Origin of the sequence: Nonomuraea sp. NPDC048892 (assembly GCF_040649735.1) — a bacterium.
Classification (GTDB): Bacteria; Actinomycetota; Actinomycetes; order Streptosporangiales; family Streptosporangiaceae; genus Nonomuraea; species Nonomuraea maheshkhaliensis.
Genome location: NZ_JBEZFZ010000038.1, coordinates 1 through 55,089 on the forward strand (window position 1 = coordinate 1; position 55,089 = coordinate 55,089).

Annotated in this window: 57 protein-coding genes and 1 pseudogene (1 of these 58 only partly in view); 31 read left to right on the plus strand and 27 right to left on the minus strand. The window is 70.1% G+C overall.

Annotated features, from left to right (window positions below):
• The 3 genes and pseudogenes from AB0C28_RS51425 to AB0C28_RS51435 form a co-directional block, all read left to right on the plus strand.
• A partial coding sequence (locus AB0C28_RS51425) for a hypothetical protein (RefSeq protein ID WP_358084136.1) occupies positions 1-342 on the plus strand: 342 nt, incomplete at its 5' end.
• A gap of 27 nt (positions 343-369) precedes the next feature.
• Positions 370-587: pseudogene (locus AB0C28_RS51430) on the plus strand (hypothetical protein); the annotation flags it as partial.
• 45 nt (positions 588-632) lie between these two features.
• A complete protein-coding gene (locus AB0C28_RS51435) occupies positions 633-962 on the plus strand; it encodes an MBL fold metallo-hydrolase (protein WP_357862842.1) in 330 nt (109 codons plus the stop codon).
• A gap of 271 nt (positions 963-1,233) precedes the next feature.
• On the opposite strand, the gene AB0C28_RS51440 is transcribed toward AB0C28_RS51435, so the two are convergent.
• A complete protein-coding gene (locus AB0C28_RS51440) occupies positions 1,234-1,992 on the minus strand; it encodes a DUF998 domain-containing protein (protein WP_358084139.1) in 759 nt (252 codons plus the stop codon).
• 151 nt (positions 1,993-2,143) lie between these two features.
• On the opposite strand from AB0C28_RS51440, the gene AB0C28_RS51445 reads away from it, so the two are divergent.
• From AB0C28_RS51445 to AB0C28_RS51520, 16 genes are all read left to right on the plus strand, one after another.
• The gene (locus AB0C28_RS51445) at positions 2,144-2,374 is read left to right on the plus strand and encodes a TetR family transcriptional regulator (RefSeq protein ID WP_358084285.1); all 231 of its coding nucleotides are present in this window, start codon (positions 2,144-2,146) and stop codon (positions 2,372-2,374) included.
• A 240-nt stretch (positions 2,375-2,614) separates the two neighbouring features.
• A complete protein-coding gene (locus AB0C28_RS51450) occupies positions 2,615-3,208 on the plus strand; it encodes an AbfB domain-containing protein (RefSeq protein WP_358084142.1) in 594 nt (197 codons plus the stop codon).
• 57 nt (positions 3,209-3,265) lie between these two features.
• Positions 3,266-4,252, plus strand: a complete 987-nt coding sequence (locus AB0C28_RS51455; RefSeq protein WP_358084144.1) for a family 43 glycosylhydrolase — start codon at positions 3,266-3,268, stop codon at positions 4,250-4,252.
• Positions 4,253-4,663: 411 nt separating this feature from the next.
• Positions 4,664-5,425, plus strand: coding sequence for a class I SAM-dependent methyltransferase (locus AB0C28_RS51460; RefSeq protein WP_357862851.1), 762 nt, complete (start codon positions 4,664-4,666; stop codon positions 5,423-5,425).
• 101 nt (positions 5,426-5,526) lie between these two features.
• Positions 5,527-6,642 carry a phytanoyl-CoA dioxygenase family protein gene (locus AB0C28_RS51465; protein WP_357862853.1) on the plus strand — a complete coding sequence of 372 codons (1,116 nt, stop codon included), beginning with the start codon at positions 5,527-5,529 and terminating at the stop codon, positions 6,640-6,642.
• A gap of 107 nt (positions 6,643-6,749) precedes the next feature.
• On the plus strand, positions 6,750-6,878 hold the full coding sequence (locus tag AB0C28_RS51470) for a hypothetical protein (protein ID WP_346106833.1): 129 nt from the start codon (positions 6,750-6,752) through the stop codon (positions 6,876-6,878).
• An 84-nt stretch (positions 6,879-6,962) separates the two neighbouring features.
• Positions 6,963-8,297 (plus strand): MFS transporter, encoded by a 1,335-nt coding sequence (locus tag AB0C28_RS51475; protein ID WP_358084147.1) that lies wholly within the window; start codon positions 6,963-6,965, stop codon positions 8,295-8,297.
• Between the two features lie 2 nt (positions 8,298-8,299).
• Entirely contained in the window at positions 8,300-9,637 is a 1,338-nt protein-coding gene (locus tag AB0C28_RS51480; RefSeq protein ID WP_358084150.1) for a tetratricopeptide repeat protein, read from the plus strand.
• A complete protein-coding gene (locus tag AB0C28_RS51485) occupies positions 9,634-10,911 on the plus strand; it encodes a hypothetical protein (RefSeq protein WP_357862859.1) in 1,278 nt (425 codons plus the stop codon). Before AB0C28_RS51480 ends, AB0C28_RS51485 begins: the two co-directional genes overlap by 4 nt.
• Positions 10,904-12,121 (plus strand): HEXXH motif-containing putative peptide modification protein, encoded by a 1,218-nt coding sequence (locus tag AB0C28_RS51490; protein WP_357862861.1) that lies wholly within the window; start codon positions 10,904-10,906, stop codon positions 12,119-12,121. Before AB0C28_RS51485 ends, AB0C28_RS51490 begins: the two co-directional genes overlap by 8 nt.
• A 1-nt stretch (position 12,122) precedes the next feature.
• Positions 12,123-13,358, plus strand: a complete 1,236-nt coding sequence (locus tag AB0C28_RS51495) for an HEXXH motif-containing putative peptide modification protein (protein ID WP_358084153.1) — start codon at positions 12,123-12,125, stop codon at positions 13,356-13,358.
• A gap of 4 nt (positions 13,359-13,362) precedes the next feature.
• Entirely contained in the window at positions 13,363-14,469 is a 1,107-nt protein-coding gene (locus AB0C28_RS51500; RefSeq protein ID WP_358084156.1) for a ThiF family adenylyltransferase, read from the plus strand.
• Between the two features lie 332 nt (positions 14,470-14,801).
• Entirely contained in the window at positions 14,802-17,045 is a 2,244-nt protein-coding gene (locus AB0C28_RS51505) for a hypothetical protein (protein ID WP_358084159.1), read from the plus strand.
• Positions 17,042-18,349, plus strand: a complete 1,308-nt coding sequence (locus tag AB0C28_RS51510) for a coproporphyrinogen-III oxidase family protein (protein WP_357862869.1) — start codon at positions 17,042-17,044, stop codon at positions 18,347-18,349. Before AB0C28_RS51505 ends, AB0C28_RS51510 begins: the two co-directional genes overlap by 4 nt.
• A 1-nt stretch (position 18,350) precedes the next feature.
• On the plus strand, positions 18,351-18,845 hold the full coding sequence (locus AB0C28_RS51515) for a flavin reductase family protein (RefSeq protein WP_357862953.1): 495 nt from the start codon (positions 18,351-18,353) through the stop codon (positions 18,843-18,845).
• 189 nt (positions 18,846-19,034) lie between these two features.
• Positions 19,035-19,265, plus strand: a complete 231-nt coding sequence (locus AB0C28_RS51520; RefSeq protein WP_358084161.1) for a hypothetical protein — start codon at positions 19,035-19,037, stop codon at positions 19,263-19,265.
• Positions 19,266-19,268: 3 nt separating this feature from the next.
• On the opposite strand, the gene AB0C28_RS51525 is transcribed toward AB0C28_RS51520, so the two are convergent.
• The 8 genes from AB0C28_RS51525 to AB0C28_RS51560 all read right to left on the minus strand — a co-directional run bounded on the left by AB0C28_RS51525 (position 19,269) and on the right by AB0C28_RS51560 (position 26,586).
• Complete coding sequence (locus AB0C28_RS51525) at positions 19,269-20,210, minus strand: acyltransferase domain-containing protein (RefSeq protein ID WP_358084164.1); 942 nt, start codon at positions 20,208-20,210, stop codon at positions 19,269-19,271.
• A complete protein-coding gene (locus AB0C28_RS51530) occupies positions 20,207-20,830 on the minus strand; it encodes a malonate decarboxylase holo-ACP synthase (protein WP_358084167.1) in 624 nt (207 codons plus the stop codon). Before AB0C28_RS51530 ends, AB0C28_RS51525 begins: the two co-directional genes overlap by 4 nt.
• On the minus strand, positions 20,821-21,702 hold the full coding sequence (locus AB0C28_RS51535; RefSeq protein ID WP_358084170.1) for a biotin-independent malonate decarboxylase subunit gamma: 882 nt from the start codon (positions 21,700-21,702) through the stop codon (positions 20,821-20,823). The genes AB0C28_RS51530 and AB0C28_RS51535 overlap by 10 nt, the downstream gene beginning before the upstream one ends.
• Positions 21,699-22,574, minus strand: coding sequence for a biotin-independent malonate decarboxylase subunit beta (locus AB0C28_RS51540; protein WP_358084173.1), 876 nt, complete (start codon positions 22,572-22,574; stop codon positions 21,699-21,701). The genes AB0C28_RS51535 and AB0C28_RS51540 overlap by 4 nt, the downstream gene beginning before the upstream one ends.
• Positions 22,571-22,861, minus strand: a complete 291-nt coding sequence (locus tag AB0C28_RS51545; RefSeq protein ID WP_358084176.1) for a malonate decarboxylase subunit delta — start codon at positions 22,859-22,861, stop codon at positions 22,571-22,573. The genes AB0C28_RS51540 and AB0C28_RS51545 overlap by 4 nt, the downstream gene beginning before the upstream one ends.
• On the minus strand, positions 22,849-23,709 hold the full coding sequence (locus AB0C28_RS51550) for a triphosphoribosyl-dephospho-CoA synthase (RefSeq protein WP_358084179.1): 861 nt from the start codon (positions 23,707-23,709) through the stop codon (positions 22,849-22,851). Before AB0C28_RS51550 ends, AB0C28_RS51545 begins: the two co-directional genes overlap by 13 nt.
• A gap of 7 nt (positions 23,710-23,716) precedes the next feature.
• Complete coding sequence (gene mdcA, locus AB0C28_RS51555; protein WP_357862882.1) at positions 23,717-25,369, minus strand: malonate decarboxylase subunit alpha; 1,653 nt, start codon at positions 25,367-25,369, stop codon at positions 23,717-23,719.
• Positions 25,370-25,458: 89 nt separating this feature from the next.
• Positions 25,459-26,586, minus strand: coding sequence for a serine hydrolase (locus AB0C28_RS51560; RefSeq protein WP_358084182.1), 1,128 nt, complete (start codon positions 26,584-26,586; stop codon positions 25,459-25,461).
• 251 nt (positions 26,587-26,837) lie between these two features.
• On the opposite strand from AB0C28_RS51560, the gene AB0C28_RS51565 reads away from it, so the two are divergent.
• The 3 genes from AB0C28_RS51565 to AB0C28_RS51575 are packed head-to-tail and all read left to right on the plus strand — an operon-like array spanning position 26,838 to position 29,926.
• Entirely contained in the window at positions 26,838-27,314 is a 477-nt protein-coding gene (locus AB0C28_RS51565) for a hypothetical protein (protein WP_358084184.1), read from the plus strand.
• A 48-nt stretch (positions 27,315-27,362) separates the two neighbouring features.
• A complete protein-coding gene (locus tag AB0C28_RS51570; RefSeq protein WP_358084187.1) occupies positions 27,363-29,282 on the plus strand; it encodes a sensor histidine kinase in 1,920 nt (639 codons plus the stop codon).
• Positions 29,279-29,926 (plus strand): response regulator transcription factor, encoded by a 648-nt coding sequence (locus AB0C28_RS51575; protein ID WP_358084191.1) that lies wholly within the window; start codon positions 29,279-29,281, stop codon positions 29,924-29,926. Before AB0C28_RS51570 ends, AB0C28_RS51575 begins: the two co-directional genes overlap by 4 nt.
• 160 nt (positions 29,927-30,086) lie before the next feature.
• Here the strand turns inward: AB0C28_RS51575 and AB0C28_RS51580 are convergent, their stop codons facing one another.
• From AB0C28_RS51580 to AB0C28_RS51595, 4 genes are all read right to left on the minus strand, one after another.
• Positions 30,087-32,423, minus strand: a complete 2,337-nt coding sequence (locus AB0C28_RS51580; protein ID WP_358084194.1) for a S8 family peptidase — start codon at positions 32,421-32,423, stop codon at positions 30,087-30,089.
• Positions 32,424-32,622: 199 nt separating this feature from the next.
• Positions 32,623-33,015 (minus strand): hypothetical protein, encoded by a 393-nt coding sequence (locus tag AB0C28_RS51585; RefSeq protein WP_358084197.1) that lies wholly within the window; start codon positions 33,013-33,015, stop codon positions 32,623-32,625.
• Between the two features lie 166 nt (positions 33,016-33,181).
• Complete coding sequence (locus AB0C28_RS51590) at positions 33,182-33,472, minus strand: ABC-2 family transporter protein (RefSeq protein ID WP_358084287.1); 291 nt, start codon at positions 33,470-33,472, stop codon at positions 33,182-33,184.
• A 31-nt stretch (positions 33,473-33,503) separates the two neighbouring features.
• Positions 33,504-34,655, minus strand: a complete 1,152-nt coding sequence (locus AB0C28_RS51595; RefSeq protein ID WP_358084290.1) for a transposase — start codon at positions 34,653-34,655, stop codon at positions 33,504-33,506.
• A 37-nt stretch (positions 34,656-34,692) separates the two neighbouring features.
• Here AB0C28_RS51595 and AB0C28_RS51600 point away from each other — a divergent pair, with 37 nt between their 5' ends.
• On the plus strand, positions 34,693-34,842 hold the full coding sequence (locus AB0C28_RS51600) for an Arc family DNA-binding protein (protein WP_358084200.1): 150 nt from the start codon (positions 34,693-34,695) through the stop codon (positions 34,840-34,842).
• Between the two features lie 207 nt (positions 34,843-35,049).
• Here AB0C28_RS51600 and AB0C28_RS51605 read toward each other — a convergent pair whose 3' ends face one another.
• Complete coding sequence (locus AB0C28_RS51605; RefSeq protein WP_358084292.1) at positions 35,050-35,238, minus strand: ABC-2 family transporter protein; 189 nt, start codon at positions 35,236-35,238, stop codon at positions 35,050-35,052.
• A gap of 18 nt (positions 35,239-35,256) precedes the next feature.
• Positions 35,257-35,898, minus strand: a complete 642-nt coding sequence (locus tag AB0C28_RS51610) for a class I SAM-dependent methyltransferase (protein ID WP_358084203.1) — start codon at positions 35,896-35,898, stop codon at positions 35,257-35,259.
• 61 nt (positions 35,899-35,959) lie between these two features.
• Between AB0C28_RS51610 and AB0C28_RS51615 the strand changes: the two genes are divergently transcribed.
• Entirely contained in the window at positions 35,960-36,598 is a 639-nt protein-coding gene (locus tag AB0C28_RS51615; RefSeq protein ID WP_358084205.1) for a helix-turn-helix domain-containing protein, read from the plus strand.
• Positions 36,599-36,643: 45 nt separating this feature from the next.
• On the opposite strand, the gene AB0C28_RS51620 is transcribed toward AB0C28_RS51615, so the two are convergent.
• Together AB0C28_RS51620 and AB0C28_RS51625 are read right to left on the minus strand one after the other, a co-directional pair.
• On the minus strand, positions 36,644-36,949 hold the full coding sequence (locus AB0C28_RS51620; protein ID WP_358084208.1) for a hypothetical protein: 306 nt from the start codon (positions 36,947-36,949) through the stop codon (positions 36,644-36,646).
• Positions 36,949-37,131: a hypothetical protein gene (locus AB0C28_RS51625; protein WP_358084210.1), complete on the minus strand. Its 183-nt coding sequence runs from the start codon at positions 37,129-37,131 to the stop codon at positions 36,949-36,951. Before AB0C28_RS51625 ends, AB0C28_RS51620 begins: the two co-directional genes overlap by 1 nt.
• 231 nt (positions 37,132-37,362) lie before the next feature.
• On the opposite strand from AB0C28_RS51625, the gene AB0C28_RS51630 reads away from it, so the two are divergent.
• The 3 genes from AB0C28_RS51630 (at position 37,363) to AB0C28_RS51640 (ending at position 38,665) form a co-directional block, all read left to right on the plus strand.
• On the plus strand, positions 37,363-37,524 hold the full coding sequence (locus AB0C28_RS51630; RefSeq protein ID WP_358084211.1) for a hypothetical protein: 162 nt from the start codon (positions 37,363-37,365) through the stop codon (positions 37,522-37,524).
• A gap of 91 nt (positions 37,525-37,615) precedes the next feature.
• Positions 37,616-38,086, plus strand: a complete 471-nt coding sequence (locus AB0C28_RS51635; RefSeq protein WP_358084213.1) for a hypothetical protein — start codon at positions 37,616-37,618, stop codon at positions 38,084-38,086.
• A 186-nt stretch (positions 38,087-38,272) separates the two neighbouring features.
• The gene (locus AB0C28_RS51640) at positions 38,273-38,665 is read left to right on the plus strand and encodes a hypothetical protein (RefSeq protein ID WP_358084216.1); all 393 of its coding nucleotides are present in this window, start codon (positions 38,273-38,275) and stop codon (positions 38,663-38,665) included.
• A 117-nt stretch (positions 38,666-38,782) separates the two neighbouring features.
• On the opposite strand, the gene AB0C28_RS51645 is transcribed toward AB0C28_RS51640, so the two are convergent.
• The 6 genes from AB0C28_RS51645 to AB0C28_RS51670 form a co-directional block, all read right to left on the minus strand.
• Entirely contained in the window at positions 38,783-39,217 is a 435-nt protein-coding gene (locus tag AB0C28_RS51645; RefSeq protein WP_346106779.1) for a hypothetical protein, read from the minus strand.
• Between the two features lie 17 nt (positions 39,218-39,234).
• Entirely contained in the window at positions 39,235-42,162 is a 2,928-nt protein-coding gene (locus tag AB0C28_RS51650; protein ID WP_358084219.1) for a CHAT domain-containing protein, read from the minus strand.
• Positions 42,150-42,605 (minus strand): nucleotide exchange factor GrpE, encoded by a 456-nt coding sequence (gene grpE / locus AB0C28_RS51655; protein WP_358084223.1) that lies wholly within the window; start codon positions 42,603-42,605, stop codon positions 42,150-42,152. Before grpE ends, AB0C28_RS51650 begins: the two co-directional genes overlap by 13 nt.
• A 14-nt stretch (positions 42,606-42,619) precedes the next feature.
• Positions 42,620-43,678 (minus strand): hypothetical protein, encoded by a 1,059-nt coding sequence (locus AB0C28_RS51660; protein WP_358084226.1) that lies wholly within the window; start codon positions 43,676-43,678, stop codon positions 42,620-42,622.
• On the minus strand, positions 43,678-45,204 hold the full coding sequence (locus AB0C28_RS51665; protein WP_358084229.1) for an Hsp70 family protein: 1,527 nt from the start codon (positions 45,202-45,204) through the stop codon (positions 43,678-43,680). The genes AB0C28_RS51660 and AB0C28_RS51665 overlap by 1 nt, the downstream gene beginning before the upstream one ends.
• Before the next feature lie 87 nt (positions 45,205-45,291).
• The gene (locus AB0C28_RS51670; protein WP_358084232.1) at positions 45,292-47,163 is read right to left on the minus strand and encodes a hypothetical protein; all 1,872 of its coding nucleotides are present in this window, start codon (positions 47,161-47,163) and stop codon (positions 45,292-45,294) included.
• 408 nt (positions 47,164-47,571) lie between these two features.
• Between AB0C28_RS51670 and AB0C28_RS51675 the strand changes: the two genes are divergently transcribed.
• Entirely contained in the window at positions 47,572-48,447 is an 876-nt protein-coding gene (locus AB0C28_RS51675; RefSeq protein WP_358084234.1) for a hypothetical protein, read from the plus strand.
• A gap of 55 nt (positions 48,448-48,502) precedes the next feature.
• Here the strand turns inward: AB0C28_RS51675 and AB0C28_RS51680 are convergent, their stop codons facing one another.
• Complete coding sequence (locus AB0C28_RS51680) at positions 48,503-48,664, minus strand: hypothetical protein (protein WP_357862898.1); 162 nt, start codon at positions 48,662-48,664, stop codon at positions 48,503-48,505.
• On the minus strand, positions 48,661-49,929 hold the full coding sequence (locus tag AB0C28_RS51685; RefSeq protein ID WP_358084237.1) for an MFS transporter: 1,269 nt from the start codon (positions 49,927-49,929) through the stop codon (positions 48,661-48,663). The genes AB0C28_RS51680 and AB0C28_RS51685 overlap by 4 nt, the downstream gene beginning before the upstream one ends.
• Positions 49,930-50,003: 74 nt before the next feature.
• Here AB0C28_RS51685 and AB0C28_RS51690 point away from each other — a divergent pair, with 74 nt between their 5' ends.
• A complete protein-coding gene (locus AB0C28_RS51690; RefSeq protein ID WP_358084240.1) occupies positions 50,004-51,059 on the plus strand; it encodes a LacI family DNA-binding transcriptional regulator in 1,056 nt (351 codons plus the stop codon).
• A 91-nt stretch (positions 51,060-51,150) separates the two neighbouring features.
• On the opposite strand, the gene AB0C28_RS51695 is transcribed toward AB0C28_RS51690, so the two are convergent.
• The gene (locus AB0C28_RS51695; protein ID WP_358084243.1) at positions 51,151-52,449 is read right to left on the minus strand and encodes an MFS transporter; all 1,299 of its coding nucleotides are present in this window, start codon (positions 52,447-52,449) and stop codon (positions 51,151-51,153) included.
• Positions 52,450-52,744: 295 nt separating this feature from the next.
• Here AB0C28_RS51695 and AB0C28_RS51700 point away from each other — a divergent pair, with 295 nt between their 5' ends.
• Positions 52,745-53,767 carry a hypothetical protein gene (locus AB0C28_RS51700; protein ID WP_357862908.1) on the plus strand — a complete coding sequence of 341 codons (1,023 nt, stop codon included), beginning with the start codon at positions 52,745-52,747 and terminating at the stop codon, positions 53,765-53,767.
• Between the two features lie 119 nt (positions 53,768-53,886).
• The gene (locus tag AB0C28_RS51705; RefSeq protein ID WP_358084246.1) at positions 53,887-54,654 is read left to right on the plus strand and encodes a DUF899 family protein; all 768 of its coding nucleotides are present in this window, start codon (positions 53,887-53,889) and stop codon (positions 54,652-54,654) included.
• Between the two features lie 9 nt (positions 54,655-54,663).
• On the opposite strand, the gene AB0C28_RS51710 is transcribed toward AB0C28_RS51705, so the two are convergent.
• Positions 54,664-55,089: the 3' portion of an MFS transporter gene (locus tag AB0C28_RS51710; protein WP_358084248.1), read on the minus strand. 993 nt of this gene lie beyond the right edge of the window; only the last 426 of its 1,419 coding nucleotides appear in the window; the start codon falls outside the window, past its right edge; its stop codon occupies positions 54,664-54,666.

Sequence of the window (55,089 nt, forward strand, 5' to 3'; positions counted from 1 at the left end):
AAGGAGCTGACCGACGAGCAGGAGATCGAGCTCAACTGGGGCCACCCCGACAGCGGCGTCCACCGGGGAGCCGCCATCGGCCCGGCCCGGCACCGGATGCACGAGCTGACCGGACTGGACCTCTCAGCCATCACCATCGACGAACTCATCGCCGACGGCCCTGCCCGAGTCGTCGTGGTGGCCACCAACAGCGGCACCGACCTGCACGGCAACCCGTGGCGGATGACCGTGCTCGAACTGGTCGACGTGGTGCACGGCAAGATCACCAAGAAGCGCTCGTTCTACCAGGACACCGCACTCCTTCGCGACATCTCACTCGAACGCGAGGCGGCACGCGCCTGAACCGGCGGTCAGCGCCATTACCGGCGAATGACGGCCCCAACGCGCTGGCCTACGTCGGGGCCTCGATCGCCACCCTCGACGGGGCGCCCGGGTTCGCCGGACCGTGCTGATCGGCACAGGAGCGGGCAACGGGCGCGAGCGACCGGGTATGGGGCCGTTCCACCAGCGCGCAGTGATTTCCTCGATCTCCTGGCGAGGGCCGGCGTCCGCCCGCGGGAGGTCGACGTCGTGGTCAACACGCATCTGCACGTCGATCACGTCGGCTGGAACACCGTCGAAGCGGGCGGACAGTGGGTGCCGGCGTTTCCGCGCCCGGCCACACTCCCGGCTCGTCGGTACTGCGCCTCGCCTCCGGCGGCGACCGGGCGGTCTTCGTCGGCGATCTGTTGCCCAGCCCCGTGCAGATCCTCGACCCCTGTCTCAACAGCAACGCCTGCCTGGCCCCGGAACAGGCGGTGGCCAGCCGCCGGCGGATTCTCGAGCGGGCGGCCGACGAACGGGAACTGCTCGTCCCCGCACACTTCGGCGGCGCGGGCGCTGTGGAGGTCCGGCGGAACGGCGCCGGATTCGCCCTCGGGCCATGGGCGGCGACCGGCCCGGCCCGGCGAAGGCCCTGGTGAGCCGGCCGCTCCACGATCTCGCAGTCGGAGTCGTGGCCGGCAGGCCCACGCGCACGTCCTCGACCGAGCCGGGCTCGGCGCGGTCCCCGTCGTCCATGGTTCGGAGCTGCCGGAACGGGTGCGGCCGCTGGGCGTCGAGCGGGCCGACCTGGCACTCGACGTCGCGGGCGCGGGCTCGCTGCCGGAGCTCGTCTCGATCACGGGTACGCCGTCCTCCGTGCTCCCCGGGAGCCCGTGACAGAAGTCGGGGAGTCGTAGGCGTGCTCGCAGGTTACGTTCGCGCAGAGGAATCGATCGGCCCCCAGAGGGCCGCTCCCGCGCAGGCGAGGGCGAGCAGGAACGGGTGGGTGGCGCCGCGTTCGACGAGGCCGACGAGGATGTTGGCCCCGGAGATGACGTCGGCGAAGTAGGCCACCGTCGAAACCAGGCCGATCACACCGGCCGTGGCCAGCGTCCGCCCGAGTTTCGGCGAGAGCCCGACGCGCCGGTGCATGCTCCCGAGCATGATGGCCAGGACGTTGGCGCCGACGAAGCCCGCCAAGGCGCCCAGGGCGTGGAAGTCGCCGGTGCCGTCGTTCATCGCCTCGGCGGATCCGGGAAACAAGCCGAGCAGGACGCCGCCGGCCGCCAGCAGCGTCGCGGGCACGAGCGCCGCCCAGCGGCGCCGGCCCGACAGACCGCGCAGCGCGGCCACACCGGCCAGGATCGTGATCCCGAACAGGAAGAAGCCGGTGTTCATCACCCAGGCCAGCGGTGAGTACATGTACTGCCCGAACAGCGTCGAGGGCCCGTGGACGCCGAGGTCGCTGATGAAGTGGTACGTGTAGCTGTAGGGCGGATCCGTCCATGCCGCGGCGGCGATGAACTCCGTCAGCAGGAAGATCATCGGCCCCGCGACGAGCAGAGCTCCCGCGGTTCGGCGCTGCTGCCGCGGAGGCCGGCGCGCGTCGGGGGTGAGCGATGCGGGCTCTGTGTCATTCGCGGGTTCGGTCCGTTCGAGGCTCGGGAGCGGGTTGGTGTTGCCGGTCATGGTTCTGGCCCCTTCCGGTGCTGGGTGCTGCGGTCGGTACGGGTTCGCCCCGGCCTGCTAGCTTCACTCGACTACTTACTACACTGAGACTACTTTTACTGTCAATATAATTATAGTCCGGTGGTAGTATGATCTGCCCATGGTTGACGGCATGGCCGTGGGACGGCGGGAACGCAAGAAGGCGGCGACGCGGGCGGCGATCGTGGACGCGGCGACGGCGCTCTTCCTTGAGCGCGGCTTCGACGGGGTCAGCGTCCGCGAGATCGCCGACCAGGCGGACGTCTCCCCCCAAGACGGTCTTCACGCACTTCCCGCAGAAGGAGGCGCTCGTCTTCAGCGACGAGGACGAACGGCACGAGCGCCTCGTGGCCGCGGTCCGTGACCGGGCGCCGGGGAGTTCGATCTCCGACGCGCTCAAGGCGCGCTACCTCGCTGAGATCGCCGCGATGAGGACCGGGCCCCAACGCCGGATCCTCACCCTCATGGAGGAGACGCCGGCCCTCGTCCCTCGAAGAAGGGTGCCTGCTGTGTTTCCGCGTCGGATGTTCACCGCGGGCGTCGCGTTGCTGACGACCGTATTCAGCTCCATCGCGATCACCGCCACCGCGTCGTCCGCGGCGACGTGCTCGTGGACGGCGGCGCCTTCTACCTGAGCTACAAGAATCTCGCCGACGGCAATCTCTACGTGGCCCGGTCGACGACGGGGGCTCCCAACAGCTTCACCACGCTGACCGGCGGATTGCGGCAGGGCAACGCGATCGAGGCGCCGATCCTGGTCAAGTCGAACACGAGCAACACGTTCTGGCTGTGGGGCGACTCCTTCTCGCCGTCCAACGCGGTCTTCTACGCCTGGCAGTCGGCGAACGTGAACGGCAACGCCTGGTCGGCGCTCGGCCGGCGGACGTACACCCCGCCGATCAACGCCAAGCACGCCACCATCACCCCGATCACCGCGGCCGAGCAGACGGCGCTGGTCAACCGCTGGGGAACACCGCGGTGGAACCGGCTCAAATCGAGCAACTTCCCGGACCGGTACGTACGGCACGCGAACAACCTCGCGCCGCTCGACCCCTTCCCGATGGGTCCGACGGCCGACCAGCAGTGGCGGCTGGTACCCGGCCTGGCCGACCCGGCGGGGGTGTCGTTCGAGTCGGTGAACCTGCCCGGCAGCTACCTGCGGCACTCGAACTACGCGGTCAGGCAGGTCACCTACTAGCCGGCCTGGCCCATGTCCAAGTGCCGGCCGCTGCTCAACAGAGGGAAGTCGATCAGGATGAATGTACGCTTACGCCACTCGATCGCCGTCGTCCTCCTGCTCGCCGGCGCCTTCGTCAACCATGCGGCTGCGCCGGTGACCATCGCGAACGGCACCCAGTTCAGGGACACCAGCGGAAAGGTCCTGCACGCCCACGGCGGCGGCATACTGCGGGAAGGCGGCTATTACTACTGGTTCGGAGAGACCCGCAATCCCGACAACACCTTCCGCGCGGTCTCCGTCTACCGATCCACGGACCTGAAGAACTGGGAATTCCGCAACGACGTCCTCACCCGGTCATCGCACCCTGAACTCGACGTCGCCAACATCGAGCGGCCGAAGGTCATCTACAACAACTCCACCGGCAGATTCGTCATGTGGATGCACAAGGAGAACGGCTCGAACTACAGCGAGGCCCGCGCCGCCGTCGCCTCCTCCGCGACCGTGGACGGCGACTACACCTACCACGGCAGTTTCCGTCCGCTCGGGCAGCACATGTCGAGGGACATCACGCTCTTCAACGACAACGGCACCGCCTACATGATCTCGGCCGCGGACGAGAATTACGACCTGCACATCTACCGGCTGACCTCGGACTATCTGAACGTCAGCACGCTGGTCGGCAATTTCTGGAACGACGCCCACCGGGAAGCACCCGCCATGTTCAAACGGGGAAACGTCTATTTCCTGCTGACGTCGGCGGCGACCGGCTGGAATCCGAACCAGGCGCGCTACGCGACCGCGTCGAGCATCTCCGGTCCCTGGACCGGGTGGACGAACGTCGGCGACGGCACCACGTTCGGCTCCCAGCCGGCGTACGTCACCATCGACACCGCGACCGGCGTCGTCTCCGGAGGCGGCACCTCCCTGTACTACCGGATCACCGCGCGCGGCAGCGGAAAGGTGATGGATGTCGTCGGCGCCTCGACCGCCGACGGGGCGAACGTCATCCAGTACACCTGCGGCGGCGGCGCCAACCAGCAGTGGTCTCGTACCCAGGTCTGACGCGCGCACGGAGCGGAAGTCATGCCATGAGAAGCCACGCACCGCACCGCGGCCCAGGACGAGCCGCGGCGCACCTGCTCGCGATGCGCCGGGTTCGCCTCTCGGCCCGGCACCGCACCGGGGACATCGCGGGCAAACCGCGGAGCCACTCACACAGCACAACCCACTGAAGAATCAAGGTTAACCACCCAGCTGGAGCCGATGTGATCCGCTGACATTACGTACGTATACCAATGAATATTCCAAACGTATACCAATCATTGGTAGCGTAGCGCCCGTTGAGTCAGCACTTGTCCACGTGTCAAGCGTTCGTTCAAGGCGAGTCCGAAATTCCAGCAACGTTCACAACGTTCGACGTCTTCGACGTCGACCGGCGGGACAAGGGCATTCAGACGGTCTGTGCGAGGTGTGATGGAATCGTTCTACGACGAGACATTCGCTCCGGTTTACAATCAACTCTTCACAGGTTTTGCTCATCAGGTCTCCGGCCCACTGCGTGCATACCATCAGGCGACCACGGCGCGGGAGTCCGGAACTCTACTCGATCTGTGCTGCGGTACCGGTCAGCTGGGACTGTCCTTCGCGTCGCACGGTTACCGGGTGATCGGTGTCGACCAATCCCAGCCCATGATCGAAGTCGCGAGGGAGAACGCCCGCCACAGCACCCTGGAAGACCAGGTGGAATTCATCAGGTCGGATGTGGCAAAGTTCGAGATCACGGGAACGCCGGACTTGGTGACCTGCACGTTCGACTCATTCAACCATCTTCCAGGGCTGCAACAGTTGGCGGCGTGCTTCCGCCGTACCCGCGAAGTCATCGCTGACGACGGCATCTTCATCTTCGACGTTCACAGCATTTCGGGACTTCGTCAGCAGAACACGTTCTCCGTGCGCGAGACCGACGACCTCGTGCTGATCAGCAGGATCGGCTACGACCCGGGCAGCGGCACGGCGATCGCGCGCATCTCCGGATTCGACCGGAAGGACGTGTCGGCGCCGTGGCGGCAATTCAAGCAGCACGCCACCATCCGAGCCTGGAGCGCGGAGGACATCATCGCCGAATTGCATCGTGCCGGATTCGGCAGCGCCTGGCCGGCAAAAATCGATGCCCTCGGTGAATCGGTGAAAGAGCCCGATCAGGTGCCCCGCATTTTCTTCGTCGCACGTCCCTGAGCCGCACGCACCGCCATGGGGTGAGGCGGAAAAAGCACGTCTTCAGGCCATCCATGCTGCCCGAATCAGGGACGATTCCTCAGTACGAAAGGAAACAGGTCATGACTTCGCAGGTCACCCAGAAATTCCAGCCGGTGGGTGCGACAGCGGAGGCTCCCCTTCGCGCTCTGACCGAAGAGGAGATCGCCACGTACGAACGCGACGGGGTCGTCCTCGTCCGGAAGATCTTCCCGGAGCGCTGGGTGACCCACGTGGCGGAGGCGATCGACGACATGGTCACCAGGCCCACTCCATACGGCCGCCTGCTCTCGAACGCCGACCGGCACATGTACAGCGACCTGTTCATGTGGAAGTACAGCGACGCCTTCCGGGAGTTCGTCTACCACTCTCCGGCGGCCAGAATCGCCGCCCAGGTGATGCATTCGCAGCGGGTCAACTTCCTCGGTGACCACATGTTCAGAAAGGACGCCGGCTGCGAGATCCCAACGAACTGGCACACGGACGATATCGCCTGGCCCGTCGCGGGAAGACAGGCGATGAACATCTGGCTCGCCTGTGACGAGGCCACGGCTCACAGCAGTGCCCTGCAGTTCATCCGCGGGTCGCATCTGTGGGAGTCCGCGCGCGCGACGCGCCTGTCCGGGGCCACCGGCGACGACCGGGTCGAGGCCGCCCTGAGCAAACTGGGCTGGAAGCCGTCTGAGGGGCTGGACCTTTCGCAGGTCGAGCAACCCGCGACGATGCGGTCTGTCATCCGGGCCGCCTTCCACGGCGTCCATCGCCGGTTGGAGGAGGAGATGGCGTGCGCGCCGCTGCCGAACGGCCAGACCGGTCTGGTCTCGATCGAAGCCCATCGTGACCAACTCCCGATCGTGAGCTGGGATGTCGAGCCGGGTGACGCGCTGATCTTCAGCCTGCGGACGCTGCACTACTCGACGGGGAACGCCAGCGAGACGGGAACCCGGCGCGCGCTCGCCACCCGCTGGCTGGGCGACGACACCCGGTACGCGCCGACCACGGGCAACTTGCCCGTCTTCTGGAGGCACGGGCTGCGGCCGGGTGACAGGTTCGGCGGGCCACTGTTCCCGCAGATCCTGCCCGATGTGGTGCCGGGTGAGGGTGCCGAACGGTTCGCGGGCCCCGAGGAGGCCGACCCGCAGATCGCCTTCGAGGACCTGCGGGCCCGTGTCGAGTGGGAGAACGAGGCTTCGGCCTGACGCACGCGTCGCCTCTCCGGGCGACGCCGCCTAGGACACCGGCACCCCGTGCTAGCCGGTCCGTGTCGGTTGCATGAAGGAAAGTCCGGACAACAAAGGAGAAGCACATGGGTGAGGACGCTCTGACCACCAAGACCGAGATCGCAACCGAGGCCGCGCTGACCACCCACGAGGAGCAGCTCCTCGAGGAGTTCGGCACGTTGCTGTCGGCCGAGTACAACTACATGACGCTCTGAAGCTAAGCCGGCGCGGGTGGCCTGCCGGCCGCCCGCGCCGGTCCGAGCCCGGTCTCTCTCCAACACCCTCTCGAGGATGTGCGAATGACATCGCCTTTGCAGAAATCCGGGCCCGAGTCCAGCTCGGAAGCCACCGGGCAGACAGGGCAGACAGGGCAGGAAGGCCTGGACGGTCAGGGCGGAATCTCGTACCGCAAGCTGCTGCGCAATGTTCCTTTCGCCTTGTTGTGGCTGACGCTGGCACAGTCCGCGCTCGGCGACCAGTTCTTCAAGGTGGGTGTGCCCTGGCACGCGACCCAGCAGTTCGGGAACGTGTTCGACGGCGCGCTCGTCGGGATGGCGATGGCTCTGCCACTCACGATCTTCGGCCTGTGCAGCGGCGTCCTGGTCGACCGCTTCAACCGGTTCGGGCTCCTGCTGGGCGCCGACCTTGTGCGCATGGCGATCACCGGCGCCATCGCGGCCGCCCTGGCCACTTCCATGCTGGGCCTGCCGGGACTGCTTGCCGGCGTCATCTTGCTGACCGTGCCGAGCACGCTCTACATGCCTGCCGTGCAGACCATCGTGCCTCGGCTGGCCGGGGGGCATGTGCCGACAATCGCGCGCATGGACGCGCTGCTGATGGGCAGCGCCACGACGATGACGGTGCTCGGGCCCTCGATCACGGGCCTGGCACTGACCGTCGTGCCGCTCTGGGCCCTGCTCGGGATCGACGCGGTCACCTTCGGGATCGCGGCTCTCCTGATCGTGGCGATCCGCGTCAAGGCCGGCGGCGAGATGCTCCGCCCGACGGCCGCCAAACCGTCGCGTTCGTTGAAGGGCATCCTGTCCGCCGTCCGCGAAGGGCTGCGGTTCATCATGACCGAGCGGGCGCTACGTGCCCAGTTCCTTGTCTATCCAGCGCTCGACGGTGCCCAATACAGCATCGTGTTCATTCTGCCTGGGTTCCTGCTCTCGTATGGAGACGGCGGAACCGTGCTTTTCGGCGTGGCCGTGGCGGCGATCGGCGTCGGCCGGGTGGCCGGGATGTTCACCGTCACTCACACCTTTCTGCTCCGCAGGCGCGGGCTCGTCTTCGTCGGCAACTTCTTCGTCCAGGGACTGGCGATCCTCGTGATGTGTGTCGGGTCCGAGGCGTGGCTGGCACCGCTGGCCATGTTCTTCGTCGGGCTGCCGGCGGGCATGGCGACGGTTTCTGTCAGCACGTACGTGCAGAGCGTCGTGCCCGAGGAGATGCGGGGCCGGGTCTTCGCCTCGATCGCCTCGCTGAGCAGCGCCGCGATGCCGGTCGCGCCGCTTCTGTTCGGGCTGGTGGCCACCTCGGTCTCGGCGAGCGTGTCGCTGATGTGCATCGCCGCGACCTTCATCCTCGGGTCCGTTTATCTGATGACCCAGCGCGGGGTACGGGAGGTGCTCTGATCGTGCCGACCGTTTCTGCGAAACCGACGTACTTCACGGTTCCCGGCAGCGTGGAACCCGAGGTGCCGAGCGTGTCGGACAGGTGGGACCTGTGGCTGCTCAGCCCGTACTTCGGCCTCCACCGCCCCAGCGCCTGTTCCCTGCACACGTCGGGGGTGCTCAAGGCGTACGACGATGTCGATCGCGACGCTCCCGCCTCTCCCCTCCAGCTCCACACCCCACGCGGATTCCGGACGACGATCGCCCGCGGCGCCGCGCGGCCCGACCTCGATCACGACGAGCCGGACGGCCTGCCGCGCGACCAATGGACCTCCGACTGGTCCCGCCTCGTGGAGCTGTACACGAACGCGCCAGAGCTGAGCGGCGAACAGCGCCTCCGGCTGGGAGTGCTGCTGAGTGCGCTGGATCTGGACGTGGCGGCGCTGCGCGCGCTCCCGTCGCCCGACGTCGCGAGTATCGCTACCGATCCTCTCGCGGCCAGTACGGCCATGAAACGCAGCCACGCCCTGTCGAGAGCTCGGCCGGGACCGGAGACGGCGGACGCCGATCGCAGGGTCCTCTCGCTGATAGCCCATTCCACCGCCTTGCCGGCCTCCATGTGCCTGACCGCCGCCCTCACGCTGCTCGTGAAGGCGGCACGGGGCGGTGCGCCGGACCTGACAGCCGTCCAGGAACTGCGTGAGCTGTCGGCGAGGCACGCCGGCGGGCTCGAACGGGACGACACCCCCATCAGCCTGCTGCTGCGCAGCACCTACTGGCGGGCGGTCAGCTACGAGCCGTTCCTTCGCGGTGACCACGCGCGTACAGCGCACGAACTGGACCTGGCCGAAGAGCTAGCCCGCCAGGGAGTGGAAGACCACCCCGGCCTGCTTCTGTTCCGTCAGAACCTGCATCCACTGCTGGAGACGAGGAGTCGTGCCGCCCGCGAGCACGGTCACCTGGACCTGGCCGTGGCGTACGCGACCGAGCTCACGGAACTCGACCCCTACGACGGCAAGGTGCACTACAACCTGGGCACGACCCATCGGGCGCGCGGCGATCACGAAGGCGCCCTCACCGCGTTCCGCCGTGCGGTGGCCCTCGGCCTGCCGCACGCCTCGCGCGCGCGTGTGGCCGTCGCACAGTGCCTGGAGGCGCTCGGCGACCTCCCGTCCGCACTCGCGGAGTACGTCGAGGCCGTACGGGAAGACCCCGCTGATCACCGGGCGGCCGGCGGGGCCAGGCGCCTGGCCTCCCGTACCGGGCGGCCGGAGATCCTGGACTGGCATCGCGGCTGGGTCATGGCCTGGCGCCGACGGCTGGCCCTGGAAAGTCTTCAGGCATCCGGGAGGAGCGCATGACGGCGATCGACCTCGACCTTGTCCCGACCGTGCATCCGGTTCGCACCTACCTGGACCTCGGCGGTTCCGGTGGCGCTCTGCACAACCGGATCCTGGCCCACCTCGCCACGGCGATGGCCGCCGGGGAGCAGGTCACAGCCGTGTTCCAGAGCAACCCTGTCGCGGGCTTACGCGATCGGGTCGTGCGCGAGACCAGATTGAGCGCGTACGCGGCACGGACGCCTGACCGGCTGGCGGAGGAGCATCGAAGCGCGCGTTGGCAGCGGCTGTGTGAGTGCCTGACCAGTTGGGACGATCAGCCTCCGCGTCTCCGATCACTGCTGGTCAACCTGCTGATCCGGCTGGGCTTCTATGGCGAGGCCGAGAAACGCCTGCGTGACCTCCCGCTCGGCCGGCCGCTTGGCGACGTGGAGGTGTCGCTGCTCCTGCAGCGGGCCAGCGCCGTCTACAAGAGCGACAGGGGTGCGGACGAGCGTGCTCTCAGTCTGCTGCGCCATGCCTACGAACAGGCTGTTTCACCGCGTTCCCGGCTCGTGGCGGCGATGGCCGTCACGGTGCATCACGCACGGGTGGACCGGGATGCGCGAGCGGTAAGCCACTGGGCCGGGAAGGCGCTGGCAGAGCTGACCGCGTTCGACGGGGCCGAGGACGACGACGTGATCTTACGGAGCGCGGCGCTGCGGGCGTGCAGCTTCGCGCCGTTCTTCGACCGCCGGCTCGACGAGGCGACCGAAATGCTCGCGCGGTGCGAGGAACTCGCGAGGTCCGCGCCTGACGACACCGCCGAACGCCGCCTGGCCAGGGACGAAAACCTGCGCGCGGTGCTGGAGACCCGCAGCAGGGAGGCGGCTGGGCGGGGCGACACCGAGCTCTCTCTGCAGCGTATGCGCGACCTCACCTCGCTCGATCCCGCCGACAGCAGGGCGCACCGCGACCTCGGCTACGCCCTGTTCAAGCTGGAGCTCTTCGCGCAGGCGCTGGACTCATTTCGTACTGCCGCCAGGCTCGGATCCCCCTTCGCGGCGGTCTCCTGGACGCTCATGGCCCACTGCCACCTGCGTCTGGACGACACCGACGCGGCCCTGGACGCGCTGATGACCGCCCTCGACATCGACCCGCACTCCATCACCGCGTTGCAGGGCGTCCTGTGTGTCACCGAACGGCGCGGCGACGGTCACTTGCGGGCCTGGGCGCGTGAGCGGCTGAACCGGTTGCCCGCTCCACCGTCCCCGGACAGTTTCAGCACCCTGACCAAGGAAGAGAGCCATGCATAACGCCACGCCGTCGGTACTGTCCTGCGTCACGGACGGCGATCACTACCAGCAGATGGCCTGGGACAAACGGCGGACGGCTGTCGCGTCCGTGGCCAGAGCGCTCAGCGCGCGCCTGCTGGGGGACGCCGGTGAGCGCCTGAGGCGATCGATCGACCTGTTCGATCGGCTTTCCGCTGACGGGCAGCGTGACGTCGTCAAGGCGCCGCTCTTCGGGTACTGGTGGCATCGCCTGTCTGTGCTGTATCAGGCGGCGCAGTGGGAGCCGCTGGCGCGATGGTCCGCACACCTGCCGCGCTTCTTGATCCGCCCGCTGCTGGACGAGGGGAGCTCCTTCAGCGACGTCGAGCTTCCGGCCGGCGACGACGGCCGCCTCTGGCTGCCGGGCATGTACTGGCGTATACGCGTGGACGCGCCCTCGGTCGTCGCCTCTTCGCACGCCGGTCTCCTGGAGCTGGTCGGTCGCTCTCGCGTCGTCCGTCTGACGTCCGGCGAGACGCCTCAGGACGCTGAGCTCTTCGAACGGCTCCCCGGCGACGTCCTGGTGTCGGGTGATGACCCGTGGATCGCCGGTTACCTCCAGCGGGCCAACGAGAACAGCTCGGCCGAGGGCGGGCTGGGGGACGTTTCCGTGGCCAAGGCGGCCGAAGCGGCGCCCGACCTGGCCGATGCCGTCAACACGGTCGAGACCGTGTGGCCGGAGATGGCAGGTGAGATTCGTGCCATCGTCCAGCAGATCGTCCCGATCCACAGCCGCGATACCGTCGCCTTCAGCAACACGGCGCTGGACGGGCTGCTGTTCATCAGGACCGACCTGGCGGACCCCGTCGTGGCGACCGAGCGCCTGATCCATGAGACGAGCCACCTGCGGCTCAACGCCGTGTTCACACTGCGCCCCTTCCACGACCACCTGCCGTCCGATCGGCTGCACTCGCCGTACAGGAAGACCCCGAGACCGGTGGACGGCCTGGTGCACGGAGCTTTCGTCTTCGCGCGCATCGCGGAGTTTCATGATCGGGCGCGACGCGTGTTCGACAGCCCTGCCTGGTCACGGCGATTGGGCGAAGTTCTGGAGATGCAGGCGGAGGCGCTCGACCTGATCGACTCGTCGGTCCGGCTCACGCCGTTCGGCCGGGCGCAATGTGATGGCTTCCGCCGTTCCGCGGACACGATCGCGTCCGCTCTCACCTCTGACCAGGCGATTGGACAATGACATGTCAGTGACGTCCCACACCGCGCCGGACCTGCTCGCGGTGAGCGACTCCGCGGGCCACGACCTGCTCGACAAGTATCACGATCGGCTGGCCGCCGGTGTGATGCGGGTGCTGCCGAAACTGCTCGACCGCGTAAGTGAGCGCAGTGCCGCGAGCATCGATCTGTGGTGGGAGATCTTCCACCAGCTACCGGAGGAGACTCAAGCCTCGATCGTGGGAGGGCCGCTGTTCTCCAGTTGGTGGGCCAAGGTACGCACCGCGGTGGCGACTCGCCGTAGCGGCGAACTCGAAGATCTCATGGAGCATTTCGGGCGATTCCTGTGTGTCGCGGCCATCCGGCAGAACGCCCTCCCCAGCCAGCCGGTACGCCTGCCTCTCCTCGGCCCCGGCGAGCTCCGTCTCCCCGGTCACCCCGGGCATCTCATCCTCCCAGGCGAACCCACCACCCACGTGACCGTGACGCACGAGGGCGCCTCGATCCGGCTGACGGCCGGTGGCACGACCTTGGACGTGGACACCGATTCCTTCCTCGCCGGACGCCGGGAGGCGTCGCCGGCCTTCCGTCCGCACGTCGTGCTCCGCCAGGGAACGGAGGTGGACGCCACCGATCCCTGGCTGACGCGCTTCATGGGCTCCCAGAACGCCAAGAGCGCCATCCCCGGCTACCCGCAGCGCGACCTGGCCCCCCTCGACCCGGTGGACACGGCGATCAGGGACTGTCTCGACCGCGCCGTGGACCTGCTCGACGACACCTGTGCCGCGTTCGCCGCCGAGTTCCGCCGGCACATAGCCCTCGTGGTCCCCATGCGCAGCCGTCTGGTCTCGACCTTCACCGACACGGGCTTCTTCGGCGCGCTGTTCATGAGCGAGCACATCGCGCCGTTCTCCGACACCCTGATCACCGCCGAGCACCTCCTCCACGAGACCAGCCACCACCGCCTCACCCTCCTGCTGGAGCAGGATCCGATCATGGCGGACGCAGCCCAGGGGCTGGTCGATTCACCATGGCGTGAGGACCCGCGTCCCATGCATCAGATCCTGCACGGCACGTTCGTATTCGCCCGGATCGCCCAGTTCCACTGGCGGCTTGCCGACCGCGACGAGCGCGCTGCCCGCCGCTACCAGGAAGTCCTGAGCGATCTCAGGAAGGGGCTCGACCTCCTGCTCGCCCGTACGACACCGACACCCCATGGCGAGCTGCTCTACAGCGAGATGTGCACGATCGCCGAAGTGTAGGAGCGTGTACACGATCATGACGACAGAGAGTACGACCGCGTGGCGGCTACGAGGACGCGTTCAGTTGCTGCCGATGCCGGAGTCGCTGATCCTCCGCCTGGGCGAGAGGACCCTCCGCATCGCCCCGTTCGCCGAGCGGGAAGAACAGATCATGCACCTGCTGGCCGAAGGCGTCACGGACGGCGAACGCCGACTGTCCGGCGACGGGGGCCGGGCACAGGAGATCTTCGACCTGTGCAGGAACGCGGGGTTTCTCGAGACCGCTCCGAGCGACACCGGCCTCACCGACGCCGACCTGGCACGGTACGACCGAACCCTGCACTACTTCTCCGAATTCGAGACGGCCAACGGGCCCTCGCGATACGAACGCTTGCGCGGGCTCCTCAGCACCCGCGTCGTCGTCGTCGGCTCCGGAGGCATGGCCAGCTGGCTCCTTTACGGCTTGGCCTGCTGCGGCGTGGGCGAACTGGTCGTCGTCGATCCGGATGTGGTGGAGGCGTCCAACCTCAACCGGTCGATCCTGTTCGACGAGGCTGACATCGGCCGGCCCAAGGTCGAGGCGGCGGAGGAACGCCTGCGCCGGTTCGTCCCCCGCTGCCGGATCCGTCCCGTGCAAGCCACCGTCACGGACGCGGGTTCGATCGCCGAGCTGGTCGCGGATGCCGACCTCGTCGTAGGCGCCGCCGACCAGCCGGTTTGGCTCATCCGGCAGTGGCTCGCGGAGGCCTGCCGCACGGCTGGCCGCCCGCTACTGCATCCCAGTGGCCTGCGCGTCGGCCCTTTCTACCTTCCCGGGCAGAGCGCCTGCCCCATGTGTGAATGGGCCGAGCAGGCCGAGGCCCGCCCCGGCTTCCCCTCGGTCGTCGAACGGCTGCGGCGCCTGCCCCGGGGCACCTCCGGCAGCCTTGCCCCGTGGGCGAGCGTGACGGCGAGCGTGGCGACCATGGAAGTCCTCCGATACCTGGGCCGGCTCGGCCCGCCCATTACCGTGAACGCCTTGTGGGAGTGGAGGCCGGACAGCACCTCCGCCGTCCGTCCGCTGATGCCGCACCCCAAATGCCCCGTCTGCAGCGGTGAAGGCCGTGCCGGTTACGATCAGGGGGGTTCATGAGCTCCGCGGAATCCGGGCGATTCACGCTCCAAGCCGCCCGCGCCTTACCAGCAGGAACCGTCTCGCTCTACACGCACGCGGCCACCGGCCTGCGGCATGTCCATGTGGACACCCCGTCCGACGGTTTCGCGGTGGCGTTGGCCTTCGCCACGCCAACGGACGAACACGCCGGTGTGCCGCACATGCTGGAGCACTGGATGGGCTGCGGCTCGCGTGACCACCCCGATAGGCACCTGTTCCCATCCCTGCTGAACGCCGGCAACGTCTCCTTCCTCAACGCGTTCACCGGCCCCGATCACCTGAGCCTGCTGGCCGCGACGCCGTCGCCGGACATGGCCGCCATGCTGGCCTCCGTGCTGACAGACAGCGCCTTTCATCCCCTCCTCGACGACCACGCGTTCGCTGAGGAAGCGATCTCGGTCGAGGGCGGGGTCGTGCGGGGCGTGGTCTGGGCCGAGGCGAACGCGCGGGCGAGAGACCCTCGTTCGGCCACGGTGGACGCCGCGGCCCGCGTCCTGTACTCGCCCGCCGCCCTGCGCACTCTGCGCGCCCAGGGCAACGATCCGCACGAACTCCGCCAAGTGCGAGCCGAGGACGCCCGCCGCTACCACGCCGCGTACATCCGGCCCGAACGGGCCTGTCTCCTCACCGTGGGCCCGATCTCCGCATCGTGTTTCCACCGTGCCGTGATCCTCGACCGGCCCATGAACCCAGGCCCGCTGCCGCCCGCCGTGCATCCGGTGCCTGATCTGGGCTCGCGACCTCACGACGAGAACGGTACCGAGACGGCCCCGCATGCCGTCATCGCCGTGCCGCTGGAGCCGACGGCGGACAACGGTGCGGTCATGAGGGCCCAGATCCTCGCCCAGACGATGATCCGCGACGACCGCTCGGACCTGCGGGGCGTGTTCGCCCGGCACAGCGGGGTCGGCATCTCGCCCGCCACTGGCGTGCATACGCACTACCCGCACACCATTCTGATGGCCGGCGCGATCTGCCCTCAGGGAACTGAGCCCCAACCGGTGCTGTCCGACCTTGCCGAGGTCCTGTCAGGGTCACCTTTCGGCCCCGACGCGATCCGCGCGACGGCCCGTACCGTACTGCTGGACCTACGCGACAGAAGCGGCCGGACGAACCCGCCGGAGCCGTGGGAGGTACGGCTGGCCCTCGACGCGGTGGGCCCGATCGTCCACGGTGCGGATCCTCTGGGCGTGGTCGACAGGGAACGCCATGTCCAGGAGGTGATCAAAGAGCCCGATCGGATCCTCGGTCTCCTGCCCGGCGACGCGTCTCGCTTCGTCCGCCTGTCACCCCCAGGACACGCGACCCTTCCTGCGCCCCGCCATGCGCCCCCGCCCGCGCCCCGGAGGGAGACCCTGTCCAGACCTGCCGAAGCCGCCCTGTCAGGACTCCCGGCGATGCGCGCGGAGGCATCGGAATCGTGTGGTCCGAGCCGCGTTGACGACGAGCTTGACGTGTGGAGCTGGCGGACCGATACCCAGGGCGTCGCCCACGTCGTGATCGACATCGTGCTCAATGGGCTTCCGGACACGATGCTCTCGATGGTGAGGAGCGTCGGGGCCGTGTTCACGGCACAGCGGTGGCGTTGTGCCGTCGAGCCGGTCGTGCGCGCGGCGGACAGTGACGTGGATCGATACGACGCACGGTTGCGCATCACCATCACCCACCACGCGGAAGACGCCCGGGACGTCCGCGCGTGGGTGCGGCAACGGCTGTCGTTCCTCGAGAACGCCCCCGATCAGGTGGTGCAGGCATGCCTGCGGGCTGGGCGGCGAACCAGCGGTCCGGCGAAGGCGCGGCGCCCGCACGACACGGCCGCTGCCCAGGTGTCGGGCTCGGCTGCCGCCCTGTACCTCATCCGGCACGTGCAAGCAGCCGCCGATCAGCGCGCCGTCGCGGAAATGCTCAGAGACCTGGCGGTGCGGCCCCGCACGATCGTTCTCACCGGTGATTCGGAGGAACCGGACGAGACGGAAGAGTGGCTGGAACTCGGCGTCCCCCGCCGCGCGCTGCCGCCGGGCAGACTCGATCCACGCCAACCAGACCACGCGGTGGCGGCGGCTCCGGGCAGCGCGGTGCTGGCTTTCGAGGGCTCAGAAGCGGTGCGGCGCGGATCGGCGGCCGAGATCGTCGCCGCTTGCATGATCCGCCGTCGTCTTTACGGCACCGTTCGGGCCCTCGGCGCGCACGGGAGCCGCGTTGAACCGATGTGGTGGCTCGGTGCCATGACGATCACGTTCATGGGAACCCCGGACGCGCACGTCGCACTCGCTCACGTGGTGGATGCCGTCAAACAGGCGGCTGACCCCGGCGAACACGAGGTACGCGTCGCGAAGTCGGCGGCGTTCAACGCACTCGTGAGGACCCCGCCCCTGGCCACGAGGGCGGCCGACGCTGTGGCGGACGACGGCACCCGCACGGCGCTCCGCACCGGCGTCGACGCGGTGAGCACCGACGAGATCCGCGCCTGTCTGACCCGCTGGTCGGCGAACCAGCCCGCGATCGTCATCGGGACGCCGGGCGGCCTCGCCAAGCAACTCTTGGAGAGCAGATGACCCTGATCGAAAGACGGCCCGCCATGCTGCCGTCACTGCCGGCGCTCGACCAGAACACGTCCGGCCACCGGGTGGTGGCCGGAGAATTCGCCGTGGATGAGGTGGGCGGCGATTTCCTTCTCTACATCTCGATCCCGTTCTGCCGCGTCAGGTGCCGTGCGTGCCCGTACTTCGTGAACCTGCTGTCACCGCGCGACCCTCGCGGGATGGAAAGCGCCTACGTCTCGGCGCTGGTCGCCGACCTGGAGCGGTGGGCCTCTTACCGCAGGTGGCGAACCGGCAGGGTCCGGGCCGTGTACATCGGCGGCGGCACGGGATCCATCCTCGGCACCGAACACCTCCGCAACGTTATGAGTGCGATCGAGACGAACTTCTCCCTGGCCGACGACTGCGAGATCACGCTGGAGGGGAATGCGTCCGACTTCACCCCAGACAAGAGCCGTTACGTGGCCGATTCTGGCATTTCCAGGGTGAGCTTGGGTGTGCAGTCCTTCGATCCGGACACCTTGAGGACCATCGGTTCCCCGCACGCGGCGAACCAGAGCATCTCGGCCCTGCACGAGCTGAAGCGGCACGGTTTCGACAACGTCCAGTTCGACATGATGTACAACCTGCCCGGCCAGCGCCGCGAAGTGTGGCAACGCGACCTGGAGCAGCTCGGTGAACTGGACGTCCGCCATTTCACCATCTACGAGTACCGGGTGCATGAGGGAACACCGCAGCAGCGGCTCATCGAGCGTGGCAAGGTCCCTCAGATGCTCGGTACGAGCGCCCCCGCGGTGCAGCGCATGTACGAGGACGTTGTCGAGGCGGCGGAACAAGCCGGCTTCGAGATGTACATGTTCGACTACTTCGCCAAGCCCGGATACGAGAACCGCTACAACCATTGGACGCACCGCCGTCCTGACGTCGAGGTGCTCGGCGTCGGGCCAGGGGCCTACGGCCTGATCAACCACCGCCGGTTCGCCACGGCGAAGAACACCGGCGCCTACATAGACGCGGTGCGGCGGGGCGAGCACCTCGTCACGTTCGTCTCCCCTCAGATGACCGCGCGCCAACGGCGCGAACGCTATCTGTTCAACGCCCTGCACTATTACTCGGTCGACTTCCGCGTGTACGAGGACGCGTTCGGCACCGCCCTGTTGGACGACTTCCGGGACGAGATGGCGGAGCTGGCCGGCGGCGGGCTGATCGAGGTCGGCCCCGATGCCGTTCATCTCACGGGACAAGGGCGTGCCTGGCACCGGCGGCTCATCTCCTACGCCAGATCACAGACTGGATCGCCTCGTGACCAGCGCTCCTGAGATGAGGGCGGCGGCTCGGGCGAACCGTTCCAGGGAGGCGTTCAGGTCTGCCTTCGCGCGCCTGCCCAGCGGGGTCTGCGTGGTGACAGCGAGAGCCGGGGACATGTTGGCCGGGATGACGATGACCTCGATCACCCCGCTCACCTTGTCCCCGCCGCGGTTCGTCCTGTGCTTCGGTGACGACTCTGAGACGTTCGCGGTCATCCGGTCGGGCGTCCGATTCACGGTGAACGTGCTCGCGTCCGACCAGCGTGAGACGGCGATCACGTTCGCGGGCGCGGGGCGGGAGAAGTTCGCGGACACGAAGCTCGCCGAGGTGGAGGGCTGTCCTCTGCTGGCGCACGCCCACGCTGTTTTCCTGTGCACGTCGGAGAGCCACATGCGGGTGGGCGATCACATCATCGTGGTCGCTCTCGTGGAGGCCGCACTCGGTGGCGGAGGAGAGCCGCTGCTCCGCCATGACCGCAGTTACGGCACGTTCGTGACGGGCGGCTGATCGGAGGCGAGCGCGCCATGCCGTGCGGATGGCCCTGGGGAAGACTTTGCCTCCCGCGGAGAGACCGCGCGGTGTGGCTCCGCTAGCGTTGAAGGTGCTTCGCGCGCCGTGTCGGCGCTTCGGGGGCGGCATCGACGCCCGGTCATCTCCTACCTGCCATGGTTCTCATCGCGCACGGGAGTGATTTCGATGTTCGAACGCCTGCTCATGTCAGCCGCAGTGATGGCATCCGTACTCATCGGCTCCGTCTGGTCCGCCGGGCCCGGCTCGGCTCACACCGCTGGGACGACCACCGCGGTCGCGGCGGATCCCATCCCGGTCCCACCCGTTCCGGACGCGCCGGACGATCCGTACCCCATCCCGCCCGAGGACCGCGAACGAGACGACGACGAGCGTCGCGACGATTACCGCCACAGGTGATGATCACGCTGTTCGTACGTCCGTCGCGCGGGCACGGCGGGTCAGCTCCACCGCGTCGGCGACGGACGTGCGGGCCAGCGTGATCGCGCGGGCGCGGGGGTTCGCGGCCCCCGCGATGCGGGCGAGCACGTGCCCGGGCGGCGCCTGGACGAACAGCGTCGTGCCGAGCTCGCCGAGCAGGGCCACGACGTCCCGCCAGCGCAGGGTGGCGGCGACCCCGCGGGCCAGGTCGTCGAGGACGGCGTCCGCGTCCCGGAGCGGGCGGCCGGTGCGTCCGCCGAGGTAGGTGACGGTGACGGCGCGCCTGGGCACCGTGCCGAGGTGGGCCGCCATGGCGTCGGCGACCCCGGCCAGCAGCGGGCAGTGCGAGGGGACGCCGATGTCCAGCCGCTGCACCCGCCGCGCGCCGGCCCGCTCGGCCGCCGCGTCGAGGCGGTCCAGCGCGCGGTCACTGCCGGCGGCCACGACCTGCTGGTCGGCGTCGATGACGGCCAGGTACGCCGGGTCGTCCGCGGTCGTGACCGACTCGATCAGGGCGCAGGCCCTGGGCACGCCGAGCCCGAGCACGGCGGCCATGCCGTACCCGGACGGGTAGGCGTCGCGCATGAGCTCGGCGCGGTGGCGTACGGCCATGAGGGCTTCGGCGAAGGTGAGCACGCCGGCCGTGACGGCGGCGGGGAACGCGCCGGCGGAGTGGCCGGCCACGGCGTCGGGATCGGCGCCCTCAGCGGCGAGCGCCCTGGTCGTGGCGACGCCGGCGACGCAGAGCGCGACCTGCGTGGTGACGGTCGACGCCAGTGCCCGCGCGTCGTCCTGCGTGGACGAACCGGGCAGGATGCGTTCGGCCTCGGCGAGGGTCGCGGCGACGGCCGGATGGCCGGGCAGGTCGTGCAGCATTCCGGGTCGCTGGGTGCCCTGGCCGGGGTAGAGGAAGGCGACCGTCATGGGCTTGCCCAGGGGTCGTCGACCAGTTCGGGGCCGTGCGGGGTGCGAACCAGGGCCGGGCCGCCGGTACGGGCCCACTCGCTCAGGCTGATCCCGCCGGGCGGGGTTTCCAGCTGGCAGTCGACCCGGCTGGGGAGGGTGGTGAAGGCCGTCACCAGGCGGGCGGCTGTTGCTGGGGGCAGTCTGTGGGGCATGCGTACGAGCAGGTCGAGGTCGCTGGCGGGGTGGGTGACCCGGTGCCCGGTGGCCAGCTCGAAACCGACACTGCCGACCGGGCCCCAGACGGCCTCGCGCCCCAACTCCTGGGCCAGCAGCGGGCCGACGGCGGACAGGGTGTCGCACAGAGCGGTGGGCAGGGTGGCGTGCGGGTGTGGGTGGTTCAGCTCTTCCGGGGGCACGTGGCGGGTCACCTCCTCCGCAGGGACGAGGGTGGCGTGGCGCTGTGACCGCTGAGGTCCGCGTACCCCGATGGGGATCAGGCCGGGCGGGTGCGGTGCCCGCCGTACGACGGCCCAGCCGCAGGCCGCCAGCGACGCCACGGCCCATCCGGGCAGCTCGGCACCGGCCACCGCGCCGCCCGCGAGCCGGATCAGGTCGTGCGGGCGCGCCGTCACCCCCATTGCCGCGCGAGCTCCTCGTGGATGCGCCGCGAAGCCGCCCTGGTCTGCAGAGCGCCCGGCGAGTTGAGACGGTTGCTCAGGTCTCGGGGCCCTTTCCTGGCCCGTACGACGGCGGTGGCCAGCGCGTTCCTCACCTTCGTGACGTCCTCGTTGGTCGGCTGGCCGGCGTTCTCCACCCGCAGCAGCTCGTCGCACAGGCCGAGCTTGGCCCAGTCGCCGACGTCGTACGACAGCGGCGGGAACCGTCCGGCCAGTTCGTCGAGCTCGGCCACCGTCCTGAGGGTCACCTTGGCCGCGGCCTCCTTGTGCATGGCGTGGATCACCACGCCGGGATCGTCCAGCGCCAGGATCTGGTTCGCCTGCAGACCGTGCGCGAGCAGCCCGCCGGACAGGGCGTTCCCGACGATGAGCGTGATGACCGGATGCCCGGCCGTCCTGGCGGTGGCGTAGGCGTCCACGGCGGCGGCCAGCGCGTGGTGGATGCCGAGCAGTTCCTCGACGCGCCCGTAAGCCTGGCTGGGCAGATCGACCACGGCGACGATCGGGCGGCGGCGCCCGTCACCCGGCTGCCCGTCACCCGGCTGCCCGTCACCCGGCTGCCCCTGACCCGGCCGTCCGCCACGCGGCTGCCCGTCGCTCGCCGGCCCGGCCGCGGCGACCACCTCGGTCACCGCCTCGGCGATGGCGAGCCCCTCGCGCAGCCCGACCTCCCCCTGGCGCGCACGGTGAAAGGGACTCGCCGGGTCCGGCACAACGGTGACGATCCGGGCGCTGTCGTCCCCCAGCCGGCAATCAGCGGTGATCACGGACGGCACGACGGCGTTCACCGCCCCGTCCGCGAGCGCGTGCGTCCAGTTCAACCCACGACTCATCCCGCATCTCCCCCCGGCCGCGCGAGTCTCCCCCACACCGCCGCGAGCTCGGCCGGAGCAGGCGGATGCGCGGGATCCACGGCCTCCAGGCGAGCCCGCAGTTCCCCGATCCGCCGCGAGCGAGGCTCAGCGGGCACACCCTCCCGCACGGCCTCGACCACGGCGGCCCGCAGCGCGGCGACGTCGTCGAGGACCAGCGCGTCCGCCAGCCCGGTCCTGACGCGCTGCGTCCCGCCGTCGATCGACCAGATCAGCGGATGGTCGGAGGCGTCGAACTCGGCGATCCCCGCCTCAGACTCGATCACCTCGGGACCGTCGAGCCCGAGCCGGCTCTCCGCCGTCATGATCAGCTTCGTGCACAGTCCGGCGGCGATGCTCACGCCGCCGAAACAGCCCAGCGCCCCGGCGATGACGCCCACGACGGGCTGGAGCGTGCGCAGCTCCAGCACCGCCGCGCACACCTCGGCCACCGTGGCCAGGCCCAGGTTGGCCTCCTGGAGGCGGACGCCGCCGGTCTCCAGCAGCAGCACCGCCGCGGTCGGAGTGCCGGCGCGGCTGTCCCGTGCCGCCAGCGACAGCGCGGCGGCGATCTTCGCGCCGGAGACCTCGCCGATCCCGCCGCCCTGGAAGGCCTGTTCGATGCCGATCACGACCGCGTGCCGCCCGTCCAGCTCGCCCTTGACCACGACGACGCCGTCGTCGGACTGCGGGACGACGCCCTGCGGCTCCAGCCACGGCGACTCGATGCGGTCGAAGGGGCCGCACAGTTCGCGGGCCGTGCCCTCGTCCAGCAGCGCCTTCGCCCGTTCTCTGGCGTCCAGTTCGATGAAGCTGGTACGGCCGAGCAGCGACTCCCACTCGGTGACCGTCATGCCCTGCCCTCCTCGATGGCCTGCCGCAGGCGCAGGGTCACCACGCCCGGTGTGGCGCCGAAGTCATTGAGCTCGAAGTCCGCGGCCACGGGGTGACGGGCGAAGAAACGCTCCAGCACCGTCCGCCACACCGTGTCGAACCCATCCACACTGGTACGCACCCGCACGCGGGCGATCCCGTTCGCGGGAGTCATCAGGACCTCCAGATCCCCCGAGCCGACCACCCCGACGTGGCTGCGCCGGGCGGCCGCGCGGTCCGCGGGGAACTCGTAGCTCAGCGTCTGCATGCGAGCACCTCCTGCTCAACGCGTTCCGGCCACGGCACCATGTCGAGGAAGAGCGCGGCGGCCAGCAGATCGCCGCTCCCGCCCGGTGACAGGCGCCGCGCGCGCAGCTCGTCGTCCAGTTCCATGAGCGCGGCACGGCCGGAGCCGGTGCCCGCGCCTCCCTCGGCCAGGACCCGCCGGGCGCCGGACCGTACGGCACGCAGGCCGTCAGGGCCGCCGCGGTGCAGCACGCAGGTGTCGTCGAGCAGGCTCATCACGGCCAGCAAGGCGTCCAGCCGGGCCGCCTCCTCGCCGAGACCGGCCGCCCTGCCCGCCCGCAGCCGCGGCAGCGCGACCTCGGTGACGTGCGGGAAGGCGTTCTCCGCCTCCCCGCGCGCGCCTCCCGCCCCGTAACGCCGCCGGGCCTGATCGCCGTGGGACGGCTCCCCCGCAGGAACCCACCGGTCGGGCAGGGCGGCCAGCCGGGCCGCGGCGCGGGCGGCCGCGCGTTCACCGGCCGCGCCGCCGGCGACGGCCGCGACCAGCAGCCCGAGCGCCCACAGCGCTCCGCGATGGGTGTTGATCCCCCCGGTGGCCCGCGACATCGCCCGCTCGCCCTGCCGGCCGAGCACGCCGAGCCGCTCCCTGAGCCCGGCGCCGGCGGGCGTCCGCGCCGCGGCCTGAGCGATCCCGTGGAACGCGGGCCGCAATGCCTCGGCGGAGACCAGCATGAGCGGCAGGTCCATGTCGTCGTGAGCGCCGCCGCCACGGCCGTCGACCAGGCCGGGTTTGGGACTCAGCCGGGCCTCCGCGCACAGCGACAGGACCGCCGTGTCCGCGAGCAGAGCCACGTGCTCGATCATGGTCATAGGCGGGTCACCAGGTCCGGAACCGGGCGGGCGGGTCGTACAGCCCGCCGGACCAGGCCACGAGATCCTCGACGCTGCGGGCCGCCAGCAGCGAGCGTTTCGCCTTGCGTACGTCGACCTTGAGGTCTCCCGGCAGCGCGACCAGCCCGTCCCTGCGCAGTTGCTCGACGCGCCGCTCATCGATCTCCCTGCCGATCGCCGTGGCGCCCGCGACGGCGGCGACCGCCTCGCGCCGTTCGGCCAGTGACGAGGCTTTGTAGAGGTACGCCACGCCCTCCTCGGTCACCACGTGGCTGACGTCGTCCCCGTAGATCATGATCGGCGGGATCGGCATGGACGCGTCCTTGCCCACCGGGACCGCGTCGAGCGTCTCCACGAACGCCGGATCGCCGCCCGAGCGGAAGGTCTGGGTGATCTGCGCGACGAGTTTGCGGCCCCGCAGCGCCGGGGCCTGCCCGGTGAGCAGGCTCAGCCAGGCGGCGGAGGGGTGCCTGCGGCCGTGCGGGTCGTGTCCCATGTTGGGCGCTCCGCCGAAACCGCTCAGCCGGCCCTCGGTGACCGTCGAGGAGTTCGCGCTGCCGTCGATCTGCAGCGACGACCCGATGAACAGGTCCACGGCGTACTGGCCGGCGAGCTGGCACAGCACCCGGTTCGAGCGCAGCGAGCCGTCACGGCCGGTGAAGAACACGTCCGGGCGGGCGGCGACATATCGCTCCGTGCCCGGTTCTCCGCCGAAGCAGTGCACCGACTCGACCCAGCCGCTCTCGATGGCGGGGATGAGCGTCGGATGCGGGTTGAGCGCCCAGTGCCGGCAGATCTTCCCGCGCAGCCCTAGCTCCTCGCCGTACGTGGGCAGGAGCAGCTCGATCGCCGCGGTGTCGTAGCCGATGCCGTGGTTCAGCGTGGTCACGCCGTGCCGCTCGTAGATGCCGCGCAGCGTCATCATCGCCATGAGGATTTCCACCTGGCCGATGTGGCGGGGATCGCGGGTGAACAGCGGCTCCAGCGCGAACGGCCGCGGGCTCTGCACGATCAGGTCCACCCAGTCGCCGGGGATGTCCACCCGAGGCACCCGGTCCACGATCTCGTTGACCTGGACGACGGTCACGCCGTCGGAGAAGGCCACCGCCTCGGCGATGGTCGGGGTGTCCTCGGTGCTGGGGCCGGTGAACAGGTTCCCGTCGCGGTCGGCCTGCTCGGCGCAGAGCAGCGCGACGTTCGGGACGAGGTCGACGAACATGCGCGCGTACAGCTCGACGTACGTGTGGATCGCCCCGACCTCGACCTTGCCGTCGGCCAGCAGTTGCGCCATGCGCACGCTCTGCGGACCGGCGTAGGCGAAGTCGAGCCGGCGGGCCACCCCTCGCTCGAACACGTCGAGGTGCTCTTTGAGGCTGATCGAGGAGATCAGCAGGTGCAGGTCGTGCACGGCCTGCGGATCGCAGCCGGCCAGCGCCTCGGCCAGGAAGTCGGCCTGCTTCTGGTTGTCGCCTTCCAGCGCCACCCGGTCCCCGGGCCGCAGCAGCGCCTCAAGCGCCGCGCCCATCCGCGCGGCGTCCAGCACCCGGCCGGAGACGAAGGGACGGACCCGCTCCAAGCGGTCCCGTTTGGCGGTCCGCCGCCGGGTCCAGTCTCGAGCGGCCACCTTGGTGCGCGCCATCACCAGCCCCCATCCCGCGTTGACGCAGTTGTGGTGCACGCAAACGGCGCGTGACTAACCCAAGCGGGCCTAAAGCCTGTGCACGGGGGTCAGCGTCCGGTGATGGAAGGCAGCAGGTGGTCGCGGACGAACGCCTGCGCGTCGATCTCCTCGCCGCCGTCGTCGCCGCTGTCGTCGCCGGTGCGCGCACTGATCACGAGGACGAGGTCCGCGCCGGGGACCACGTACACGAACTGCCCGCCGTGTCCCCAGGCGAAATACGTCGAACGTCCGGAGACGGTGTGCGTCCACCAGCCCTCGGAATAGCCGAACGTGTCATCCACCTGCGTGGTCCGGGCCCGCGCCGCCCGCACGGCGCCCTGGGGGACGAGCGGCCGGCCGTCCCATGTGCCGTCGTTCAGATAGAGCAGGCCGAACTTGGCCATTTCCCGTGGCGTCAGATAGACGTTGTACCCGCCGGAGAAGACACCTCGCGGGTCGCGGCCCCAGTGCTCGGCGGTGATGCCCATCGGTCCGAAGAGGTGCCGGTGGGCGAACCGGCAGGTGTCCATGCGCGTCGCCCTTTGCAGCACGGCCGAGACGACGTGGGTGTTGCCGGTGCTGTAGGTGTACGTCGTGCCGGGGGCGGAGACAAGCGGACGGCCGAGAATCGCCCGTATCCAGTCCGAATCCTGCTCGACCTGGTTTTCGGTCGAATCCTCCGTCCAGTCGAGGCCTGACGTCATGGTCAGCAGGTGCCGGATGGTGATCTTCTTCTTGGCCGGTGGCGCGTCGCCGAAGTACTCCGGCAGATAGGTGGCCACCGGGTCGTCCAGGCTCGTGAGGTGGCCCTTCGCGACGGCGATGTGCACCAGCGCCTGGAGGATGCTCTTCGACACCGAATGGACGTTGTCGCTCCGCCGTGCGTCACCGCCGTGGAAATAGCGTTCGGCCACGAGCCGGCCGTGCCGGACGACCAGCGCGCCGACCACGGACGGGTTGGTCCCGAGCTCGGCCAGTCCCGCGTTCAGTTTGGCGGGATCCATCCCCTGCCGCTCCGGCGCGGCCTTCGGCCAGGCCGCGTCGTTGTCCCCCAGATCCCGATATGTCGGATTGCTCTCGTAGAACGTCCGCCCGTCACCCGCGATCCGGCCGCACTCGACGGTCGCCGGGCTCGCCGCCGCTGTCGGATGCGGCGATGCCGCGTCGGTGCACCCGGCCGACGCCAGGAGCGACAACAGCGGCACTGTGCGGGTGATCCACCGCACGGCCGAACGGGCCGCCAGCCGGCAACAGGTCATACGCCATCATCTCCGAGGTGTCCCCGGCCTTGTGGGACGAATGTCCTGGAAGCCGGGACGTGGGGCGGCGCATAGTCGGTTCTGACGGGGGCTGTCCAATGGTGGACGGTTCCTGGGACCCGGCGGACACCGGCCGTAGGGTCGATTCGACGAGCCGATCGACGCCCCGCGCTCAGAGGGAGAAGGCGATGATTCCCGGATCAGCTGAGAACACGACCACCGCCGCCGACGGCTTCCTCGCGATCTCGATCGACGACTCCTCGATCCACCACTACCGCGACGTCAGCGAGCTGCTCCGGGACCCGCACGGCGGGGACGTCGCGATCGAATGCTTCGACAGCGACGGCTTCCGGCTCGTCTTCGAGCTGAACGGGAGAGGACAGCCGGTGGCCGCCCGGCGCACAGCCGAGGCGCCGGACCACCAAGAGCTGACGCGGCGCATCGGCTCGGTGATCGGCAAGAGCCGGGCCAGACTGCGCGCGGCCGACCACGACGACCTGCCGGACGTCCTCCAGGAGCTGGGCACGCTCGCGAGCGCGACCTACGCCGAGTCCTTCGAGGCGCTGCGCCGGCCGCCGTACGGGCACCCACCCCTGGACGACCCGCACGATCCGAACGACGGTGACTGGTTCCACAACTGCTTCACGCACGGCAAGTGCTTCTGACCTGCCATGCCCTGGCGGCCATCGTTCGTTCTGACGATTCGCGGTGCGGTGACGGCATGCCTGACGGTCCTGCTGTGCGGCCTGGTGGTGGCCGGTCAGCTGATCGGCGCCGGCCGCGACTCGGGGCCCGAGGCGGCACTGGCGGCGCCCGTCGCGGTGGCGTTCACGCCGATGGGCGCGCTCATCCTCGCCGGGGTGCGCGATTCTGTCGTCGGCCGGCTCATGCTCGCGACCGGCCTGGCCGCCGCCGGCGGGCTGGTGGCGGCCAGTTGGTCGGTCTGGCTGCCGGCTCACTGGGTGACCCAGTGGGCCGGGTGGCCGCCGTTCGCGCTGATCTTCCTGACGCTGCTGGTGTTCCCCGACGGGCGGCTGCCGTCGCCGCGATGGAGGCCGCTGGCGGTGTGGATCGGCGTGGCGGCGGCGTTGGCGACGATCGCGTTCGCGGTCGCCGCGCTCGATCACCCGCGCACGCTGCTGACCGAGCTCGACACGCCGCTGACCGGCCGGGCGCGACTGCTGCTGCGGATCGGCGGCGTAGCCGTGCTCACCTGCGTCGCCGGCCTGGCCGGCGTGCTGTGGTCGTTGTGGTACCGCTGGCGGCGGGCCGACGGCGACGTACGTCTGCAGCTCATGTGCCTGCTGCCGGCCGGCGGCCTGTTCGTGGTGGGGCTGACCCTCAGCCTTCAGGGGGTGTCCGGCGGCTGGGCGCTCGGAGCCGTCGCGGTGCCGATCGCGATGACCGTGGCGGTGCTGCGCTACCACCTCTACGACCTCGACCGGATCGTCAACCGGGCCGTGGTCTGGCTCGTCATGACGGTGCTGATCGTGGCCGCGTTCGTCGGCATCGTGGCGGCCGTGCGCGACGTGCTGTTCCGCGGTGACGCCACCCGGGCCTCGCTCGTGGCCACCGGCCTGATCGCCGTGGCCTTCGAGCCGCTGCGCCGCCGCGTGCAGGGCGGGGTGGACCGGCTGCTCTACGGGGACCGCGACGATCCGTACAAGGTCGTGGCGGAGCTGGGCGAAGTGGTCGGCAGCACTGCGGAGCCGAGCGCCGTGCTGCCCCAGCTCACCGAGGCGGTCGCCCGGTCGTTACGGGTCCCGTACGTCGCCGTGGAGCTGACGGAGGGAGGCCGCCACCTCGCCGCCGAACACGGATCCGTCGCGCCGGACGTGCAGCCGTTCGAGCTCGTGGCGCACGGCGAGACGATCGGCCGGCTGCTCGTCGCGCCCCGGACCCGGGGCAGCAGGTTCACCCGCAGGGAGACGCGGCTGCTGCGCGACATCGCCGTGCACGCCGCGGTGGCCGCCGAGGGCACCAAGCTGGTACGCGACCTGCGGCGTTCCCGCGAGCGGCTGGTCCTCGCCCGCGAGGAGGAACGCCGACGGCTGCGCCGGGAGCTGCACGACAGCGTCGGCCCCAGCTTGTCCGGGATGTCGATGCAACTGCGTGCCGCCATGAAGGCCCTGCCGGCCGACTCGCCGACCGGCGCGATGCTCACCGTCCTGGCCGAGGACCTGCGGAACTGCACGATCGAGGTACGCCAGCTCGTCGACCAGCTCCGGCCCCCGGCCCTGGACAACGGGCTGGGGCCCGGCCTGCGGGCCGCATGCCGGCGCTTCGACGGGACGGACCTGTCGGTCGACCTGCGCGTCACCGGTGAGCTGGACGGGCTGCCCGCGGCGGTCGAGGTGGCCGTGTACCGCATCGTCGCCGAGGCGCTGGCCAACGTCGTCCGGCACGCTCGCGCCCGGCGGTGCACGGTCACCGTCGAACGTTCGTCCGCGCTGGCCGTCGAGGTCACCGACGACGGGTCCGGCATCGACGGCGGCTCCCCGCGCGGGGTCGGGCTGGAGTCGATGAAGGAGCGGGCCACCGAGCTGGGCGGCACGTTCGCCGTACGTCCCGCGCCGTCGTCCGGCACCGTCGTGTCGATCCGCATCCCGCTGCGCACGGCGGGGACGGCATGAACGGCGAGCTGCGCGTCCTGGTCGTCGACGACCACCCGGTCGTACGCAGAGGGCTGCGCGCGATGCTCTCCGGCGAGCACTGGGTCGGCGAGGTGCTGGAGGCCGACACGGTCGCGGCGGCGGTCCGGGCGGCGGTGACCGAGGCGGTGGACCTGGTCGCCATGGACGTCGCGCTGCCCGACGGCGACGGCATCGACGCCACCGCGCGCATCCTGCGGGCCCGGCCGGACACCAAGGTGCTGATCCTGACGATGGCCGACGACGAGGACGTCGCCACGCGGGCGCTGCGCGCCGGCGCCCGGGGTTACGTGCTCAAGCTGACCGATCCGGAGACGGTCGTGGACGCCCTGCGCGCGGTGGCGGCCGGGAGCATCGTGCTGGGCCCGTCGATCGGGTCGGCGCTGCTCACGGCGGCGAGCCGCGAGCCGGCGGCGCTGCCTGCCCCCTTCGACCAGCTCACCGAACGGGAGCGGCAGATCGTGACCCTGCTCGCGAAGGGCGACAGCAATGCGCGGATCGCCCGGCAGCTCGGTGTGTCGGAGAAGACGATCCGCAACCAGCTCACGCCGCTGTTCACCAAGCTCGGCGTGACCGATCGGGTGCAGGCCGCCCTCAGGGCGCGTGACGCGGGGTTCGGCGCATAGCCGACATATCAGCATTTCGGGGAAGGTCCGGGCGCACGCGCCACCCCGTCCGTGAAGATCCGAGTGCACGCGAGCGACGCGCCACCGCGTCGGTGAAGGTCCGGAGCGCACGGGAACGGCGCGCCACCGCGCAGGTGACGCGCCGTCGGGGGCACGGCGTTCAGCCCAGGGCACCGATCGGGTCGCCCTTCATGGCCCGCTGCATCCGCGCCCGGACACCCGGCGCCAGCACCCAGCTCACCCGCCCGACCTCGTCCTCACCGGACAGTTGCCGGGCCACGACGCGCCCACGCTGACCGAGGTCGCCGAGGCGGACCAGGAAGCGCAGCCGGTTCGCCGCACCGGCGCCGATCAGGCCCGGTCCGAAGCGGACCCGCCCGGACGCCGGGAGCCGGGCGACCGCCAGGTCCAGCTTCTCGTCGACCTGCTCGATCTGCAGGTCGGCGCGGAAGTCGCGGGCGAAGCGCAGCGGCAGTTCGAGCAGCACGTCCGCGTCGCCGGGCAGCCGGGTGAGCAGTTCGACCTCGAACGGGCGGGCCTCATCCGGGGCGCCCGCCACCAGGAACGGCAGCGCCACATGGCTGTCCGCCGCCGGGTCGTTGTCGACCACGTTGAAGTTCCGCCAGGTGACGTTGTTGTTGGCGCGGATGAAGGTCTGGAAGTTCGTCCAGTCGAGGAAGTCGGTCGGGGCCGGCCCGAGATCGCCGGGCGTGCTGACGATCGCCACCAGGCAGTAGTGCCCGGGCGCCGGGATCCGCGCCGCCGGCCAGACCAGCGGGCCGGAGACGGTCAGCACCTCGCCGGCCGGCACGTTCGGCAGGGTCACGGTCCCGACCAGGGTCCAGAGGTTGGGCGTGACCAGTGTCGACGGCGGCGACCAGTACACGGTGGCGGTGGTGGCCCCGGCCGCGGTCGCGCCCTGGTTGCGTACCCGGACATAGATGACGTTGTCCTGGCCGGCCTCGGCCTCGAAGCCCAAGGTGTCGCTCAGCTCCGTGCCGCTGCCCTCCCCGTACGCGGCCTGCGGGTCGGCGACCGGCGCCGGCCGCAGGATCACGTCGGGCGAGGCCGAGACGAAGCCGTTGTGCGCGTCCCCGGTGTCGGCGAGGTTGTCGCGCACGTAGACGTCCGGCGTGACCTCCAGCTCGGTGTCGATGATCGTGCGCAGGTTGGGCAGCACCCCCATCGCGGTGGGCTCCGTGGCGGCGGGCGGGGTGTTCAGCGCCGGATCGCTGAGTATCGCCCGCATCTGCCGCGGGCTGAGGCGGATGTTCCGGTTGGCCTGGCACACGCCTTGGACCGCGAGCGCCGCGCCGGCCACGATCGGCGAGGCGGACGACGTGCCGCTGAAGAACCCGGTGTACGAGGTCGTCGATCCGGCGGCCGTGGGGCTCGTCGTGGAACTGGCCGTGTCGACGTTCTCGCCCCAGGCGTAGCAGTCGATCCGGGCGCCGAAGGTGGAGTAGGCCAGGCGGGTGTGCGGCGCGGCCGAGCTCGCGGCGGCCACCAGGATCGCGCCCGAGTCGCGGAAGTCGGCGTTGGCGGGGTCGCGCCACAGAATCCGCTTGCCGGCCGCGTTCTGGTAGGCGTCCAGGTCGACCGCGGGCGTGCCGCCGTTGTTGGTGCCGTTGCCGCCGGCCTCGACCACGATGATGCCGAGCGCGGTGGCCAGCCGGATGGCCTCGTAGCTGGCCTCGACGGTCTCCACCGGCCCATACCGGGGCACCCCGGTCGTCGTCACCGAGATCTGGGCTTCGAGCAGCAGCACGTCGCCGAAGTCCATCCGGGCGATGGCGGCGATGATCGCGTTCCTGATCGAGCTGTCGTGGTACGAGCTGGCCAGCGCGGACGCCACGTTCGGGACGATGCCCACGCCGCCGACGGCGTTGTCGGACGCGATCATCTCGCCGAACACCGACGTGCCGTGCGGCCGGGAGGCGTCCCGCACCGCCCCGTTGATGAGCGTGATGCCGTGCGCCACGAGATCCTCGTGGTCGAACGTCCAGCCCCGTTCCATGTCGACGATCCGCTGGCCGGCGCCGTCGCCGCCGGCGAAGCCCCAGGCGTAGCGGGCGTCGATGCCGACCGGCGCCGCGTCCAGGTAGTCCTGGTTGCCGTTGCGCGGGTCGTCGGCCGCGTTGACCAGGGGGTCGGGGCCGATCACTTCGACCTCGGCCGAGCGCACCGTGGCCCATTCGCGCAGCGCGGCGGCCATCGACTCCGGGTCCCTGGCCCGCTCGGCGTCCGCGTAGAAGAACCGGTCGAGCGGCTCGGCGCGGTAGCTGGGGTCCCGGCGTACGGCGCGCTCCTGCAGTTCGCGCAGGTGGGCCGGCTCCAGCGCGGTGAAGACCGGCCGGAGGGTGACGGCGCCGTTCTCCTCGACGAGCCGGCGCCACCGCGGTGGGTCGGATTTCTCCAGGACGACGGCCGGGTCGTCGGGGATCTCCACGTTGGTGTGGAAACGTATGATCACCTGCGGCGGTTCGAACTCGGACATCTTCGGTGGACCTCTCGCTCGTTCCGGTGCTGAACTGGAGACGCCGTCGGGTCACCGGCTGATACCTCGGTGGCTTCGTCCGTACGGCGTGCGCCCGCACGGGTGTCCGTGCGGGCGGGGAGTTTCACGTCCTGGGCCTGAATCCGGCGGGCGCCTCGGCGGCGTGCGGCTCGGCGGGGCTCGTCCGCGAGCCGGAGGGTCAGAACTCGGCGCCGATCTCGGGGCTCTTCACGGTGACGTCCAGCGGGAAGATCGGCTGGTTGCTGCGCAGCCGCATCTTCGCGTAGAGCTCGTCGTGGTCGTCGAAGATGCTGTCGTCCTCGTCCAGTGCGCTGCGCGGCACGCGCATGGTGAACGTGTGCGTGGCGCTGACCGGCGTCGGGCGGGTGCCGACGACGCGTACGAGGTCGTCGCCTCCGTTGAAGCCGCTGTCCGCGGCCCACAGCTCGCACCGCAGGGACAGGCCGAGCCCGTTGGCGATGAGGAACTGTTCGAACGGGGTGAGGCTGACCCCCACGCTCGCCTCGATGTCAGCCTGGTTCGAGCCCGACACCAAGCTGATCTTCAGCTGCGGATTTGTCAGAGTTGCCATGCCGCGCCTCCTCGGCGTTCTCAGCGGCTGCCGGAGCGGTCGCACCGACCGGTCCAATCTCCGGCGCCCGAGGTCCCTGCCGCATGAGGCGCATGTCCCGCCCCGCCGGGCGGTTCGCCTTCCCCGCGCCCGCCCCCGTTCCGCGAGCCTTGAGTGGACGGCGGCGTCAGCTCGTCGCGCTGGTGTAGCGCCGCAGGGCACGGCGCCAGATCAGCCAGGCGAGCGCGCACGCGGCGAGCGAGACCGCGAGCGCGCCGAGGTCCTCCTGAGCGGCAAAACTGGACGCGTCGCCGCTCAGGAGGACCTCGGCGGGAACGGTGGCCACGAAGGCGATCGGCAGGACGTAGGTGAAGAGGAGCTGCAGGGCGGCCGCGGCCGGGTAGATGCCGATCGGTTGACGTGCTCCCCAGCCTAAGGCTGGGGATTCAGCCTGTGCCGCGCGTGCGGCACTTCTGATGGCTTCCTGTTTCTCAGGGTCCTGCCCTCCGCTAGGCGGCGGGTCTCACGGTCCCTCCGCAGGCGTTTAACCTCTCCGCCCGTCCGGCGGCGAGGATGTTGATCGCCGCGTTCACGTCCCTGTCGTGGACCGCCCCACACGGGCAGGTCCACGACCGGATGTTCAACGGCATCTCCTCTTGCAAGGCTCCGCACGCCGAGCACAGCTTCGACGACGGGAAGAACCGGTCGATCTTGGCGAACGTCCAGCCGTACCGCTTCGCCTTGTACTCCAGCATGTTCACGAACTGCGACCAGCCCGCGTCGTGCACCGACTTGGCCAGCTTCGTGCGCGCCATACCCTTCACGGCAAGCTCCTCCACGTACACCGCTTGGTTGTCGCGGATGATCTGTGTGGAGAGTTTGTGTGCGAAGTCCCGGCGCGTGCCGGCCACCTGGGCGTGCGCCTTGGCGACCTTCAGCTTGGCCTTGGCCCGCTTCGCCGAGCCCTTCTCCTTGCGGCTCAGCGCTTGCTGTGCCTTGCGTAGACGCCGCTCGGCGCGGCGCAGCAGGCGCGGGTTGTCCACCTTCCGGCCGTTCGACATGACCGCGAAGTGCGTCAGACCCAGGTCGATGCCCACCTCGGACGCCACTTCCGGCAGTGGCTCGCCGGCCGTCTCGACCACGAACGACGCGAAGTACCGTCCTGCGGCGTCCTTGATCACTGTCACTGAGGACTGCTCGGCGGGCAGGTCCCGGGACGAACGCATCGGCATGTCGCCGATCTTCGGCAGGCGCAGCTTCCCACCAGGGGTGATCGCGAACCGGGCGTTCCTGGTGAACCGGACCGCTTGCCGGTTGTCCTTGCGCGACCGGAAGCGGGGCGGCGCGACCTTCGGGCCCTTTCGCTTCCCGGTGATCGAGGCGAAGAAGTTGCGACAGGCGAGGTTCAGGTCGGCGAGCGCCTGCTGAAGCACCACGGCCGACACCTCGCCCAGCCATGCCCGTTCCGGCGTCTTCTTCGCCTGCGTGATCACCTGCTTGGACAGGTCCCCGTCCGAGATATACCGCAGCCCGTTCTCGCGGGCCTCTTGCCTTGCGCGCAGCCCGTCGTTGAACACCGTCCGCGCGCACCCGAACGCCCTGGCCAGCGCTTGACGCTGACCGGCGGCCGGGTAGAGGCGGAAGTTGTAACGGAGCTGCACCATCCGATCTTACCGCAGATGACACTACAGTGGTGTCATGATCCGGATCACGCTCAGACTCCCCGACGACGTACACGCCCGGCTGCTCACCCAGGCCGAGACCGATCGCCGGTCCCTCAACTCCGAGATCGTGCACCTGATCGAGGTGGCGCTCAACACCGTAGCCGGAGACGACGAATCGCCTTGACAGCGATTCGTCTACCCCTGCCACGCCGCGCGGGAGAGTCGGCTTCCCCCCGCCTGAAGGGCGGAGCACTGCCGACGCCTTGGTAGCGGGCGAACTGCCAGAGGGCGTCGTACGCGACACCGAGTTCGAGGCCGAGCGCCCAGAAGGCGACGGCCGCGGTGAGGACGCGGGTCGCCCACATCACCGCGGTCGCCGCGACGATGAGGATCAGCCACCCGGCACCTCGTCCAGCTTGCCACTGTTGATCTTGCCGTTGAACCACTGCACGTTCGGCTCCACGAACGCGGCCCGCAGCCCGCTGACGATCTGGAAGATGCCCAGCAGGACGATGGCTTCGCCGAGCCGCCAGCCGTTGAGGTCGTCCGCACGGGTGAAGACCATGGCGAGCGCGATCAGCGACGACGCGAGCTGCGGCTAGACTTCGCGGCCCAGCGTGAACCAGAAGGTCGGCACCGAGTTGGTGCCCGGTGTGACGTCGAGCAGCTCCCAGCCGGTGAACCTGGCGCGGAGCTCGTCGGCGGTGACGCCGGCCGCCCACGACGCGATCTCGGTGGTCGGGTTGGCGAGCGGCTCGGGGCCGTACCCGAACATCAGCAGCCGCGCTCCGGGAGCGGCCCGGCGGGTGAGCCCGGCGGCGTAGGCGTCGCGGCGGTGCAGCGGGATCCCGCAGAAGCAGCTCAGGTCGAAGAACAGGTCGAACGGGCCCGGCGCGTCCAGCTCGTCGAGGCGGGTGGCGTCTCCGTGCAGCAGCCGTACCGCCACCCCCTCCTCTGCTGCCTTCGCCCTGGCCCGCTCGACGGCGCGGTCGATCAGGTCGACGGCCGTCACGTCCCAGCCGTGGCGGGCGAGGTGGACGGCGTTGGTGCCGGTGCCGCAGCCGAGTTCGAGCACGCGGCCGGGCGGCAGGCGCCGCGGCCCCTCGGTCAGGGCGACCAGCTCGGGCGGCGTCACGCCGGTGTCCCACGGCGGCTTGCCGTCGCTGTAGAAGCCCTCCAGCGCGCGGTGGACGGTCTCCTCCTCCTGGTCGCGCGGTTCCGGCTTGTGGGTGGCGTTCATGATCTCCTCCAGGTATCTAGAGCTGAACTCTAGTGACTGACTCTAGAGATATACTCGCACCATGGACGACGTCAAGCGGCCGGACAAGCGGGCCGAGCGCTCACGCCGCACCCGCGCGAAGCTCGTCGAGGCGGCTCGCGAGCTGTTCATCGCGCAGGGGTACGGGGCGACGAGCCTGCAGGAGGTCGCGGACCGGGCGGGCGTGGCCGTACAGACGGTCTATTTCGTCTTCCGCAACAAGCGCACGCTGTTCAAGGACGTCGTCGACACGTCGATCGCCGGGGACGCCGAGCCGGTCGCCACCATGGACCGCGAGTGGTTCCGCGCCGCGTGCGCCGAGCCCACCGCGGCCGGGCAGGTGCGCGCGCACGTCCACGGCACCCGCGAGATCCTGGGCCGGGTCGCCCCGATCATGCCGCTGATCGCCGCCGCTGCCGCCACCGACCCGGAGATCGCCGCACAGTGGCCGGACGGCCCCGACCCGCGTTACACCGTGCAGCACGCGGCGGCCGAAGCGCTGGTACGCAAGCCCGACGCCCGCCCCGGCCTCTCTGCCGGGACGGCGGCCGACCTGCTGTTCGGGCTGCTCAGCCCGGAGCTCTACCTGATCTTCGTCCGCGACCGCGGCTGGTCACCGGACACGTGGGAGGAGTGGGCCCGCACCACCTTGACCTCCCAGCTCTGCGCCACCCCTGACTGAGGTCGCCGATAGGCCCGACCGCAGCCCCGTTGACGACGACAGCCGTCACAGCCGATGGGGAAGGGTGAGCCACGGGTGCGATCCGCTCAGCCATGCCTCGTCGATCTCTCTGCCGGTGAGCCGTGCGACCAGGGTCAAGGCGGACGTGACGCAGGTGGCTAGGGATGGGTGGTAGCCGTTCAGGTCCCATGCGTAGAAGTCGCGGAACGCCGCCGGCAGCGGTCGCTCGTCGTCCTCGTCCCCCACCGAGTACCCGTTCTCCTCCATCCACTCCGACCATTCCGCGAAGGCCGGCCATTCCGGCGGGAGTTCCGGATCCGTCGTCCAGCCCGTGTCCTCGATATCGAACATCAGCCCCTCGGCCAGCGGGGTCGAGGGCGTCCGGGGCGTTGCCGTACCTCCCCCGCCAGCTCGTCCCTGTCGCAGCGGCGGGCCTGCCGGAAGTCGCCACCCAGGCACTGCGCCAGTTCGTCGAGCTCCAGCCGGTCGACCCAGACCGCGCTGAACTCCGTGGCGAGCGCGTGCCTGTACAACCGATGCCATAGATACTCCGACCGTCGCATGTCGCGCCTTTCCCATCGAGGGCCACCCCAGCGCCACCGCTGCGGCCGGCCACCACCTTTTCATGATCCGTCCGGCTTGCGACGTCGCGGCTGTCGAGCGGCCGGCCGATCAGAAAGATCCGGAGTTCGCCGTACGAGAGCCCGAGCGCGTACTGCCAGTACGGCGGTAGCAGGCGTTCGGTCTCGGACAGCAGTACGGCCATGTCCGGCTCGGTGTCCGAGAACGCCCAGCTCAGCCCGCAGCTCTATCTGATCTTCGTCCGCGAACGCGGCTGGTCACCGGACACGTGGGAGGAATGGGCCCGCACCACCTTGAGGCATCCAGGACTCTACGCCGGAACATCGCTGATCAAAATCCGGTGAATCAACCCTCTCGTTATGACCCGGCCGAACACCGAACCGAGGCGGACGGCGACCGCGTACTTCCGGGCAATCAACATCCGGGAGGGCAGTCATGGCCATCCGATCCTTACTTCTCACGCTCGTCGTCGCGCTGGTCTCACCCGCCGCCGCCTCCGCTACCGGACCGCGGAGCGCCGTGCCGGACTGCGGCCGCAAATATTCACACGGAGTGCCGGGAAAAATCAAAGTCATCATGCAACGACGAGGTGGGGGCATCACCAACGGCAAACGCTGGATCGCGTACTACGTCGAGACCCAGGTCCCACTCGAAGGAGACGGTCTGCTCAACCGAGCCGGAGCCAAGGGCGTCCTACAGCGCACGTGGGGCAAGCAGTACAACGAAACCCGCTATCGCTGGATCCAGCGGAAGCTCTCGTGGGCGACACCGCTCAAGAAACAATGGGAAGTTCACTACAACATCAAGGTCGAGCCGGGCTCACAGGTGAGAAACGAGGGACAGCTGCTCGTGGCGGGCTACAATGGTTACGTAGCCGCCGCATGGTTCTCATGCTGGGCCCGCTGACCACGACCGGAGCCGGATCGGATTACCATGGCGATGCCCAGGGCAGAGACGATCTCGCGCGTCCTTGATGGCACCAAGCCTCTGACGCAACGGATACCCAGCCCTGGAGAAGCCGGCGCCGTCGCCCGCTGGTGCTCCGCCGACGGCCTAGGCGCAGTGCTTTTCATCAGACACCGCCGAGACGGAATGCTGGCCGCCGAACTGTCCCTTGCCGTGCGTGACGCCGCGGGGAAATGGCGGGACCTAGGGTTGGACTCGGGTACGAACGAATATCCCGACATTTTCTCGACGCCGCGAGATCCATCCAGTGCCGTTTCTCTGGGCATCACGGAGACTCTCGTCTCCGAGGCGGAGTTCCGAAATGGGACGGCGACCACCGCGCGATTTCTCGAAGTATGGGTCGGCGACGCGATCACCTCGGTCACCTGCGCTACCAATTCAGCCACAACCGAACAAGAGGTTTCGCCGCTCGGTGTCTGCCTGGCGGGCGTTGTCGGAGAAGAGAGCGCGGCGGTACACGCGCGCGTGGGAAACAAGACGCTGCACGTCATATCCCTGTCCGCGGCTCCCGTCGAATAGGAGCGTCCGCGGAAGATGGACGAGTTTCGGGCGAGGTCGGCGCCGTAGTCTGAGGGGAAGTCAGGCAGCCGGTCGACAGCCTGGGTAGTGCGGATGGGCTCATCCGTCGACCGACGTTCACTTCATCGGGGTCCATGACCGGTGAACCGGGTCCCAGCGGTAACGGGCACCGCTCTCGTGGTCGCCTTCGAGCAGGCGCACGATGGCGAGGCGGGCGTCCAGGTCGAGTTCGGAGGGAAAAGCGAAGCTCGTACGGTGGCCTTCGATCTCGATGATCAACAGGGGCTCGTCCCCGGGTTCACCACGGGAGAGCGCGACGCGGCGCGCCGCCCGGCATAGGGCCTGCCAGGTCGATTCGCCGGCCTTCTGCAGGAAGGCGTTGGAGTAGGTGGCGAGCGGGACGGCGACCAGCAAGGTCCACAGGTCGATCACCGCACCGGCGCGGCGCCCCTCGAAGGGGCCCGCGTCGGCGGCCACGTCGAGATCGTCGAGGAGCTGGAAGATATCCTGCTGCACCCGTTCTGGCAGGGCCTTCGGATAGCGGATTCGCACGGCAAGACTCCTTGGGGTCAGATTCCGGTGCAGGTGAAAGCGGCCCAGTAGTCGGGATGGGCGTAGGGCCGCACGTGGTCGGCGTCGCGCCGCGCCTTGCGGTTGAGCCGGTACGGCCAGGGGACGGCTCCCTCGACGTAACGCAGGAACTCGGTGAGCGTGCTGTCGCGCATCCAGCGCTGTGCCTGCCGCAACGCCTGTGCGGGCGGTCGGCGGCCTCCGTCCCAGAGCTCGTAGAAACGCATGACCATGAGCAGGGTGGCGAAGTCGTCGACCTGCCACAGCGTGCCGATGATGCCGGGAACGCCCGCCTGGAGCATCGCGCTGGGCAACCCCACCATCTCATCGAGCAGGGAGGCACCGGGTACGCCGCTCTCGCAGGCCGACAGCACGGCCATGCGGGCGCCGGGCAGGCGCTCGCCGAGAATGTCCTTCACCGTGATCCGTCGCCCGCTCACCAGGAGGCTGCTCTCCAGCGGGTCCCGGTGGTCGACCACGCCGTGACAGGCGAAGTGGTAGATGCTGTGCCTCGGCAGTTCGGCGATCACTTGCTGCGGGCGCGGCACGCGTAAGACCCGCGTGCCGGGGAAGCGCCGCCGTACCATCGTGATCTCGTCGTCGACGGCGTGCAGCCGGTTGCCGGCGTCACCGCCCGGGTCGGCGACCATCAGATGCGCGGATCCGGCTGACGGGAGTCTCGCGGCCGCGTCGGACAGTACGCGGGCGTTGGGGGTGTAGGCGACGGTGACCCGGTCCAGCATGGTCGCGTGCAGCGGCAGGGCGGCGAGAGGGCCTGCGGGGATCAGCATCACCGAGTCGAGCGGCCCGAGGGCGCGCAGCAGCGGATCCGTGATCGTGACCGAGATCCAGTCCAGCGTGCCGGAGAGGACTTCCCGCCATTCCGCCTGGCTCAGGGAGTCGGTGGCGGCCAGCCCTCGGCGGTAGGCGCCGACGCGGTCCTGTACCTCTTCGCCGGTCAGCTCCGGGAGCCGGACGAGTCCGGGCCGCCGGCCGCCGTCCACGACGGTGAGCGCGTAGCCGCCGCGCTCACCGGAGAAGAGGTAGACCAGAGGAGTGATCAGGGAGGCGTCCTGCACGTCCTGATAGCGGGGGGCGGCACGGAAGCGCTCGAAGCCGGGCAACGTACGGATCTCTTCCACCAGCGCCTCCCACCGAGCCCGGGCCTTGGTGATGAGCTCGCGACGGGCGCGGGCGGCGGGGTCGAGGATCCAGGACTCGCCCGGTCCGGCGGCGAGGAGTTCCAGCCTGCGCAGCTCACCGGTCAGCTCCAGGTGCTCATCGGCGAGGCGGTGGTGTCCGAGGGCCCTCAGCTTGCCGACGATCTGCTCCCGTTCCACCGTGTCGGTGAGCAGGAGCGCCCGGCTCGTCTCGAGCGTCACGACGGCCTCGCGGTATCTGCGCTCGGTGATCAGCCAGTGCGCGGCCTCGGCGGCGGCTCCCTGCGCCTCCCGTACGATCTTCTCCTGTTGTCCCCTGGTCAAGGCGCTGAGCGCGAGCCGGCGTGCCGACTCCAGCGCTTTGCGGTAAGCCTTGACGGCCTCCTGCGCGAGGCCGTGCTCGGCCGCGGCGGCGCCCCAGGCCATGGCGGTGTTCGTGGCCCGCTCCGGGGAACTGGTGACGGCGTGGTCATGAGCCCGTTCGAAGTGCCTCAGTGCGGCGGGCAGCCGGGCGTCCAGCGAGCCGGGGTCCAGACGCGCCGCCGCCAGAAGGACCTGAGCGAGAGCGGTCTCAAGGAGAGCGGGCATCCAGCCGTCCAGCCGCGTCGCGAGCGCTGAGCGGATGCGCTGTTCGACGTCCGTCACCTGATCGAGGCGGGGCGCGCCCATGTCGATCAGCATCGCCAGCGCGGGGAGGATGGCCACGCGGTCGAGCGCCAGATGACGGGGTGTCCGGTCGACGGCTTCGAGCACGGTGTCGAGGTCCGGGGCTTCGGCGGTCAGGCCGTTGACGTACAGCATCGTCTCCATGAACGCGCGACGCAGGATCAGATCCGCTCGTCGGCTCGGCGGCGCGACTTCCAGCGCGAGCGCGCACGCCTTCAGGACGTCGTCGACGAGTTCGGGCGCGGGAGCGGGGGCGCCCTCGACGAAGCGGGCGCTCTCCCAGGCCAGGCGCGCGTATGCGAGCTCCATCCGCTGCAGCCGTACCGACAGGACGACCCCGGGCAGGTGGCTCAGGGGCCGCGCGGCGGCGGCCAGCCGCTCGACGGCCCGCTCCATCGCCGAGAAGTCGCCCTCCGTGCTCTCGAACGTGTTGGCCACGTCGACGAGCAGGTCGGCCGCGATGCAGCGGCGTACGGGATCGGGGTCTCGCTCGGACAGACGCGTCAGGATGGTCGCGGCGCGCTCCAGATTCTTCCGCTGATAGCTGCCGAGCAGGGTGTTGTGCAGCGCCCGGGCCAGGTTGAGCTCCAGCCAGCCCCTCTTGACAGGGTCGTCGCCCACTCTGGCGAGCCGGACCTCGCAGACTGCGGCCACGCGCGCGGCGTCACCCGAGGTCATTGTGGTGAGGAACCCCTGCTGCAGCCGGGTCTCCTCCTCCTGCGCCAGGGCCTTGAGGCTGACCGCCACAACTAGTAGGGCGCCGCCGGCCAGCACCGGAGCGGCGAGGGCCGGGTCGGGAAGGTGCTCGGTGGTGAGCACGAACAGGGGCACGGTCACCGGCAGGACGCGGAGCGCCAGCATGAGCCGGAGCTGCCGGCGGCTCGCGCACAGAACACGCCTGCCGAGCTCGTACCGCAGCCAGAAGGTCACCCCCCACGGCACGCTGGTCACCAGGGTGAACCAGAGGCTGCGCTCGGCGCCGAACCCGGCCACCAGCATGCAGGCGAAGAACACCACCAGGGACAGCGCTCCGGCCAGGATGTGCCGGAGGACCAGCGTCGCCGTGGAGGACTTCCAGTCCGCGAGGCTCAGGGTCGACACATGTACACCTGGACCTGCTGGGGGCGCAGCACCCGATCGCCCAGGAGGTAGCCGTTGCGCACGATTCTGGCCACCTCGCCCTGCCGGCCGCCGTCCTCCGTGGTGACGGTGCTCAGCACCTCCTGAACCTCGGGGTCGAAGGGCCCGTCCTGCCGCGCCACCGGCGCGACGCCGTACTTCTCCAGGACGGCGAGCAGCTCGGCGTGCAGGGACTTCGCGAACTCGGTGTCGGCCTCGTCCACGCTCTCGATGCGGTCGGCGAGCAGCACCAGGTCGTACAGCAGCGGCCGTAGCACCGCCCCCTCCATGCTCTGGCGCATCCAGCCGAGCTGCTCGCTCAAGGCCGCGGTCGCCTCCCTGTTCTCGCGGTCCGTCAGCAGGCGCCGACGGAACAGGTCGAGCAGGCCCGCGAGGTCCTCCTGGATGGTCTGAAGCTCGGACATCTTCTCTCCTGCGTTCATGAGGTACGGGAAACCCGGTACGACCTGGTGTCTCGCTCGGTCACCTGCCAGCGAGGCCGGTAACAGAGCGCTGCGATGCCCGCCCCCGTCCCCACCAGCAGCAGGAAACCGAGGGGCATGGACGCGCCGTCGCCACCGAGTGCCGCGCCGATGATGAAGAGGAAGGCGGCGAACATGCCGAGCACCATGAGCAGGCAGCCGCAACCCATCGAGGCACTCGTGGAGAGGGCCGAGCCGAGGCCGGACAGCAGCCGCTTGCCGTCAAAGACCCGTTGCGTGGCGGCCAGGGCCAGCGAGTGGAGGTGCTGCAGCCGATGGGTCAGCTGCTGGTCGGGGGGAGACAGGCTGAGCGCCCGCCCGGACAGCTGGGCGACGTCGTAAGCCTGCTGGGGATGGATGATGACGGGCGTGCCGTCGGTCAGATGGTCGGCCGCCTGGTCGGCCAGTCCGTGCAGGGCCAGGCCGACCAGCACGCGGGCCTGCGAGGTGGCACCGCCGACGGCCAGAGCGGAGTCCAGGATGGGCAGGGCCTCGGCGTAACGCTCGCCGCGCAGCAGCTGCTGGCCGAGGAGCAGCTGGTACGTGGGGTTATGGCGGTCGAGCTCGTGCGCCGTGCGATAGGCGATCAGGCCGTTGGCCCAGGCCCCGACCGCGCTGAAGGCCTCGCCTCGGATCGCGTGGAACTGCGGCTGGAGGTGGTCGAGGCGCAGCGCCTGCTCGATCTCGTGCAGGGCCAGGTGCGGATTGCCGTCGCGCATGCTGGCCGCGGCGCGTGCCGCCCACGCCTGCGGGTCCTCGGTGGCGGCCTCCGCCCGGTCCTCCGGCGGACGGGCCGCCCGTTGCCGGTCGTACGCTGCCCGCCTGGTCGGGTCCAGCAGTTCCCGCTCGGCCACCTCGATCAGCTCGACCATGCGCTCCGCCGCTTGACGGCGGTCGAGCTCGGGGGCCGAGGATGCCCGGCTGATCCAGAGCCGGCGCTGCTTCTTCACCGCCTCCTTGATCGCGGTCTCGTCGGCCCCGGGATCGATCTCCAGCAACTCGTAGTAGTCGTCCATCAGATGACCTCGGCCGCGCGCAGCCGGTCACCGGCCGCCCGGAGCTGACCGCCGTCCATGTTGGCGACGCGCTCGATCTCGAACTCTCCCCAATGTTGCCCGGTCTGCCCGTCCGTGACCTGCACATGGATGATCGCGTCGATGTCGTACGAGAGACGCACTTCCACGGGATGGCCCTCGGGCAGGCCGGCGACCGGGATCGTGATCTCGGACTGGCCGATGACGTTGACGTAGGCCATGTCCGTGTCCTCGCCCTCAGTGACCTTCAGCAGGATCCCGCGCTGGTCGTGATACCTGGTCGCGTACTTTTTGGCGACACCGCAGGGCAGCCGGCTGTTGCGGGGGACGATCACCGAGTTCTCGACTTGATCGCCGTCGGCGTGCACTTCGACGCCCAGCGACTGGGAGGTGACGTCCCGCACCGCGGTGAGAGCACCTCCCGTCACCTGCGCGAGAGCGTCAGGGGCCGCGGAGTTCTCGGCCGCGGCCAGAATCGCCGCGCCCATCGCCACCACTTCGTCCTGTGCCACCCCGCGTTCGGCCGGGCGGCCGCTCATGCTCTCCAGCAAGCGGGGGACCATCGGCATGCGCGTGGATCCCCCGACCAGCAGCGTCCGATCGATCTGGGCCCAGGACAGGCCCGCCTCCTCCACCACCTGGCGGGCCAGGGACTCGGTCCGGTCGAGCAGGCTCGACGTCATGCTCTCGAAGGCCTCGCGGGTCACCTTGACGTGGTGATGGGCCCCGTCGACCGACAGCACGATCGAGCACTGCTCGCTCGTCGACAGGGTCCTCTTGGCGATCTCGGCCTTGTCCCGCAGTTCGGCGATGCGCGCCTCGTCGCCGGCCAGGACGCTCACTCCCCCCGCCGCCACGATCTCGGCGTCGACGTGCTTCATCAGCCGGTTGTCCCAGTCGTATCCGCCGAGGTTGCGGTCGCCCGCCGTGGCCAGCACCTCCAGTTCGTCCCCGGTCGAGCGCATCACCGTGACGTCGAAGGTGCCGCCGCCGAGGTCGTACACGAGGAAGGTGCCCGCGTCGGCGTGCCGCAGGCCGTACGCGATCGCGGCGGCGGTCGGCTCGTTGAGCACCCGCAGCACCTCGAGTCCGGCGATGGTGCCCGCGTCGCGGGTCGCCGTACGGCGGGCGTCGTCGAAGTAGGCGGGAACCGTGATCACGGCGCGGTCGACGGGCTCACCGAAGTGGAGCTCGGCATCCTCCTTCAGCCGTTTGAGTATGAGCGCCGAGATCTCCTCGGGGCGCAGGTCCTTGCCCGCTTCGGTGGTGTAGACGATGCTCTTCTCGCCCATGTGACGCTTGACGAACTGGACGGTGTCCTCCGGCGCACTCGCCGCCGAACGCTTGGCCTGGCTGCCGACGATCGCGATGTCCCCTTGGAACAGGACGACCGAGGGAGTGATGCGCTCGCCCTCGCGGTTGGGCACGATGTCAGGGACTCCGGCGTCGTTCAGTGCCGCCATGGCGCAGTACGTGGTTCCCAGATCAATGCCGATGACTCTTCCCATGGTCCGATCCCCCTTTGTCTCGTCATCCCCGTCGGGCAAGAAGAGCACGGAACGTTCCAAGAAGGAGCAGGCCGGCTGACCTAAATGTCACGGAGGCTGGTGTGCGTGGAGACATACCTGGCCAGAAGGGGGAAGGCGCGTCTGATCCGAATCTTCGGATTGTTCGCTCAGAATTCGGATCTGCGCCAGGAGCCGGTACAGGTGGGCCGCCTCCTGGCGCGCGTACGACGCGACCGTGGATCTCGCGTCCAGGCGCGACGCCAGGCCGGCGGCCACGGGGACAAGTTCCGCAGCCTCATGGATCCGGCCGGCCGCCGACAGAACGCGGCCCGGCTCCAGACCGGGCGTCACGGCGCCGTTTGCCAGGTCGTCGCCCCTGGACGGCGCGAGTCTGCGCAGCAAGGCTCCGGCGTGCGCGCCGAGCAGTTCGAGCAGGGGCCGGTGCTGACCGTCGTGCGGATCCCAGTGGCGCAGCGCCAGCGTGAGCACGTCGATGGAGGTGGCGGTGACCCGCCGGGATTCGGCCGCCTGGACCTGGGTGCGGGACACCTCGGCGATCAGCGGGTGTGTCGTCACGCCGACCCCGTACGGGGAAGGATCGGCGTGCACCTCGATCAGGTTCATGTCGTGCAGGGCCTGCAGCGTTCGGCGGAGCTGGTCCGAGTCCAGGCCCAGGCCGTCGGCGGCCAGTTCGATCACGATGACGGGCAGCGGCGTGCCGGGGGCGAAGTGTGCCAGCAGGTGCAGCAGCAGCCGTGAGGCGCGGTGTCCCTGGCGCTCCAGCTCGTCCAGCGAGATCTCCCAGGTCCGCAGGATGCTCAGGCCGGCCGGTGTCGGCTGCTCGTCGAGGATGGAGACGTTGCGCTCCAGCGCTGTTGTGTACGCCGCGAAACTCCCGTGCACCGCGAACGGCGAGGAGAGATGTCGGCCGGCCAGGACGAGTGCGAGGGGCAGGTGCCCTAACCGCGCCGACAGTCCCTGCGCCGAGGCGGACGAGCCGGCGCCGGGCGCAAGATCGAGAAGGACGGCGGCGCCCGCCTCCGGCGTCAGCGAGCTCATCGCGTGGCGGGCCGCCAGGTGGCCCCAAGCCGTGCGGCCACGCATGCGGGAGGTGACGAGGACGAGACCGGCGCCCCCGCCACGCACCCATCCGGCGCCGTCCGCGGCCTTCCCCCGGCCTGTCGCCAGTGCTTCGAGGCTGTCGGCGCCGTCCAAGACGAGCAGCCATCCGGTTCCGCCGCTCCGGTCCAGATGGGACCAGAGCAGGTCGGCCGGGCTGCGCCGGCCCGCTCGCGCATCGTCCAGATGCGCGGCCGGAGCCCCGAGCTCGAAGGCGATCTGCAGCATGCTTTCGAGCAGCGTGGAGGCGTCGGCGGCCACCCACCACACCGTCTTCCCGGCGTGGACGGCCCGCGCGGCCACGGACAACGCGACCGTGCTCTTCCCACACCCGCCCATGCCTGTGACGACATGAGGGCGGCCGTCGGGACGGACGAGCAGGTCGCACAGATCCTCGATGATCTGGTCCTGCCCGTGAACCCGGGCGGGCAGGCGTCCGAGCGGCGGCGCCAGGGAGGCCGCCTGCCGTACGACCGGCGGTGGCTGCGTGGCACGCACCTTCGGCACCGGCACGGAACTCCGCTCGGCGAGCGCCATGTGCCACAGAGAGACGAATGCTCCCGGGCTGAAGCTGACACCGCGCTCCTTGCACAATTCGGTGACCACACTCGTCAGCGAGGGGAACCACCGCCGCGCGGGCAGTGAAACGCCCGCGGTCCAGTCGTGCACGCGCGGCGCAAGATTCTTCCGGCGCTGGTCCGGGATGTGGCCGTCGTTCTCGAGTTGCCGGGCCATACGCCGGGCGAAGGCGACCTGAGAGATATGGGCGCGGGTCAGGATGTTCGCGAGCTGGCTCGCGAAGACCTGTCTGGGAGAGGGTTTCGCGGAAATGCTCGACATGGCCGTTTCTTATCTCCAGGACATGGTGGGATCGGTCACGTCTTATGGAGTATCGCGAGGCGAGACGGCCGCCCAGACGGCCGCCTGACCGTCAGCCAAAGACCATCAAAGTGGGATGAGCCGGGATATTTCGCGGTTTCATTAGTCGATTATCGGGTTCAGGCACCACGCCGCAGCCAGTGATCGATATAGCGCGAAGAAGGCCCACCGGTGGACGATCTCCAGAACCTCGATCCGCTGCGGTAACGGGCACCCGGGTCTGCGGGATTCCTCATCGTGGGTTTCTATGTGCGCACCAGCCTCAGGGTTGGACCGTTCCGTTTCACTCTCGGCCAGGCCGGAATGGCGGTCTCGACCGCTGTTCCGGGTCTCCGGGCGCGGATGGGCCCCCGTGGCAACGTCGTGCGCATGGGACGGGGGACGATCTCGTACCGCACCGTCGCACCTGACCGTGACGTGGTCATGCACGACGTCGTCAGCCTGGCGCCGGCTCAGCCGAGTGAGATCGTCCGGCAGTTGCAGAAGGCCGCTGAACGACGGCTGTACTGGCCGTACGTCCTGGCTGCGCTGCTCGTCGCGGGGCTGGTCACAGGGCGCTTCGGGCTGGTCGTCGTCGCCGTCGGCGTGCCGTTCGTGCTCTGGGTGGCGTTGCGCGACCGGGCGGCGCGCACGGTCGTCGTCATGTACGACGTCACCGACGAGGCCGCCTGGCGTTTCGACCACCTCGTCGGCTCGGTCGCCGAGCTCCAGCGGGCCCACGGGTTCTGGCTGATCACCGCGTCCGGCGCGATCACCAGCACCCACCAGTTCAAGGTGAACGCCGGAGCCGCCAGACTGCTGCACAGGCTGAACGCCTCGGCCCGGCTGACGGGACCGCCGATCCTGGTCACCAACGTCGCCGTTCCGACTCTCACCGCGGGCAGCCTTTCGGTGCACTTCCTCCCCGACCGCGTCCTGATCCGCGACGGCCGCCACGTCGCCGACCTCGCCTACCAGCACCTCCACGCCGGCCTGGAGCACGCCCGCTTCATCGAGGCGGGCCCGGTGCCGCCCGACGGCACGGTCGTGGACTCCACCTGGCGCTACGTCAACGTCAACGGCGGCCCCGACCGCCGGTTCAAGAACAACGCCCGCCTGCCCGTCCTCCAGTACGGCAGGCTCACCCTCCGCAGCCACAACGGTCTCCACCTCGTGTGGGACGCCTCGCAGTTCGCGCTCGTCCACGCTGTGGCGAACGCGCTCAACCAGTCCATCGCCGCTCGCCCACCGATGATCCACTCCTGAGCGAGCAGCACTCTCCCGTACGAAAGGGCATCACCCCGCCATCCGCTACGGGCTACTAGTTCGCGCGCTCGGCTGCCGAGCCGCGTAGCAGGCGGGCGCCCAGTTCGGTCAGGACGTGGTAGACGCGGTCGCCCTGGCGGCGGGCGATGTCGGTGGTGGTCGCCGGGGCGGCCGTTGTCGCGCGCCGAACTCCGCCAAGAGCGGGCTGTCCCGTCACGTACGCGGTCCGCCCGTCGTCTCCGCTTCGGCGGTGCGGTGCCGTACGGAGGAGGGGACGACGGCTCTGAGCGCGGGCCAGGCCAGCAGTGCCAAGGCGGCGGCGAGTGAGGCCACGGCCAGCATGGCGCCCGGCAACCCGGCCGCCTGTGCCCAGTACCCCACGTACACGGGACCGGCGAGGTAGCCGACATAGGCCAAGGTGGACACGACCGAGGTGGCGGTGCCCCGGGCGGCTGTGGGGACGTTGGCGGTGGCCAGGCCGAGCACGGTGGGGAAGAGCACGGCGGTGCCCACGGCGGCCAGGGCCAGCCCGAGCAGCGCCAGAGGGAGGTATGTGGTGAGGGCGAGCAGGGACGTCCCCGCCGCGGAGATCACCGCGCCGCCGGTGAGGACGATCCAGGCGTGCAGGGCGCGACGGTTCTGCAGGGCGCCGATCGCGAAGCGGGTGAGCGCGACGGCTAGGGCGAAGACCGCGGGCCCGGCGCCGATCAGCGCGGGTCCCGCGTGTACGGCGTCGGCGAGGTAGACGGCGCTCCAGCTCTGGTGCGCGTTCTCCACGGCGAATCCGAGCGCGCCGAGTCCGCCCGCGACGAGCAGGAGCGGCAGCTGAGCACGCAAACCCGGCCGGGTGCTGTGCTCGGTTGAGGTGCGGGCAGGGTCGGGTTGCGGGCGGGCAAGATCCTTACGGGCCGCGTCGGTCAGCGCGCGGGCGTGACCGTGACGGGCCGCCGTCTCCGTCTGCGTACGTCTGCCGGTGACGACGGCGGCGCTCACGGCACCGGCGGCGAGCATGACCAGCGCGTACGGCACCACTACGGGCAGGCCCGCGGCGTTCAGCAGGCCGGTGACGAGGCTGGCCGCGACCACGGCCAGGGAGAAGACGCCGTGTGCCCGGGTGATGACCGGGCGGCCGGTGGCACGCTCGACGGCGCCGGCCGCCGCGTTGATCGCCACGTCGGCGGCGCCGGACGACGCGCCGAGCACCGCCAGTCCCGCGCACAAGGCGGGCAGGTCGTGAGCGGTGACGGCCACGGCGATGCCGGCGATGCCGAGTGCCGTGAGGGTGATCGCCGTGACGCGGTGCCCCCATCGGTCCACGGCCCGGCCGGCGAGGGGCATGGCGGGCAGGGCGCCGGCGGCGATGAACAGCAGCGCCGTGCCCAACTGGCCGTCGGTCAGCCCGGCCTGGTCGCGGATGGCGGGCACGGACGCGCCCCACACGCCCCAGAACGCGCCGAAGACGGCGAATCCCGCATATGGCACCCAGGCCCGGAGCCGATGGCTCGCTTGTGTATCGGTACACATGCTGTTTAACGATACACAAGATAGAGTGAGGCATGGCCAAAGACCCTGCACGGCCCCGGCCGACCATGGCGGAGGTGGCCCGGGCGGCGAAGGTCTCGGTGATGACCGTCTCCTACACCTACGCCCGGCCTGATCGCGTCTCCGAGCCCACCCGGGCCAGGGTCCGCGAGGCCGCCGCCCGGCTGGGATACCCAGGCCCGCATCCGGGGGCGCGTTCGCTGCGCCGGGGGCGGACCGGCAGCCTCGGGGTGGTGCTGGGCGAGCACCTCACCTACGCCTTCGAGGACCCCCAGGCCACCCGGTTCCTGGCCGGCGTCGCCGAGGTCTGCGCCGATCACGGCCTGGGGCTCACGATCGTGCCCATCACCGGGGAGCCTTCCGACGCCGACCGGGTCGCCGAGGCCGCGGTGGACGGGTTCGTCGTCTGGACGACCAGCGACGACGACCCCGTCCTGCCGGCGGTGGCCGCCACCGGCCTCCCGGTTGCCGTGCACGGCGGGCCGCACCACGCGGACCTGCCGTTCGTGGCCATCGACAACCGCGCCGCGGCCCGCGCCGTCGCCGCCGCGGCTTTCGCCGGCGCGCGGCGGCCGATGGTGCTCAGTTTCCCGCTCGATCGCGCCCGTACGCCCGGGGTCCGCGCCGGGCTCGACCCGGCCGAGGCAACGTTCCGCGTGACCCGTGAACGACTGCGCGGAGTCCGTGACGCCTGGGAGGCGGGCGGCGGACGTTGGCCGCAGGTGCGGGTCGCGGTGTGCGCACGCAACAGCGCGAGCGAGGCCGACGCCCTGGCCACCACGTTCCTGACGGGCCCTGATGCGCCGGACGCCGTCATGGCCATGAGCGACGAGCTCGCCCTGGGCCTGCTGCGAGCGGCCGCCCGTGCCGGCCTCGCCGTCCCCGGCGACCTCGCCGTCAGCGGCTGGGACGGCACCGACGCTGCCGCCGCAGCCGGGCTGACGACCGTCGCACAGGACCTGCGCGCCCAGGGGGCCCGCTGCGCGCAGCTGGCGTTGGGCGAGGAGCCGGCGGCCGGCACGGATCCGACCGAGTGGCGCCTGGTCCTGCGCGACTCCACCCGGCGGTGACCGCGTTCGAGCGCCCGACGTCTGGAACGAGAGGAGGCGACACAACAGCTGCTGTACGACGTCACGACCGACCCGCGTGAACGGGCGTCGTTCAGGTGATCGGCTGCTGGGTCAGCCCCAGGTCGGCGCCCTTCGGGTCCTTGACCATCGTGACGGCGGCCAGCGAGATCACGCAGAGCACCATGATGTACGCCCCGATGGACAACGCCGATCCGGTGCCCTGCACCAGCGCCTCGGCGATCGTCGGGGCGAAGGCGCCGCCCAGGATGGCGCCGAGCGCGTAGCCGATGGCCGCGCCGGAATAGCGCACGGAGACGAGGAACATCTCGGCGTACAGGGCCGACATGGGACCGTACGACAGGCCGAGGCCGGTGGCCAGGACGATGATCGCCAGGGCGAAGAGCCAGATGTCGCGGGTCTCCATCAGCAGGAAGAGCGGGATCATCCACACGAACACGACCGCGTACCCGATCTGGAAGGTGCGGACCCGGCCGATCCGGTCCGACAGCGCGCCGCCGTACATCGTGAAGATCAGCCAGGCCACCGACCCGGCGACGGTGGCGAGCAGGACGGACGGCCGGGGCAGGCCGAGCGCGGTGGTGCCGTAGCTGATGAAGTAGGCGATGAGGAGGTAGCCGGCGGCGTTGTTGGCCACGAAGATCAGCGCGGTGAGGACGACGTTCCTGGTGTGGCCGCGGAAGAGGTCGCGCAGCGGCGCGGAGGAGGTCTTGGTGCGCTGCTGCAGCTCCTTGAAGACGGGGCTCTCCTCGACGGCCCGCCGTACCAGGTAGCCGACGATGATCAGCGTCAGCGAGAGCAGGAACGGCACCCGCCAGCCCCACGCCAGGAACTGCTCAGGGGTGGTGAGCGCGCTCATGATCCACAGCACGCCGGTGGCCAGGATGAGCCCGATCGGCACGCCGATCTGCGGGAAGGAGCCCCACAGGCCGCGGCGGTCGCGGGGCGCGTGCTCCACCGCGAGCAGCGCCGCGCCGCCCCATTCGCCGCCCGCCGAGAAGCCCTGGAGAATGCGCAGGAGGATGAGGGCGATGGGCGCCGCCACGCCGATCGTCTCGTACGGCGGCAGCAGGCCGATGAGCATGGTGGCCACGCCCATGAGGAGCAGCGTCAGCACGAGCATGCGCTTGCGGCCCAGCCGGTCGCCGTAGCGGCCGGCGATGATCGCGCCGAGCGGCCGGAACAGGAAGCTGATCCCGATCGTGGCCAGCGAGATGAGCGTCGCCAGGCCGGGGGCCTGCTGGTTGACCGGGGCGAGGAAGAGCGGGCCGAAGACCAGGCCGGCGGCCTGGGCGTAGATGAAGAAGTCGTACCACTCGATGGTGGTGCCGGCCAGGGTGCTGGCGAGGACTTTGCGGTCGTCGGGGGTCATGGATCGAGACTCACTCGGCACGATGAACTCCGTTCCTCACTTCGGGGGGTGCGGCGGCGCGGGTCGCGGGGGTAGCCGCGCACGTTCGGGTGCCGAACGTGCAGAAAGCCGGAGTCCGCCACGATTCGCAGTCTGCCACCGTCGGACGATCTTCCACAGGCCTGCGACTTCGCCCAGGCGACCAAAGCCACCGGCCATGGCAACCAAAGGACCATGGGAGAGCGTCCGGAGGCTGTCGTAGTCCGGCCGTTCGCAGGCAGAGAGGCGCCTCCCGCGCCCGGCACGCTGATCAACCATGGACGACAGACCGAAGGGCGGCCGGCGTGCCGCGTTGCTGCTGGCGGTGATCACTCCGCTCATCGCCGAACTCACCCTGGGCAATCCGCCGCTCAGCCAGATCTGGCTGATGCTGCTGTGGATCCCGATCTACGGCGCCGGCACGGTGCTGATCCGCGAGCTGGTACGGCGGCGCCGCGGGGGCTGGCCGTCCGTGCTGCTGCTCGGGCTGGCGTACGGCATCGTCGAGGAAGGGCTGGTGCTGCAGGCGCTCAGCAGCCCCACCATGTACGGGGTGGCGGGTTGGGCGCCCCGGTTTCTCGGCCTGAACACCGCCTACACCGAGCTCAACCTGCCGTACCACGCCGTCTTCAGCGTGGCGCTGCCGATCCTCCTGACCGACCTGGCCGTCCCGTCCCTGCGTGACCGGCCGTACCTGAAGCGGACGGGTCTGGTGGTCGCCGCGGTGGTGTTCGTGCTGGGCGGGCTGCTGCTGCGGCTGACCGTGGCGACCTCCATCGACCCCGGCTACCAGGCGCCGGTCCCCGTGCTGGCGGGGTGCCTGGTCGCGGTGGTGCTGCTGGCGGTGGTGGCCCTGCGGGTGCTCCCGCCCGCCTGCTCCCCCGCCCGGACCGGGGTGCCGGTTCCCGGGCCGTGGACGGTGGGCGGGTTCGGGCTGGTGGCCGGGTTCGGGTACCTGGCGCTGCTGTTCCCCTTCGGCGGAGCCGGTCAGCCCGCCTTCACCCACGGCGCATGGGTGGCCGTGCCGATGCTGGCCGCGGGGCTGCTCGCCGTACTCACCGGGTGGCTGGTACGGCGCTGGACGGCCGGCCGCTGGTCGGACCGGCACAGCCTCTGCCTGGCGGGCGGGGCATTGGTGGGACACACCGCCTTCGGGGTGGTGGCCAACGCCGCCACCCTCGCCGACAAGGTGCAACTGTCCGCGCTGGGGCTGCTCACCGTGGTCCTGCTGGCACTGCTGGGCCGCCGTACCGGCACCGGTTCGAGCACGCGAACGGCTGCCGAAAAAAGCACGCGATGAAGAAATCCGGTGGCGGTGTCGGATCGGGGCGGTGGCGTTCGTAGCAGGGGTGAGGCCGTCCTTCAGGAACGACACGAAACCGGCCGCTTCCATCCGGCCACCACAGAAAGGATCTCGTCATGACCGACCAGCCCACCGAGGTTTCCCCGATCGCCGACGCGGCCAAGCCTCCGGTCGCCGCCGACCGGGCCGCGTTCCAGGCCGAACTGGACCGGCTCCGGATCCGGGAGAAGGCCCACACCCGCGAGGGCGACGCGATCGCCGCCGCGCGCCGACGCCTGCCGATGGTCGAGGTCGATCCGCGGACCCCGCTGACCGGGCCGGACGGGGAGGTGCCGCTGATCGACCTGTTCGCCGGACGGTCGCAGCTGATCGCCTACTTCCACATGTGGCACACCGGCCATCCCGCCGCGCACCAGTGCGAGGGCTGCACCTTCAGCACCTCCCAGGTCACCGAGCTGGGCTACCTGCACTCCCGCGACGTCAGCTACGCGGTCCTGGCCGAGGGCCCGTACGAGGAGGTCTCGCGCTACCGCGCGTTCATGGGCTACCCCGTCCCCTGGTACGCGGTGCCGCGCGAATCCGTGGACCGGCTGATCGCCGGACGGCACTTCGGCGTCCTGGCCTGCTATCTGCGTGACGGTGACCAGGTGTTCGAGACCTACTGGACCACCGGCCGCGGCAACGAGGTGATGGCGCCTTCGTACGGGCTGCTGGATCTCACCGTCTACGGGCGGCAGGAGACCTGGCAGGACGTGCCGGAAGGCTGGCCGCAACGCTGGGGCTCCAAGGGCGGCCAGTTCCGGCTCGACGGCCGCCCGTCCGCCCAGTGGTCACGCCTGGCGGCCGGCCGCGACGACGACCTCGGCTCTTCAGCCACACCCTGACGCACCCGGCTACGGAGCGCCGGTCTGTCCTTTGCCCATCTTGCGGACGGCGTCCATCTTGCGGACGGCGAGCAGGGACAGCGCGGCGACGACACCGCCGATGACGAAGCCGGCGACGAAGGCCGATTCGGCCGGGACGGCCGACCCTGAAGGGGTCGCGGCGGTGAGGAAGGCGCCGCCGATCTGCGCGCCCGCGGCGAAGGCGACCACCCGGATGACGAGGACCAGGCTGGTGGCGGTGCCGGTGTCGCGATGGTCGACGGTGGTCGCGGTCTTGACGACCACCGCCGTGACGCAGACGCCGCTGGCCAGGGCGACCAGCACCTTGCCGACGACGAGGTGCCAGATCGCGCCGTGCAGGAACGCCAGGGCGAGCAGCGCGGCCATCATGCCGACGACTCCGGCGGTGACCGCGGCGCGCGGGCCGAACCGCCG

Excerpts from the sequence above, each read along its gene's own strand:
- AB0C28_RS51440 (WP_358084139.1), bottom strand. The coding sequence starts at position 1,992 with ATGACCGGCAACACCAACCCGCTCCCGAGCCTCGAACGGACCGAACCC.
- AB0C28_RS51445 (WP_358084285.1), top strand. The coding sequence starts at position 2,144 with ATGGCCGTGGGACGGCGGGAACGCAAGAAGGCGGCGACGCGGGCGGCG.
- AB0C28_RS51455 (WP_358084144.1), top strand. The coding sequence starts at position 3,266 with ATGAATGTACGCTTACGCCACTCGATCGCCGTCGTCCTCCTGCTCGCC.
- AB0C28_RS51460 (WP_357862851.1), top strand. The coding sequence starts at position 4,664 with ATGGAATCGTTCTACGACGAGACATTCGCTCCGGTTTACAATCAACTC.
- AB0C28_RS51465 (WP_357862853.1), top strand. The coding sequence starts at position 5,527 with ATGACTTCGCAGGTCACCCAGAAATTCCAGCCGGTGGGTGCGACAGCG.
- AB0C28_RS51470 (WP_346106833.1), top strand. The coding sequence starts at position 6,750 with ATGGGTGAGGACGCTCTGACCACCAAGACCGAGATCGCAACCGAGGCC.
- AB0C28_RS51475 (WP_358084147.1), top strand. The coding sequence starts at position 6,963 with ATGACATCGCCTTTGCAGAAATCCGGGCCCGAGTCCAGCTCGGAAGCC.
- AB0C28_RS51485 (WP_357862859.1), top strand. The coding sequence starts at position 9,634 with ATGACGGCGATCGACCTCGACCTTGTCCCGACCGTGCATCCGGTTCGC.
- AB0C28_RS51490 (WP_357862861.1), top strand. The coding sequence starts at position 10,904 with ATGCATAACGCCACGCCGTCGGTACTGTCCTGCGTCACGGACGGCGAT.
- AB0C28_RS51495 (WP_358084153.1), top strand. The coding sequence starts at position 12,123 with ATGTCAGTGACGTCCCACACCGCGCCGGACCTGCTCGCGGTGAGCGAC.
- AB0C28_RS51505 (WP_358084159.1), top strand. The coding sequence starts at position 14,802 with ATGGCCGCCATGCTGGCCTCCGTGCTGACAGACAGCGCCTTTCATCCC.
- AB0C28_RS51510 (WP_357862869.1), top strand. The coding sequence starts at position 17,042 with ATGACCCTGATCGAAAGACGGCCCGCCATGCTGCCGTCACTGCCGGCG.
- AB0C28_RS51515 (WP_357862953.1), top strand. The coding sequence starts at position 18,351 with ATGAGGGCGGCGGCTCGGGCGAACCGTTCCAGGGAGGCGTTCAGGTCT.
- AB0C28_RS51520 (WP_358084161.1), top strand. The coding sequence starts at position 19,035 with ATGTTCGAACGCCTGCTCATGTCAGCCGCAGTGATGGCATCCGTACTC.
- AB0C28_RS51525 (WP_358084164.1), bottom strand. The coding sequence starts at position 20,210 with ATGACGGTCGCCTTCCTCTACCCCGGCCAGGGCACCCAGCGACCCGGA.
- AB0C28_RS51530 (WP_358084167.1), bottom strand. The coding sequence starts at position 20,830 with ATGGGGGTGACGGCGCGCCCGCACGACCTGATCCGGCTCGCGGGCGGC.
- AB0C28_RS51535 (WP_358084170.1), bottom strand. The coding sequence starts at position 21,702 with ATGAGTCGTGGGTTGAACTGGACGCACGCGCTCGCGGACGGGGCGGTG.
- AB0C28_RS51540 (WP_358084173.1), bottom strand. The coding sequence starts at position 22,574 with ATGACGGTCACCGAGTGGGAGTCGCTGCTCGGCCGTACCAGCTTCATC.
- AB0C28_RS51545 (WP_358084176.1), bottom strand. The coding sequence starts at position 22,861 with ATGCAGACGCTGAGCTACGAGTTCCCCGCGGACCGCGCGGCCGCCCGG.
- AB0C28_RS51550 (WP_358084179.1), bottom strand. The coding sequence starts at position 23,709 with ATGACCATGATCGAGCACGTGGCTCTGCTCGCGGACACGGCGGTCCTG.
- mdcA (WP_357862882.1), bottom strand. The coding sequence starts at position 25,369 with ATGGCGCGCACCAAGGTGGCCGCTCGAGACTGGACCCGGCGGCGGACC.
- AB0C28_RS51565 (WP_358084184.1), top strand. The coding sequence starts at position 26,838 with ATGATTCCCGGATCAGCTGAGAACACGACCACCGCCGCCGACGGCTTC.
- AB0C28_RS51575 (WP_358084191.1), top strand. The coding sequence starts at position 29,279 with ATGAACGGCGAGCTGCGCGTCCTGGTCGTCGACGACCACCCGGTCGTA.
- AB0C28_RS51580 (WP_358084194.1), bottom strand. The coding sequence starts at position 32,423 with ATGTCCGAGTTCGAACCGCCGCAGGTGATCATACGTTTCCACACCAAC.
- AB0C28_RS51585 (WP_358084197.1), bottom strand. The coding sequence starts at position 33,015 with ATGGCAACTCTGACAAATCCGCAGCTGAAGATCAGCTTGGTGTCGGGC.
- AB0C28_RS51600 (WP_358084200.1), top strand. The coding sequence starts at position 34,693 with ATGATCCGGATCACGCTCAGACTCCCCGACGACGTACACGCCCGGCTG.
- AB0C28_RS51610 (WP_358084203.1), bottom strand. The coding sequence starts at position 35,898 with ATGAACGCCACCCACAAGCCGGAACCGCGCGACCAGGAGGAGGAGACC.
- AB0C28_RS51615 (WP_358084205.1), top strand. The coding sequence starts at position 35,960 with ATGGACGACGTCAAGCGGCCGGACAAGCGGGCCGAGCGCTCACGCCGC.
- AB0C28_RS51620 (WP_358084208.1), bottom strand. The coding sequence starts at position 36,949 with ATGTTCGATATCGAGGACACGGGCTGGACGACGGATCCGGAACTCCCG.
- AB0C28_RS51630 (WP_358084211.1), top strand. The coding sequence starts at position 37,363 with ATGTCCGGCTCGGTGTCCGAGAACGCCCAGCTCAGCCCGCAGCTCTAT.
- AB0C28_RS51635 (WP_358084213.1), top strand. The coding sequence starts at position 37,616 with ATGGCCATCCGATCCTTACTTCTCACGCTCGTCGTCGCGCTGGTCTCA.
- AB0C28_RS51640 (WP_358084216.1), top strand. The coding sequence starts at position 38,273 with ATGCTGGCCGCCGAACTGTCCCTTGCCGTGCGTGACGCCGCGGGGAAA.
- grpE (WP_358084223.1), bottom strand. The coding sequence starts at position 42,605 with ATGTCCGAGCTTCAGACCATCCAGGAGGACCTCGCGGGCCTGCTCGAC.
- AB0C28_RS51660 (WP_358084226.1), bottom strand. The coding sequence starts at position 43,678 with ATGGACGACTACTACGAGTTGCTGGAGATCGATCCCGGGGCCGACGAG.
- AB0C28_RS51665 (WP_358084229.1), bottom strand. The coding sequence starts at position 45,204 with ATGGGAAGAGTCATCGGCATTGATCTGGGAACCACGTACTGCGCCATG.
- AB0C28_RS51670 (WP_358084232.1), bottom strand. The coding sequence starts at position 47,163 with ATGTCGAGCATTTCCGCGAAACCCTCTCCCAGACAGGTCTTCGCGAGC.
- AB0C28_RS51675 (WP_358084234.1), top strand. The coding sequence starts at position 47,572 with ATGGGACGGGGGACGATCTCGTACCGCACCGTCGCACCTGACCGTGAC.
- AB0C28_RS51690 (WP_358084240.1), top strand. The coding sequence starts at position 50,004 with ATGGCCAAAGACCCTGCACGGCCCCGGCCGACCATGGCGGAGGTGGCC.
- AB0C28_RS51695 (WP_358084243.1), bottom strand. The coding sequence starts at position 52,449 with ATGACCCCCGACGACCGCAAAGTCCTCGCCAGCACCCTGGCCGGCACC.
- AB0C28_RS51700 (WP_357862908.1), top strand. The coding sequence starts at position 52,745 with ATGGACGACAGACCGAAGGGCGGCCGGCGTGCCGCGTTGCTGCTGGCG.
- AB0C28_RS51705 (WP_358084246.1), top strand. The coding sequence starts at position 53,887 with ATGACCGACCAGCCCACCGAGGTTTCCCCGATCGCCGACGCGGCCAAG.